Genomic DNA, 56,726 nt, shown 5'->3' with positions numbered 1-56,726 from the left:
CGCGATGAATGGCGGCGCCGGTCTTGCGGTCCCACACCACGGTGGTCTCGCGCTGATTGGTGATGCCAATGGCAGCGATGTCGGCGGCCGTGAGGCCGGCCTGCTCCATCACGGCGCGGCAGGTGGCGAGAGTTGTCTGCCAGAGGTCTTCGGCCTCATGCTCGACCCAGCCCGACGCCGGGAAGTGCTGCGGGAATTCCTGCTGCGCCTGCGCCGCGATGGATGTGTCGGGCCGGAACAGGATGGCACGCGAAGACGTGGTGCCCTGGTCGATGGCGAGAAGATGGGTCGTCACGTGGCGCTCCGCGAAAAGGCGTCATCCCGGAAGGGTTTGCCCCTGTCCGGGATGAGTGTCCTGGTCGGGCGGGATGCCGTCGGGGGGACGGCATGACGGAGAAAGGTGGTCCCGGACGGCGGGGGCGTCCGGGACAAGGTGCCGGGGCGGAGTCCTGATGCCCCCCGGCGTGGAGTTCAACCGATCCGCGTCAGTTCTTTTTCGGCGGGGTGGCGGGCCAGGAGCCGATCAGCGTGTCATAGTCGATGGTCTCGCCCTGCGGCTTCTCGTTGGCGAGCTTGGGCTGCGGCGCGAGATTGCCGGATTCCTTGGCGAGCTTGACCCAGTATTCCATCGGCTGCTTGGCGTTCAGCTTCGGGCCGCAGTCGCCCTGCACGCCCGAACGCTCCAGCCGCTCCATCACCGATTCCTGCGCGAGCGCCAGCGAGTCCATCGCCGCCTGCGGGGTCTTGGCGCCGGAGGAGGCGTCACCGATCGCCTGCCACCAGAGCTGGGCAAGCTTGGGGTAGTCCGGCACGTTGGCGCCGGTGGGCGACCACTGCACGCGGGCCGGCGAGCGGTAGAACTCGATCAGGCCGCCGAGCTGGGGCGCGCGCTCGGTGAAGCTCTTGTCCCAGATGTCGCTCTCGCGGATGAAGGTGAGGCCGACATGGCTCTTCTTCAGCGAAACGGTCTTGGAGGTGACGAACTGGGCGTAGAGCCAGGCCGCCTTGCGGCGATCGACCGGGGTCGACTTCAGCAGGGTCCAGGAACCGACGTCCTGGTAGCCGAGCTTCATGCCGTCCTTCCAATAGGCACCCTTGGGGCTCGGAGCCATGCGCCATTTCGGCGTGCCGTCGGCGTTCATGACCGGCAGGCCGGGCTTCACCATGTCGGCGGTGAAGGCGGTGTACCAGAACATCTGCTGGGCGATGTTGCCCTGCGCCGGCACCGGGCCGGCCTCGGAGAAGGTCATGCCGGCGGCCTGCGGCGGCGTGTACTTCTTTAGCCACTCGATATACTTGGCGATGGAGTAGACGGCGGCGGGGCCGTTGGTGTCGCCGCCGCGCTCGACGGTCGAGCCGGTGGGGCGGCAGCCTTCCATGCGGATGCCCCATTCGTCGACCGGCTTGCCGTTGGGCAGGCCGCGATCGCCATTGCCGGCCATGGAGAGCCAGGCATCGGTGAAGCGCCAGCCGAGCGAGGGGTCCTTCTTGCCGTAGTCCATGTTGCCATAGACCTTGACGCCGTCGATCTCCTTGACGTCATTGGTGAAGAACTCGGCGATGTCCTCATAGGCCGACCAGTTCACCGGCACGCCGAGCTCGTAGCCGTACTTGGCCTTGAACTTGGCCTTGATGTCCGGGTTGGTGAACCAGTCATAGCGGAACCAGTACAGGTTCGCGAACTGCTGGTCGGGCAGCTGGTAGAGCTTGCCGTCCGGCGCCGTGGTGAAGGACAGGCCGATGAAGTCCGGCAGGTCGAGCGAGGGCGAGGTGACGTCCTTGCCTTCGCCGGCCATCCAGTCGGTCAGCGGCACGGCCTGCTTGTAGCGGAAATGGGTGCCGATGAGGTCGGAATCGTTCACCCACGCATCGTAGATGTTCTTGCCCGACTGCATCTGGGTCTGGATCTTCTCGACCACGTCACCTTCCTGGATGAGGTCGTGGGTGAGCTTGATCCCGGTGATCTCGGAGAACGCCTTGGCGAGGACCTTGGCCTCGTATTCATGCGTGGTGATGGTCTCGGAGACGACGTTGATCTCCATGCCCTTGAACGGTTCGGCAGCCTTGATGAACCATTCCATCTCCCGCATCTGCTCGTCCTTGGAGAGCGTGGAGGGCTGGAATTCGCTGTCGATCCACTTCTTGGCGGCAGCCTCGTCCGCGCGGACGGGCGCGGCGAAGGCGATCAGCGCCATGGCGCTGGCAGCCAGCAGAAGCCGGCCTCGGCTCTTAGACGGCAACATGGGTCTTTCCTCCCGTTTTCTTCCCAGAATTCCGCGGCTTGCTGCCGCTTAGGCGAATTCACACGAGGCGGAACACCGCCAGCGCGTAGACAAGGCAGAGCGCGAGCGCCCAGCCGAGATTGGGTCCCACCAGCGCGAGCCAGGCGAGATTGATGAAGGCACTGCCGAGCAGCGTGATGAACAGCCGGTCGCCCCGCGTGGTGGGAATGCCGAGCATGCCCACCCGGGCACGCTCGGGCTTCCACAGCGCCAGCACGGTGAAGATGGCGAGCAGGCTGGCGATGACGGCGAAGAATGCCGCCGTCGGCCAGGTCCACGCCATCCAGGCGGTGTTCTCGGCGAGGGTTTCGAGGAACGGGGCGGGGGCGTTTTCCATGGCGTCCTCCCTCACACCCGCCCGAGGGCGAAGCCCTTGGCGATGTAGTTGCGCACGAACCAGATCACCAGCGCGCCGGGAATGATGGTGAGCACGCCAGCCGCGGCGAGCAGGCCCCAGTCCATGCCGGCGGCGGAGACGGTGCGCGTCATCGTCACCGCGATCGGCTTGGCATTGGTGGCGGTGAGGGTGCGGGCTAGCAACAACTCCACCCAGGAGAACATGAAGCAGAAAAAGGCGGCGACGCCGATGCCGCTCGCGATCAGCGGCATGAAGATCTTGATGAAGAAACGCGGGAAGGAATAGCCGTCGATCGCCGCCGTCTCATCGATCTCGCGCGGCACGCCGGACATGAAACCTTCCAGGATCCAGACGGCGAGGGGCACGTTGAACAAGCAGTGCGCCAGCGCCACGGCCCAGGGCGTGTCGAACAAGCCGATGGCCGAGTATAGGTTGAAGAAGGGCAGGGCGAACACCGCCGGCGGCGCCATGCGGTTGGACAGCAGCCAGAAGAACAGGTGCTTCTCGCCGACGAAACTGTAGCGCGAGAAGGCATAGGCCGCCGGCAGCGCCAGCGTGATCGAGATGATGGTGTTCAGCGCCACGTAGGTCAGCGAATTGATGTAGCCCGAGTACCAGCTCGAATCGGTGAAGATCTTGATGTAGTGCTCGAAGGTGATCTCGTTCGGCCACAGCGAGACGGTTGTATTGATCTCAAAATTGGTCTTCAGGCTCATATTGACGAGCCAGTAGATCGGCAGGATCAGGAACGCCAGATACAGCGCCATGACGAAGGTGCCGGCGCGCGAGGAGGGTTGCACGTGCGAACTCATGCCGGGTTCTCCTCCTGCCGGCGCTCGGTGCCGGCATGGGTCATCACGGTATAGAAGACCCAGCACAGCGCCAGCACGATGAGATTGTAGACCAGGCTCATCGCCGCAGCCTTGCCGAGGTCGAACTGGCCCAGCGCGATCTTTACGAGGTCGATGGAAAGGAAGGTGGTGGCGTTGCCGGGGCCGCCGCCCGTGAGCACGAAGGGCTCGGTGTAGATCATGAAGCTGTCCATGAAGCGCAGCAGCACGGCGATCAGGAGCACACGCTTCATCTTCGGCAGCTGGATGGTGGTGAAGATCGCCCAGCGCGAGGCGCCGTCGATGCGGGCAGCCTGGTAATAGGCGTCGGGAATGGACTTCAGGCCGGCATAGCACAGCAGCGCGACGAGGCTGGTCCAGTGCCAGACATCCATCACCACGATGGTGATCCAGGCCGCCAGCGGGTCGCCTGTATAGTTGTAATCGATGCCGAGCGCGTTGATGGCCCAGCCGCCGAGGCCGATATCGGCGCGGGCGAAGACCTGCCAGATAGTGCCCACCACATTCCAAGGGATCAGCAGCGGCAGCGCCATGATGACCAGCGTCGCGGCGACCTTCCAGCCCTCGCGCGGCATGGATAGAGCAACCAAGATGCCGAGCGGCACCTCGATGGCGAGGATGATGGCGGAGAATAAAAGGTTGCGCCACAGCGCGTCCAGGAAGCGCCCGCCCAGCTCGGTCGAGGGATCGAGCAGTTCCTGGAACCAGCCGAGCCCGTTCCAGAAGAACTGGTTGTTGCCGAAGGTATCCTGAACTGAATAGTTCACCACCGTCATGATCGGCAGGATGGCCGAGAACGCGACAATGAGAAAAACCGGGGCGACCAGCAGCCAGGCGGCATTGTTGACGGGCTTGTCCATCACGCGACTCCCTCGCGGCCGGCGGCTTCGCCAGGCACCAGCACGCCATCGGCATAGATGTGGATTTGCCGAGGATCGAGGGTGAGGCCGGCGCTGTCGCCGTCCAGCGACAAGTCCTCCGGCACCATGGCGGCGGCAGGGTTACCTGAAATCTCGATGCGGGCGATGCGAGCGCGCCCGATGTCCTCGATGCGCGTCACCTTCACCGGCAGGCCTGTTCCGGGCGCCGCCAGGGTGGCGAATTCGGGCCGCACGCCGAGTTCGATCCGCTCGCCAGTCGGACGGGCGGCATAGCCGTGATCGAGCGCGATGGCGACATCGCCCACATGCGCCGTGCGGCCCGCAACTCGCGCCGGGAGTACGTTCATGCCCGGCGAGCCGATGAAATGGCCGACGAAGGTGTGGGCCGGGCGCTCGAACAGCTCTTCCGGCGTGCCGGTCTGCACCACGGCACCGTCATGCATCACCACTACCGTATCGGCGAAGGTCAGCGCCTCAGTCTGGTCGTGCGTCACATAGATCATGGTCAGGTCGAGCGCGCGATGCAGTTCCTTCAATGAGGAGCGCAACTGCCATTTTAGATGCGGGTCGATGACGGTCAGCGGCTCGTCGAACAGGATGGCGGCGACATCCTCGCGCACCAGTCCGCGCCCCAGCGAGATCTTCTGCTTGGCGTCGGCGGTGAGGTTGGAGGCTTTGCGGTCGAGCACCGAGCTCAGATCAAGCCGGCTGGCGATCTCCTCGACGCGGCGGGCGATCGCCTCGCGCGGCATCTTCCGGTTCTTCAGCGGGAAGGCGAGATTTTCGCGCACGGTCATCGTGTCGTAGACGACCGGGAACTGGAACACCTGCGCGATGTTGCGCGCCTCGGTCGGCAGGCGCGTCACGTCGCGATCATCAAACAGTATGCGGCCACGCGTCGGGATAACGAGGCCGGATATGATGTTCAGCAGGGTGGTCTTGCCGCAGCCGGAAGGACCGAGCAGCGCATAGGCGCCGCCCTGCCGCCAGACATGGTTGATTTCCTTGAGCGCATAATCCTGCGGACCGCGCGGATCGGGCCGGTAGGCATGGGCGAGACCGTCGAGGGTGATGCTGGCCATGATGCTCTCCCTCAGGCGGCCGCGGCGTCGCGGGCGGGCGCGATGGCCTGTCCGTCGGCACCGAACAGCAGGATGTGGCGGGGGTCGATCAGCACCTCCACCGGCGCATCGGGCTCCAGACGCCGCACGCCGGCAACCAGAGCGGTGAGGCGCTCTTGGCCCATATCCATATGGAGGAAGCTCTCCGAGCCGGTGACTTCGGTGACCGCTATGGTGGCGCCAAGCCGGATGAGGCCATTGCCGGTCATGCGCTCGGCAGTGGCGATATCCTCCACCTCCAGATGGTGAGCGCGCACGCCGATCGTGTAGACACCGTTCGGCACCTGCGCGAGGGGGCCGCTTGCCGGCAGCACGGTGCCGTTTTCCATCAGCACCGTATGGCCCTGCTTGGTCACGCGCAGCGCGTTGAGCGGCGGATCGGAGAACACCCGTGCGGTGGCGAGGTTGGCTGGCCGGCGATAGACCTCGGCGGTCGGGCCGAACTGCGTCACGGCACCCTCCAGTAGCGTGGCAGTGTGGCCACCCAGCAGCAGGGCCTCGGTCGGCTCGGTGGTGGCATAGACGAACACGGCGCCGGTGGAGGCGAAGATGCGGGGCAGTTCTTCCCGCAGTTCCTCGCGCAGCTTGTAGTCGAGATTGGCCAGCGGCTCGTCGAGCAGGACGAGATCGGCACGCTTAACCAACGCGCGCGCGATGGCGGTGCGCTGCTGCTGGCCGCCCGACAGTGCCAGCGGGGTACGCTGCAGGTAGGGTTCGAGCTTCAGTAGCTTCGCCGCGCTGATAACGCGCGCCTCGATCTCCGCCCGCGGCAGTCCGACCACGCGCAGCGGCGAGGCGATGTTCTCATACACGGTCAGCGAGGGGTAGTTGATGAACTGCTGGTAGACCATGGCGACGCTGCGCTTCTTCACCGAAAGGCCGGTGACGTCGCGTCCCTCCATCCGCACGCGGCCGGAGGTGGGGGCATCGAGCCCGGCCATCAGCCGCATGAGGCTGGTCTTGCCGGCAAGGGTGGCGCCGAGCAGAACGTTGAGGCTGCCACGCTCCAACTGCAGCGAAACATCCTTTATGAAGGGCACGCCGCGCACGCGGAGCGAGACGTGATCGAGTTCGAGCGTCATTGCGCAACTCCCCGCAGCGAGGCCGGCGATGCGCCATGCAGAGCGCTCTCTGCCATGAAGGCGTCGAGCGCGGCGGTCTCCTCGGGAGAGAAGCGCAGGCCGAGCTTGGAACGCCGCCATAGTACATCCTCGGCGGTGCGGGCCCACTCCTCGCGCATCAGATAGCGCACTTCCGCCTCGGTCAGGTCGGCGCCGAACACCCGGCCGAGATCATGCGAAGAGCGGGTGCCGTCGAGGATACGCATGGCGCGCGTGCCGTAGGCAACGACCAGGCGCCTGGCGAGATGCTCGTCGAGCCAAGGATGGGCACGCAGCAGCTGGGAGACCACGCGCGGCTGGTCGTGCACGCCGAAATCGCCGCCCGGCAGCGGCGCGGTGCCGGTCCACGACGTTTTGGAGGCGCGGGGCAGGAAGGGCGCGAGCTTCTGCATCGCGTGTTCGGCCAGGCGGCGATAGGTGGTGATCTTACCGCCGAACACCGACAGCACGGGCACGCGCCCGTCCTGCTCGTCCAGTTCGAGCACGTAGTCGCGGGTGGCTTCCTGCGCCTTGGAGGCACCGTCGTCATAAAGCGGGCGCACGCCGGAATAGGTCCACACCACGTCACCCGGCGTCACCGGCTGGCGGAAATACTCGCTGGCGGCGGCACAGAGATAGGCGATCTCCTCCTCGCTCGCCACCGGCGGGCTCGGTGTGCGGCCGAAGTCGCGGTCTGTGGTGCCGATCAGGGTGAAATCCTGCTCATAGGGAATGGCGAAGATTATGCGGCCGTCTGCGTTCTGGAAGATGTAGGCGCGGTCATGCTCATAAAGCCGGGGCACGACGATATGGCTGCCCTGTACGAGGCGGACATTGGCGGGCGAGTTGGCGCGCAGCACATGCGCCAGCACCTCGTGCACCCAGGGGCCGGCGGCGTTCACCAGCACGCGCGCATTGACGACGCGGCGCATGCCGTCTTCCTCGAACTCGACGCGCCAGAACTCGGCCTCGCGGCTTGCCGAGATCACGCGTGTGCCGCGCCGGATGTCGGCGCCGCGCTCAGCCGCATCGAGAGCGTTCAGCACCACGAGGCGGCTGTCCTCGACCCAGCAGTCGGAATATTCGAACGCCCTCCGATAGCCTTCGCGCAGCGGCCGGCCGGCGGGGTCGCGGGTCAGGTCAAGCGAGCGGGTGGCCGGCAGAAGCTTCCGCCCGCCGAGATGATCATAGAGGAACAGGCCGAGGCGCAGCAGCCATGCGGGGCGCAGGCCCGCATGGTGCGGCAGCACGAAGCGCAGCGGGCGGATGATGTGCGGGGCGATGGCCCACAGCACTTCGCGCTCGGCCAGGGCCTCATGGACGAGGCGGAACTCGTATTGTTCGAGATAGCGCAGGCCGCCATGAATCAGCTTGGTCGAGGCTGAGGAGGTGGCGCCGGCGAAATCGCCCTTTTCCAGCAGCACGACCGACACGCCACGGCCGGCGGCGTCGCGGGCGATACCGCATCCATTCACGCCCCCGCCAATGATCGCAAGGTCGTAGATCTCGTCCAAGGTACGAGCGTTCAAGGCGCCTCTCCCGGTGCGCTGCTTTAGGTCAGCAGCGCTTTCGTTTTTATCTTCATATCGACGCTATACGAAAGTATTTTTGGTCGCAAGGGCGCAAAATCGAAAGAAGCGAACCTTCGTTTAGGTGCATTGCAGCAAATCTGGGGCGTTTCTGGCATGCCAGCGGCCCTACTCCCGCTGGGCCATCGCGACCCACTGCGGGCGGCGGCAGGGCCGGCATCCTTGCCCTCCATTCAACCCCGTTGGGGCGCGCTTTCCGAAAGAGGATGCGCGACCTGCCTGCAGGCCTGTGGCGATGGCTCCGGTGGTTCCGACGCACCGCTGCACTGCAGCAACGAATTGCTCTTGTCATGTTGAGCAAATCGAGCAAAGCTAAACATAAAGCTAAATCGTGCCGGCGCGCATTGCGCCAGTGTGAGCCATGAAAGGGGCAGAAAGCCCCTTCGTTCTCTGGGAGGAGAGCATGCTGAAGCAGTGGATACCCCTTCTTGGGGCGACGGCCGTTTGCGCATTGATGTCCGCGCCACAGGCGGCGAAGGCCGAACAGCTTACCCTGTGCTGGGCGGCCTGGGACCCGGCCAATGCGCTGGTCGAACTCTCCAAGGATTTCACCACCAAGACCGGCATCGACATGAAGTTCGAGTTCGTCCCGTGGACGAGCTATGCCGACCGCTTCCTCAACGAGCTCAATTCGCGCGGCAAGCTGTGCGACCTGATCATCGGCGACAGCCAGTGGGTCGGCGGTGCGGCCGAGAACGGCCATTATGTGAAGCTGAACGACTTCTTCGCCAAGGAAGGCATCTCGATGGATGACTTCGTTCCGGCGACCGTCGTCGGCTATTCCGAATGGCCGAAGAATACGCCCAACTACTGGGCGCTGCCGGCCATGGGCGACGTGGTCGGCTGGACCTACCGCAAGGACTGGTTCGAGCGCCCCGAGATCCAGAAGGAGTTCAAGGCCAAGTATGGCTGGGACCTCGCCGCGCCCAAGACCTACGACCAGCTCAAGCAGATTGCCGAATTCTTCCAGAAGCGCGAGATCGACGGCAAGACCGTTTACGGCGCCTCCATCTACACCGAGCGCGGCTCGGAAGGCATCACCATGGGCGTGACCAACGTCCTCTATGACTGGGGCTTCATGTATGAGAACCCCAAAAAGCCCTACGATATGCAGGGTTATGTGAACTCGCCGGACGCGGTGAAGGGCCTCGAATTCTACAAGTCCCTCTATGATTGCTGCACCCCGCCGGGCGCCTCCAACGTCTACATGGTGGAATCGGCTGACGCCTTCAAATCCGGGCAGGTGGCGATGCAGATGAACTTCGCCTTCACCTGGCCGGGCCTCTACAAGGACGAGAAGGTGGGCGGCGACCGCATCGGCTTCTTCCCCAACCCGGCGGAGAAGTACCATTTCGCCCAGCTGGGCGGGCAGGGCATCTCGGTCGTGTCCTATTCCGACAAGCGCGACGCGGCACTGCAGTACATCAAGTGGTTCGCCCAGCCGGATGTGCAGGCCAAGTGGTGGCAGTTCGGCGGCTATTCCTGCCTGAAGGCGGTGGTCGACGCGCCGGACTTCAAGACCAGCCAGCCCTATGCGCCCGCCTTCCTCGAATCCATGGCGATCGTGAAGGATTTCTGGGCAGAGCCCTCCTATGCCGAGCTTCTCCAGGCGATGCAGAAGCGGGTGCATGACTATGTCGTCGCCGGCAAGGGCACGGCGAAAGAAGCACTCGACGGTCTGGAGAAGGACTGGACCGAGATCTTCGAGGAAGACGGCAAGATCTGAGATCGCGACCATGTGATCCTCTCCCGTCCGGGAGAGGGGCCCGCCAAGCGGGTCGGTGAGCGGGTGATCCGCGCGTTGAGCGCCCCTCGCCCCATCCTCTCCCCGGCGGGGAGAGGGAGTAGGCTCCGCTTCCTCCCGCGGGCGATCCGGCTCATCCCGAGACCCACCGGATCGCCCCTTTTCCGCCGACGCCAGCGAGGGCGCGCGTGACGACATCCCCACACACCTATGCCGACAAGGCTGCCGAGGCGGCGGTGCGGGCAACCCCGGAACCTCTCGTGAGGCGGGTACGGGCGCTTTCGGACAAGGCCATTGCCTGGTTGTTCATCGCGCCCACCATCGCGCTGCTGCTGGCGATCAACATCTTCCCGCTGTTCTGGGCGATCTACCTCTCCTTCACCAACTACCGCGCCAACCGCCCCAATGCGGAGGTCAAGAATGTCGGCCTCGGCAATTATTCGCGGGTGCTGAACGACCCCGATATCTGGGCCTCGATGCAGACCACGGCGCATTTCGTGTTCTGGACCATCCTTCTCCAGACAGTGATCGGCTTCGCGCTGGCCTATCTCATCGACCGCAAGTTCCGTGGCCACGCCTTCTGGACAACGCTCATCCTTATTCCAATGATGCTGTCACCCGCCGTGGTCGGTAATTTCTGGCGCTTTCTCTATGAGCCTCAGATCGGCCTGTTCGCCTATGCGGTCTCCTTCCTAACCGGCATTCCGACCTCCGAGATCCAGATGCTCGGCAGCGTCAACCTGGCGCCCTGGGCGATCATCATCGTCGATACCTGGATGTGGACGCCCTACGTGATGCTGATCTGCCTCGCCGGGTTGCGCTCCATTCCCGATTATATCTACGAGGCGGCCGAGGTGGACCGCGCCTCGAACTGGCGGCAGTTCTGGTCGATCACCGTGCCGATGGCGCTGCCCTTCATCATGCTGGCGGTGCTGTTCCGCGGCATCGAGAACTTCAAGATGTTCGACATGGTGAACCTCCTCACCGGCGGCGGGCCCGGCTCGACCACCGAGGTCGCCTCGATCACGCTCAAGCGCGATGCCTTCGAGGCGTGGGCTACCGGGCGCTCCTCGGCATTCGCCATAGTGCTGTTCGTCGCCGTGTTCGGCCTCGCGAATATCTACGTCAAGGCGCTCAACAGGGTGAAACAGCGATGAGCTCGGCAAACACCGCCCATTCGGTCGTCGAGCCGAGCGCCCGCTCCAAGCGCATCGCCGCGACGCTGGTGATCCTCTACGCGGTCATCACCATGATTCCGCTGGTGTGGATTTTCCTCACCTCGATCAAGTCGCCGCCCGACTCGATTTCCTATCCGCCGAAAATCCTGTTCACGCCGTCGCTGGAAGGCTACTGCAACCTCTTCACCACGCGCACGCGGCAGACCCCTGAGTACATCGCGTCCCTTCCGCCGCCGGAGGGCATGTGCGACGCGGTCACGCGCGAGCGCAACATGGTGATCGCCGGTCCGTCCAACTTCCTGCCGCGCTTCACCAATTCGCTGATCATAGCCTTCGGCTCAACCTTCCTCGCCGTGGGGCTCGGCACGCTGGCGGCCTATGGCTTCTCGCGCTTTAAGGTGCCGCTGGCTGACGATCTGTTGTTCTTCATCCTCTCCACCCGGATGATGCCGCCGATCGCCGTCGCCATCCCTATCTACCTGATGTACCGGCAGCTCGGTCTCTCCGACACCGCGCTTGGCATGATGCTGCTCTATACGGCGGTCAACGTCTCGCTCGCCGTCTGGCTGCTCAAGGGTTTCATCGACGAGATTCCCCGCGAATATGAGGAGGCGGCGATGATTGACGGCTATTCCCGGCTTCAAGCCTTCCGCAAGGTCGTGCTGCCGCAGGCCACGACAGGCATCGCGGCCACCGCCATCTTCTGCCTGATCTTCGCCTGGAACGAATATGCCTTCGCCTCGCTGCTCACCTCCGGCAGCGCCCAGACCGCGCCGCCCTTCATCCCCACTATCATCGGCGAGGGCGGGCAGGACTGGCCGGCGGTGGCGGCGGGTACGACGATCTTCCTGGTGCCGATCCTCGTCTTCACCATCCTGCTGCGCAAGCAGTTGCTGCGTGGCATCACCTTCGGGGCGGTGCGCAAATGAACGATCCCGTCCTCACCCTGCAAAGCCCGACCCTGCCGCCGGGGCGCCGCCCCTTCTTCCTACGGCGCGGGCCGATGGAGGCGGTGGCCGTCACCATCATCGCGCTCGGTTTCCTCATGCTGTTCCAGCCCTTCGCGCTGGTGCTCTACACCTATTCGCTCGTCACCCTTCTCGTCGGCACGTTCATGTTCATGATCGTGTCCAAGTTTCCGGAGTAGGCGCATGGCCGAGATCAGGGTCGAGCATCTGCGCAAGGCGTTCGGCGAGTTCGTCGCCGTGCAGGATTCGAGCTTCACCGTCGAGGACGGCGAGTTTCTCGCCTTGCTCGGCCCTTCGGGCTGCGGCAAGACCACCACGCTGCGCATGATCGCCGGACTGGAGCTGCCGACCGGCGGCACCATCCGCCTCGGTGGCGAGGATGTAACCTACAGGCGCGCGAGCGAGCGCGACATTGCCTTCGTGTTCCAGCTGTTCGCGCTCTACCCGCATATGAATGTGCGCAAGAACATCGGCTTTCCGCTGCTCGCCCAAGGGGTGCCGAAGGCGGAGATCAAGGCGCGGGTGGAGGAGACGGCGCGCCTGCTGCAGATCGACCATATCCTCGACCGCCCAGTGTCGGGTCTTGCTGGCGGCGACCGCCAGCGCGTGGCGCTTGGCCGGGCCATCGTCCGCCGCCCGATGTGCTTCCTCATGGACGAGCCGCTCGGCACGCTCGACGCCGAGTTCCGCGAGGTGATGGTGCGCGAACTGCGGGAGTTGCATAACCGCATCCACGCCACCACGGTCTATGTCACCCATGACCAGATAGAGGCCATGGCGATGGCCGACAAGATTGCGGTGATGAATCACGGCGTCATCGAGCAGTTCGGCACGCCGCAGGAAATCTACGACCGGCCGGCTTCCATGTACGTCGCCGACTTCATCGGCTCGCCGCCGATGAATTTCATCCGCTTCACCGGCGGGCTGGCGCGGGGCGCGCGCACGGCGCGGATCGGCGCGGCGGAGGTGGCAATGCCGGAGCTGCGCGCTGACGTCGCCCCCGGCGAACTGGCGCTTGGCGTGCGGCCGGAGCATGTGCGTTTTTCCGACGCCTCGCCGCTGCGCGGCGCGGTCTATGGCAGCGAGTATCTCGGCACCAACCAGATCGTGACGGTGGAGACCGAGGGCGGGCTGGTGCGCGCGCGCCTCCCGGCCGAGCAGAACTACCGGATCGGCGAGCCGGTGGGGCTTACGTTCAAGAGCGAGCGGCTTTCGCTGTTCGACGCCGTCTCCGGCCGCGCCATTCCTTCTGCCCTCTATGAGGGCGCGCTGCGCCGGGAGGCCCGCCATGGCTGATGTGACACTCAAGGGGATCACCAAGAGCTTCGGCAAAGGCGGGGCCAAACGCGCGGTCGACGGGATCGACCTCACCATTGCGGATGGCGAATTCGTGGTTCTCCTCGGCCCCACCGGTGCCGGCAAGACTACGACCTTGCGCCTGATCGCTGGCATCGAGACGCCGGATTCCGGCACGGTGAGCATTGGCGGGCGGCCGATGGCGGGACTGGCCCCGGCGAGCCGCGACGTCGCCTTCGTCTTCCAGCAATATTCGCTCTATCCGCACCTCACAGTGTACGAGAACCTCGCCTTTCCATTGCGCTCGCCGGCCCGGCGCATGGACCCGGCCACCGTCGACGCACGGGTGCGCGAGGTGGCGAAGATGGTCCGCATCGACCACAAGCTGGAGAACCGCTCCACCCGCCTCTCCGGTGGCGAGATGCAGCGCGTCGCGATCGGCCGGGCGCTGGTCCGCCGGCCTTCCATTTACCTCATGGACGAGCCCCTCTCTTCGCTCGACGCCAAACTGCGCGGCGAATTGCGACTGGAACTGAAGCGCATCCAGAGGGACCTCGGCGCGACGCTGCTCTATGTCACCCACGACCAGATCGAGGCGATGACCATGGCTGATCGCATCGGCATTCTCGCTGAGGGTCGTCTGGTCCAGATCGGCACGCCGCGCGAAATCTATGCCGACCCGGCCAATCTCCACGTCGCCGCCCGGCTGGGCCAGCCGCACATCAATCTGCTGCCGGTCGACCTTCTGTCGGATGTGCCAGTGCCGCCGGGGACGAAGACGATCGGCGCGCGCACCGAGCACATCGCCATTGCGCGGGAGGAGGGCGGCAATGCACGGGTCGACTGGATCGAGCATCTGGGCGACCAGAACCACCTGCACATCAAGCTGGGCGAGCAGAAGCTGGTGACGCTCGCCGACCCTGACATTGCGGTGTCTCCCGGCGACCGGATCCGCCTGTCATTGCGGAACCCGCTCTATTTCGGGCAGGACGGCCAGCGGCTTGTATAGCGGACGTGCGTGAGGACGGACACGCACCGGATGTCGCGTCGAACGGATGGGAAGGCAGCCATGAAACATTTCTACAACCGGCGGGACAGCATCGTCACCGAGGCGCTGGACGGGCTGCTGCGCACGACGCCGCCCGGCCGGTTGGCCCGGCTCGACACCTATCCCGACATCAAGGTCGTGCTCCGCGCCGACTGGGACAAATCAAAGGTCGCCGTCATTTCCGGCGGCGGCGCCGGCCACGAGCCCTCCCATGCCGGCTTCGTCGGTCGCGGCCTGCTTACCGCCGCCGTCTCCGGCGAGATCTTTGCCTCGCCCAGCGTCGAGGCGGTGCTCACCGCCATCCGTGCCGTGACAGGCGAGCCGGGCTGCCTGCTGGTGGTGAAGAACTACACCGGCGACCGGCTGAATTTCGGCCTCGCCGCCGAACGCGCCCGCGCCGAGGGGTATCTCGTCGAGATGGCGATCGTCGCCGATGACATCGCGCTGCCCGATATTCCCCAGCCACGCGGCGTCGCCGGTACGCTGTTCGTTCACAAGATCGCCGGCCATCTCGCCGAGACGGGCGCTGACCTCGCCACCTTGGCCGGGGCCGCGCGGGCGGCGGCGGCGGATATCGCCTCTCTCGGTGTCTCGCTGTCTTCGTGCTCCATTCCCGGCCAGCCCTTCGAGGCGCGGCTCGGTGCCGAAGAGGGTGAACTCGGTCTTGGCATCCATGGCGAGCCGGGGGTGGAGCGCATCCCGCTGCAGCCGGCCGGCGACATCGTCGCACTGATGAGCGAGCGCCTTGCCGCCCGGCTCGACACCACCGCCGAATATGCGCTGCTGATCAACAATCTCGGCGCCGTGCCGCCGCTGGAGATGAGTCTGATCGCCGAGGAGCTGCTGGGGTCGGAGCTCGGGCGCGGGGTGAAGCTGGTCATCGGCCCGGCGCCGCTGATGACGGCGTTGAATATGAACGGCTTCTCGCTTTCCTATCTCCGGCTCGACGCCGCGCGCGAGGCGGCGCTGACCGCTCCGGTCGAGCCGCTCGCTTGGCGCCCGGCGGTCGCGGCCGGCAAGGTAGAGGTGTGGGCCGCGCCTTCCGCGCCGCGGGAGGAGGCGTTGTCTGCCAGCGCCGATGCGGCGGCGGAGGCCGTCATTCGGACCGCTTGCGCGACCCTCATCGGGCTCGAGGAGGAGCTGAACCGGCTCGACGCCCGCGCCGGAGACGGCGATACCGGCTCCACCGTCGCCACCGGCGCCCGCGCCGTCGAGGCGCGGCTCCCGGCCCTGCCTCTGGCCGATACCGCCGCCACGCTCAAAGCCATCGGCGCCGAACTCGGCACTGCCATGGGCGGGTCGAGCGGGGTCCTGCTCTCCATCTTCTTCACCGCTTCGGCCCAGGCGCGCGAGGCGGGCGAGACATTGCCCGACGCCCTGCGCGCCGGACTGGAGCGGGTTGTGTTCTATGGCGGCGCCGCTGCCGGCGACCGCACGATGATTGATGCGCTCGAGCCGGCCCTGAAGGCGCTCGCCGCCGGCAGTCTGATCGCCGCCGCCGAAGCCGCCGCGACGGGAGCGGAGGCAACCCGATCAATGGCGCGGGCGCGGGCCGGCCGCGCCGCCTATGTTGCCGCACGTGACCTGGAGGGTTCGCCCGATCCCGGCGCGGTGGCGGTGGCGAAGGTGTTCGCGGCGCTGGCGGGGCGTGGCTGAGGCGTGGGAGTGAGGCCGATGACGCTTGATGCCGCCGATCTCACGGCCCTCATCGGCCTTTGTCGTGAGCAAATCGAGCAGCATTGCGAGCGCCTTGGCCGGCTCGACAGCGCCATCGGCGATGGCGACCATGGCGCCAATATGCGGCGCGGGCTGGAGGCGGTGTACCGCGAGCGCGACGCCATTTCCGCCCTGCCGCTGCCGGTGGCGCTGGAGCGCATCGGGCTGGTGCTTGTCATGAGCATCGGCGGCGCCGCCGGGCCACTTTATGGAACGCTGCTTATGGAGCTCGGTCGCGGCCTGGCCACGGGTGAGGAAGAGGCCGATTTCGCCGCCATCCTCGCCCAGGCGGTCGCGGCGGTGGCGCGGCGGGGCCGTTCCGGGCCGGGCGACAAGACGCTGCTGGATGTGCTCTATCCCGTTCAGGCGGAGATCGCAGGCCATGCCGCGCCGCTGCGCATTGCCGAATGCGCCCGCAATGCCGCGCAGGCGACGGAAATGATGCTGGCGCGGCGCGGCCGGGCGTCCTATCTCGGCGAGCGCTCGATCGGCCATGAAGACCCCGGCGCCTCGAGTTGCGCCCTGCTCGCCACGACGATTTGCCAGTATTTCCAGGAGCATGCCCCATCATGACCACCGCCCGCGGCGCCAATGTAGGCATCGTGATCGTGTCGCACTCGCCCCTGGTGGCGCAGGGCGCGGCCGATATGGTGCGGCAGATGGTTGGGGGGTGCGTGCCCCTGGCCTGGAGCGGCGGCAATGTCGAGGGCGGTTTGGGGACCCATGTTGCTGGTATTTTAGTAGCTATCGAGGCGGCCTGGTCGGAGGCCGGTGTGGCCATCTTTGTCGATCTCGGCGGGGCGGAGACCAATAGCGAGATGGCGGTGGAGATGCTCGGGCCGGCACGCGCCGCCAAGGTCGCCATCTGCAACGCGCCGCTGGTGGAGGGCGCCGTGGTCGCGGCGGCCGAGGCGTCCGGCGGGTCGACGCTGGCGCGGGTGGTGGCGACGGCGGAAGAGTTGTCCGCGTGATGGCCGAACCTGCTCCCCTCATCGGACGACCTTCCACCCATCGCTGCCAGGCGGAAGTCGAGGTCACGCATGGGGTCGGGCTGCATGCGCGGCCCTCGGTTGCCTTCACCCGGCTGGCGAAAACCTTCCCCTGCACCATCGAGGTGGCGGTGGATGGATCGGGCGACTGGCTGAACGGAAAGAGCATCGTCAAGATCATCGGCGCCCGTATAAGGCGCGGAACTAAAATGAGAATTCGCGCCGAGGGCGCCCGGGCGGAAGAGGCGGTCGCGGCGCTGAGCGGGCTGGTGCGGCGCGATTTCGACGAGGATCGCAAGCAGGGGCGGGCCGATGGCCGCCCGGTGTGAATTTCGCGGCCATCCCGCCTCGCCCGGCCGGGCGGTCGGCCCGGTGCACCGCGCGGGCGAGCCGCCGGCGCCGTCTGGCCGTGCCGGCAGCGCGGCCGAGGCCCGCGCGGCGCTGAAAAAGGCCGTCAACAGAGCGGTTTCCGAGCTGCGCCAGCTCTCCGCCGACGCCGACCCGGAAAGCGCCGGCATCCTCGATTTCCAGATCGAATTGCTGCTCGATGGCGAGCTTCTCGCCCCGGCGCTGGCCCGTATCGACCGGGGCGAGGGGGCGGCGCTGGCCTTTGCCGCGGCCCTGAACGATCAGATCGAAGAGCTCGCCAGCGGGGCCGGTGAGACCGATCGGAACGATCGGGCCGGTGAGGCCGATGAGAGCGCCATTGGGGCCGATGAGAGCGCCAGTGAGGCCGATGAGACCGATCAGGCCGAGGTCGATCCCTTCGCCCTGCGCGCCGTCGACCTGATGGACCTGCAGCACCGCGTGCTCGACGCGCTCGCCGGCCGCACCCGCCCCGATTTTCCTCCCGGCGCGGTCTATGTCGGGCGCGACATGCCGCCCAGCGTCTTTCTCGCCCATGACTGGTCGAGCGGCGGCGCCATCGCGCTCGGCGCCGGCAGCGCGGCGAGCCATGTCGCCCTGCTGGCACGGGCGCGCGGCGTGCCGATGGTGGTCGGCCTCGGGTCGTTGCCGGGCGAGAGCGGCGAGCCGCTGCTGGTGGACGGCACGCAGGGGCTGGCCTGCCTCGACCCCGAGCGGCTCTTGCCCGAGTCAAGGCCTTTGCCGGAGCCGCCCCCGGCCGCGCCGCTCCCCCGCGTCGCCCCCGTCTCCGGCCCCACGCCCGATATGGCCCGGCCGGCGCCGCTTGCCCCGCCTTCGCGTCCCGCTTCCGGCCCCCCTGGCCGGCCCCGGCTGTTCGCCAATCTCGACACGCTGGCCGATCTCGACACGCTCGATCCCGCCGAGGTGGACGGGGTGGGGCTGGTGCGCACCGAGTTTATGCTCACCAGCGCGGCGGAGGCGCTGAGCGAGGAGCGCCATCTGGCGGTCTACCGCCGCGTTCTCGCCCATCTCGCCGGCAAGCCGGTGACGCTGCGCATGCTCGATCTCGGCGGCGACAAGGCGCTGGCGGGCCTTGCCGAGGGCGATCCCGCCGGCATGCTCGGGGTGCGCGGGGTGCGCTTTCTGCTCGCCCATCCCGATCTCGCCCGCATCCAGGCCCGTGCGCTGATCCGCGCGGCGGGGCAGGGCCCGGTGAGCGTGCTGCTGCCGATGGTGACGCTGCCGACGGAGCTGGCGGCGATGGCGGCTCTGTTCGACGAGGAGGCGGCGCGGCTGGCGCGGCAGGGAATCGAGGGAAAGCGCCCGCCGCTCGGCATCATGGTGGAGGTGCCGGCCACCGCGCTGACGCTCGACCTGTTCGGGCAGGCGGCCTTCTTTTCCGTGGGCAGCAATGACCTGATGCAGTATCTCGCAGCGGCGGCGCGCGACAATCCTGCCGTGGCGCCGCTCTATGCGGGAGCGGAGACGGCGATGTTCCGGCTGCTGGACCTTATCTGCGCGGCCGCCCGCGCGCTCGGCCGCCCGGTGTCGCTGTGCGGCGACCTCGCCGCCGCGCCGGCGGCGCTCGGCCGCCTGCGGGCGCTCGGCCTGGATGGCCTCTCGGTGGCGCCGAGGCGGCTGCCCGCGCTGCGGGCGGCGCTGGGCGCCGGTGTTGCCGTCGCCGTGCCGGGGGATGCCTAGGCATGGCGCGCGAGACCAGCGACGAGGCGGTGATCGCCTATAAAACCCTGCTCGCCGGCATTCTCGACAACCGGCCTTCCGGCACCCGCCAGCGGCTGGCGGCGGCGCTGGGCAAGCACCGCAGCTTCGTCACCCAGGTGACCAGCCCGAGCTACGACACGCCGCTGCCGGCCCGGCACCTGCCGACCATCTTGCGGGTGTGCCATTTCAGCCCGGCCGAGCAGGAGCGCTTTCTCGCCGCCTATCAGGCCGCCCATCCCGGCCGGCTGCCGGAGGTCGGGGACGCCTCGACCATGCGGACGCTGGCGCTGATGGTGCCGGATTTCGGCGATGAGAAGAAGAACCGGACGTTTGACGATGCCGTTTCCGACTTCGTGGCTAAGATGGCGGCGCTGGTGAATGGGGGCGAGTGAATGCACGCGAAGCGGTGCGGCGCCGGCACTCCCGGCGGGCGGTGCTGAGCCGGTGCGGCAAAGGGCGGGGCCGATGGCGCGATGGATGGCAACTGGGGGGCGATGACCGGATGACGCGACTCCTCCACGCCGCCGAAACGGCGGTGGCGCAGAGCCTCGCCGGTTTCGTCGCCGCGCATGAGGACCTCGTCGCCTTTGGCGTTGAGGGCAAGTTCGTGCGCCGCCGCCGGCTCACGCCCGGCAAGGTGGCGCTGATCTCAGGTGGCGGGGCCGGGCATGAGCCGCTGCATTGCGGCTTCATCGGCACCGGCATGCTGGATGCGGCCTGCACCGGCCATGTCTTCACCTCGCCGACCCCTGACCAGATCCTCGCCGCGATGGACGAGACCGACACCGGCGCCGGCTGCCTGCTGGTGGTGAAGAACTATGATGGCGACGTGATGAATTTCGAGATGGCGGCGGAAATGGCCGCCGACCGCCATCGCATCGAGACGGTGATCGTCGAGGACGATGCCGCCTATGGCCCTTCCGTGCGCAGCCGGGGGCGGCGCGGGGTCGCCGGAACCATGGTGGTGGAAAAGCTGCTCGGCGCGGCGGCCGAACGCGGCACCGACCTCGCCGAGCTGAAGGCGCTCGGCGAGGGGCTTTCCGGCCGGCTGCGCAGCATGGGCGTCGCCCTGCGCGGCGTCACCCTTCCCGACACGGCCCGCGAGACCTTCGCCCTCGGGCCGGACGAGATGGAGATCGGCGTCGGCATTCATGGCGAGCCGGGGCTCTACCGCACCGGGCGCGCCGGGCCGGAGGAGATCGTGCGGCTGCTGTGCGAGCCGGTGCTGGCGCAGCTTTCCCCGCTGGCGGACGCCCGCCCGCTGCTGATCGTCAACGGCTTTGGCGGCACCCCGCCGATCGAGCTGCACCTCGCTCATAACCTGACCCGTGCCTTTCTGCGCGGGCAGGGCATCGTTCCGGCGCGGGCGCTGGTCGGCACCTTCGTCACCTCTCTCGACATGGCCGGGCTGTCGGTGACGCTGGCGCTGCTGACGCCGGAGGAATTCGCCCTCTGGTGCGCGCCGGTGACGACGCCGACCCTGGTCTGGTGAGGGCAGGCCGAGGGCGCGCGCGGCGGGCTGTTGCCGGCCGGGGTGCAACTGGTGTCGGGCCTTTCCGCCACGGTCGTGGTGCAGCCGAAGATGCGGTAAGACGGTAGCAGGGCATCTTGCGTCGGCACGTTGCGGTTGACAGGTCGGCCGGGCCGGTGATCCTTTCATACCAGCCAGGGGAGACACCGTGCTCGACATCGAACCGATCCGCCGCCGCCGCATCTATGAGGATGTGGCCGAACGCCTGCAGCAGCTGATGCTCGACGGCACGCTGGGGGAGGGTGACGTGCTGCCCTCCGAGCGCGAGCTGATGGAGCAGTTCAAGGTCGGGCGGCCGGCGATCCGCGAGGCGCTGATGTCGCTGCAAAAGGCCGGGCTGGTGTCGATCGCCAATGGCGAGCGGGCGCGGGTGGTGCGGCCGGACCCCAAGCACTTCATCCATGAACTCTCGGCCTCGGTGCGCTCCTATCTCGCCCATCCCGCCGGCATGCGCCATTTCCAGAATGCGCGCCTGCATCTGGAAATGGCGCTGACCCGCCACGCCGCGCGCGAGGCCAGCCCGGCCGACATTGCCCGCATTGGCGACGCGCTGGCCCGCAACCGGCGCGACCTTGGCGACATGGCGGCGTTCGAGGCCTCCGACATCGCCTTTCACTACGAGATCGTGCTGGTGTCGCAGAACCCGCTGTTCGACGGCGTGCACCGGGCGGTGGTGCAGTGGCTGTCCGAGCAGCGCAGCGTCACGCTGAAGATCGCGCAGGCGAAGGAGATGGCGCTGGCCTTCCATGAGCGCATTTACGACGCCATCGCCGCCCATGACCCCGACGCGGCGGAAGCGGCGATGCGCGCCCATCTGGAATCGGTGGCGGCGCTGTATTGGGACCGCGACCGCCCGGCGGGCTGAGCCCCCGGCGACGCATTCGCCCTAGCCACCTATTGACCTATCATACCAGCTCCGCTTAGCATCGCTGCGGATCGTGAGCCCTGCCGCCTGCGCGGGCGGGCTCGCGTCGTCGCGGCGCCTGCGCCGCGCTGGCCGGGGGCGTGCGAGATCGCCCCGGGCAAAATTGGGCCGGCCACGCGTCGGGACGTGTCTTTTGCGACGCCTGCGCCCGCCAAGGGGCGCCGTGCAGCGGAGGAGATGAACGTTTAGCTGCGGCGCCAGACAAAAGACGCTTGATCTTCGCCGAAGACAATATCATAGATGATATAGGATTTGGCGCGCTGGCGGGTTCGCCACCCCGCGACGGGCGCTCCGGTGGTTCGCCCGAAGCTCGCCTCAAGGTTCCGCCCGCCCCTGGACGCGGGCGGCCGACCCCTTCCCTCGACGCGGCGCGGTCCGTTCCGCCGCCGGGCGAGGCAACAGCAACAAGAGGCCGCCGACACAGGCGCGCCCGTCACATCGCAATGATTGCCCGCAGGCGGGCGGCGCGAGGCCGCGACGCGCAGGGCAACTGGGAGGAAACGACATGAAGATCACTTCGCTGCGCAACGGCGCGTCGCTCCGCACGGGCGTTCTCACCGCGTCGGCGCTTGCCGTTGGCCTCACCGGCGCCACGGCGGCGCTGGCCGAATGGAAGCCGAACCGTCCTGTCGAGCTGGTGGTCTCCGCCGGCCCGGGCGGCGGCTCCGACATCTTCACCCGCGTGGTGCAGGCGGCGCTGACCAAGAACAAGCTGGTCGAGACCCCGCTGATCGTCGTCAACAAGCCGGGCGGCTCCGGCTCCGAGGCGTTCAACTACGCCGAGGACAATGTCGGCAGCCCGTACAAGGTCTATTTCGGCACCCAGGACGCCTATGTGCTGCCGCTCGGCACCAAGGTGAACTACGCGATGAAGGACCTGACGCCGGTCGCGTCCATGGTGTTCGACGTGTTCATCCTGTGGTCGAACCCGAAGGCTTCGGGCATCAACACGGCACAGGAATTCGTCGCCAAGGCGAAGGAAAACCCCGGCAAGGTTCGCGTCGCCGGCGCCAAGGCCAAGGACGCCGACGAAACCGTGGTGACGCTGATGGAGCGCGCCGCCGGCATCGACCTCGCCTATATCCCCTACAAGTCCGGCAGCGAGGCGGCGATCCAGGTCGCGGGCGGCCATATCGAGGCCAACACCAACAATCCGAGCGAGAGCCTGGAGCAGTGGAAGGCCGGCAACCAGAAGCCGCTCTGCGTCTTCACCTCCGCCCGCCTCACCGACAAGACCGTGGTGGCCGACGGCATGAGCTGGGCCGACATCCCGACCTGCGTTGAGGCCGGTATCGACGTGAAGGACTTCGTGCAGCCGCGCACCGTGTGGATGGCCGCCGACGTGCCGCCCGAGGCGGTCGCCTACTACACCGAGCTGATGAAGAAGGCGATGGAGACGCCTGAATTCAAGGACTACACGACCCGCAACGTCCAGATCACCAAGTTCATGGCCGGCGACGAGCTGAAGACCTTCCTCGCCGAGCAGACCAAGAACTACGAGAAGATCTACGCCGACAATAACTGGCTGCTGCCCGCCAGCCAGTGACGCCACGCGCCGGCCTGGGCCGGCGCGAGTGGCGGACCAGACGGGCGCCGGCTTCGGCCGGTGCCGGGGTGGGGCGAGACGGGGCGCCGGTGTTGCCGGCGTCCCGGGCTCCCGCGGAGTGAAGACGATGGAAATAACCCGCAAGACCATGGAAGTGGCGACGGCGGTGCTGACCGGCAGTGTCGGCGCGCTGATCTGCTACGGCTCGACCGAGAACGGCATTGGCTGGGGACCGGGCGGGCCCGAGCCCGGCTATTTCCCCTTCGGCATTGGCTGCCTGATCCTGCTCGGCAGCCTCGCCACCCTGGTGCAGACCGTGTGGAAGCATGCCGGGGTGCACCACGCCGGCGCCGTGCCCGAGGAGCCGTTCATCAACGGGGCGCGGCTTCGCCTGCTGGTGGCCTTCGTGCTGCCGATCGTGGCGATGACGGCGATCTCGGCCTGGCTCGGCCTCTATATCGGCATGGGCCTGTACATCTTCTACACGATGCGCGTTTCCGCCGGATTCCGCACGCTGACCAGCCTGGCGGCGGCGCTGCTGGTGATCGCGCTCAACTTCATCGTGTTCGAGAAGCTGTTCATGGTCCCGCTGCTCAAGGGACCCATCCTCGAATATTTCGGCATCTACTGAAGAACAAGAACGGACTGAGGAAGCGTCATGGGCAATTTCGGGCAATTGATGGACGGGTTCGTCGTCGCCCTCACCATGCATCACGTCATGATCATGGTGATCGGCGTCCTGCTCGGCCTCGTCGTCGGCGTGCTGCCGGGGCTCGGTGCGCCGAACGGCGTGTCGCTGCTGCTGCCGCTGACCTTCACCATGGACCCGATTGCGGCGATCATCCTGCTCACCTCCATGTATTGGGGCGCGCTGTTCGGCGGATCGACCACCTCGATCCTGTTCAACATTCCCGGCGAGCCTTCCTCCGTCGCCACCACCTTTGACGGCCACCCGATGGCCAAGCAGGGCGAGGCGGTGCGCGCGCTCACTCTCGCCTTCGGTTCCGCCGGCTTCGGCGCCATGGTCGGCGTGGTGGTGATCACGCTGCTGTCGGGCTGGGTGGCGAATTTCGCGCTGCAGTTCGGCTCGCCAGAATATTTCGCCGTCTACTTCATGGCCTTTGCCAGCTTCATCGGCATGGCGGGCGGCTCGCCCTTCAAGACGCTGGTCTGCATCATGCTAGGCCTTGCCGTCGGCACGGTGGGCATGGACACCATCTCGGGCGAGGGGCGGCTGACCTTCGGCATCACCCAGCTCACCAACGGCATTTCCTTCCTCATCGTCGTCATCGGCCTGTTCGGCATCGGCGAATTGCTGCTCACCATCGACGAAGGCTACAAGTTCGAGGGCGTGAAGGCCAAGCTCAGCCTGCGGGTGATCCTGCGCACCCTGGCCGAGCTGCCGCGCTACTGGGTGACGCTGCTGCGCAGCGCGCTGATCGGCTGCTGGATGGGCATCACCCCGGGCGGGCCGACGGCGGCCTCCTTCATGAGCTATGCGCTCGGCCGGCGCTTCTCCCGCCGCGGCAAGTATTTCGGCAAGGGCGAACCCGAGGGCATCGTCGCCCCCGAGACCGCCGACCATTCCGCCGGCTCCTGCGCCCTGCTGCCGATGCTGGCGCTCGGCGTGCCGGGCTCGGCGACGGCGGCTGTGATGATGGGCGGGCTGATGATCTGGGGCCTCTCCCCCGGCCCGATGCTGTTCACCACAAGGCCGGATTTCGTCTGGGGCCTGATCGCCTCGATGTATCTGGGCAATGTCATCGCCGTGGTGCTGGTGCTCGCCACCGTGCCGATCTTCGCCTGGATCCTGCGCGCGCCCTTCACCGTGGTCGGCCCGCTCATCGCCATCATCTGCCTGATCGGCGCCTATACCGTCTCCAACCACATCTTCGACATCTGGGTGGCGCTGGCCTTCGGCCTCGTCGGCTATGTGTTCAAGAAGCTCGACTACCCGCTCGCCCCCTTTGTGCTGGCGGTGGTGCTGGGCGACAAGGCGGAGGACGCCTTCCGCCAGTCCATGCTGTCTTCCGGCGGCTCGCTCAGCGTGTTCTTCGAGGGGTCGCTCGTCGCCACCATGATGGGGATCGGCATTCTGCTGCTGTCGCTGCCGCTGCTCACCGCGCTGTTCGGCGGGCTGTTCCGGCGCGGCGCCGAGGAAGGCCAGACCTCCCGACCCTAGGCCTCGCCGAGATGCGGCGGTCCGGCCGGCGCATGTTCCAAGAGGTATCAAGCAACCTTTAGCCAGTGAGAGCCGCCATGTTCGGAGCCCTGCGCCTGCCCCACACCATCCTCTTCGGCGGCGGCCAACGCCACGTCATCGGCGCCGCCGCCGCCCGCATCGGCGCCCGCACGCTAGTGTGCACCGATGCGCGGCTGGCACAGCTGCCCGTCTTTGCCGATCTGCTGAAGGATCTGCAGGCCCATGGCGTGGAAGCGCGGGTGTTCGACCGCACCATCGCCGACCTGCCGATCGAGTCCATCAACGAATGCGTCGCCGGCATTGGCGACTTCAAGCCGGACAGCATCATCGGCATTGGCGGCGGCAGCTGCATCGACATGGCGAAGGTGGTGTCGGTGCTGCTCACCCATGGCGGCGAGGTCAGCGCTTATTATGGCGAATTCGCCGTGCCCGGCCCGGTGCTGCCGCTGATCGCCGTGCCGACCACGGCGGGCACCGGCTCGGAGGTGACGCCAGTGGCGGTGATCCTCGACAGCGGGCGCGGCACCAAGATCGGCATTGCCAGCCCCTACATCATTCCGCACATGGCGGTGTGCGACCCCGAGCTGACCATGACCTGCCCGAAGGGGCTGACCGCCTGCTCCGGCGCCGATGCGCTCGCCCATGCGGTGGAAGGCTTTACCAGCAAGACCCGCCCGGCCGAGCCGCTGCTGACCGAGCAGCATGTGTTCATCGGCAAGAACCTGCTCTCCGACCATTTCGCCAAGCTCGCCGTGGTGAATGTGTTCCGCTATCTCGCCCGCGCCTGCACCGATGGCAGCGATGTCGAGGCGCGCGAGGGGCTGATGCTGGCCTCGCTCGCCGCCGGCTGCGCCTTCGGCACCTCGGGCACGGCAGCGGCGCATGCGCTGCAATACCCGGTGGGCAACCTCACCCACACCTCGCATGGCGACGGGGTGGGGGCGCTACTGCCCTATGTCATGCAGTTCAACCGTTCCGCCAATCCGGACGCCTTCGCCGAACTGGCCGGTGTGGTCGGCCTCGGCCATGCCAGCATGGGCGTGGAAGCGCGCTCGCAGCTCTTCATCGACGAGGTGGCCAAGCTGTTCGCTGAAGTGGGCATTCCGCGCTCGCTGGAGGCGCTGGGCCTTGGCGCCGACCAGCAGCAGGACGTGGCCGCCGGCGCGCTGAAGGCAGAGCGGCTGGTGAAGAACAACCCGCGCCCGCTCGACCTTGCCGCCATGCTGAACATCACCCAGGCCGCCTTTGCAGGCGAACGCGCCGGCCTGCGCGACCTCTGACACGGGATATAAGCGATGACCCTCACCACTCCAGCCGCGACGGTCCAGACGGCCGGCAACACCTATCTCGTTCCCGGTTTCGAGGCGGCGGCCTTCCCGGTGCCGACCGACCTGCTGGTCGGCGACGCCTGGGTGCCCGGCGCCGGGGGCCAGCGCATCGACATTCTCGACCCGGCGACCGGCGGGGTGCTGACCTCGGTCGCCGACGCCACCATCGCCGACGGCATGGCCGCGCTGAATGCTGCCGAAGCGGCCGCCGCCGGCTGGGCCGCGACCCCGCCGCGCGCCCGCGCCGTTATCCTGCAGCGCTGCTTCCAGGCCATCGTCGACAATGTCGACTGGCTGGCCCAGCTGATCGCGCTGGAGAATGGCAAGGCGCTGCCGGACGCGCGCGGCGAGGTGATGTATGCGGCCGAGTTCTTCCGCTGGTACGCGGAGGAGGCGGTGCGCATCAATGGTGACATCTCGATCGCCCCGGCCGGCGGCAACCGCATCATGGTGCAGTACCAGCCGATCGGCGTTTCGCTGCTGATCACGCCGTGGAATTTTCCCGCCGCGATGGCCACCCGCAAGATCGCCCCGGCGCTGGCGGCGGGCTGCACCTGCATCCTCAAGCCGGCGGAAGAGACGCCGCTGACCGCGCTGGCGGTGGGCGAGATATTGCGCCAGGCCGGCGTGCCGGCGGGCGTGGTCAATATCATCAACACCTCCGACCCCGCCGGCGTGTGCCGCGCCATCCTGCGCGACCGGCGCACGCGCAAGCTCTCCTTCACCGGCTCCACCGAGGTCGGGCGCATCCTGCTGCGCGAGGCCTCCTACAACGTCATCAACTGCTCGATGGAGCTGGGCGGCAATGCGCCGTTCCTGGTGCTTGACGACGCCGATCTCGACGCCGCCATTGACGGGGCGATGATCGCCAAGATGCGCAATGCCGGCGAGGCCTGCACCGCCGCCAACCGCTTCTATGTGCAGGGGGGCATCTACGACGCCTTCGTCGACAAGCTGGTGGCGAAGATGGGCGCGCTGAAGATGGGCGCCGGCACCGACGCCGCCAGCCAGTGCGGGGCGATGATCAACCGCGCCGCCATCGACAAGATCGAGACGCTGGTGAACGACGCGGTGGCCAAGGGCGCCAGCGTGCGGCTCGGCGGCAAGACGCCTGATGGGGCGGGCTTCTTCTATCCCCCCTCGGTGCTGGCCGATGTGTCACTTGATGCCGATTTGCTGCGCGAGGAGATCTTCGGCCCGGTGGCGGCGGTGGTGAAGTTCACCGATGTCGAGGACGCGGTGCGGATGGCCAACGACACCGAATATGGCCTCGCCGCCTATGTCTACACCGAGAACATGAAGCGCGGCCTGCAGCTGGCCGAGCGGCTGGACTACGGCATGGTGGCGCTCAATCGCGGCCTTGTCTCCGATCCGGCGGCGCCGTTCGGCGGCGTCAAGCAGAGCGGGCTCGGGCGCGAGGGCGCCCATCACGGCCTGCTGGAATTCACCGAGGCCAAGTATATCGCGGTCAACTGGTGAAGGCCCTCCGGGCGGGCGGCCCCCACGGAGCCCGCCGCCCGCCCGGAGGCAGCCGCGTGAAGGCGGGCCCGGCTGCCGGCTTGGTGGGAATGATGAAAACCTATATCTTATATCATCCGGGGTTTGGGTTCGATTCTCATGGCTGCCAACAATCAGGAGCCGTTGTCCTTCGCGCGGCTGGTCACACTCGACGAGCGGCGGCCGGCCTATCCGCAGTCGCTGGTGGAACTGGCCTACGAGCAGCTGCTCTCCATGCTGGTGACGATGAAGATCGCCCCCGGCGCGCATATCGGCATCGAGGCGCTGGCGCGGCAGCTGGACATTTCCCAGACCCCGATCCGCGAGGCGCTGACGCTGCTGGAGGCGCAGAAGCTCGCCTACAAGATCCCCAATGTCGGCTTCCGCGCCGCCGAGCTGCTGACCCGGCGGGAGGTGCACGATTTGTTCGAGCTGCGCCTGCTGATCGAGCCGGCGGCGGCGGCGTTCGCGGCGCAGAAGGCGGAGGATGGCGCGTTGGCGCGCCTCGCCGGCCTTGCCGGGGAGATGTCCGACGCGCAGACCGGCAACGAGCTGGCCTATGCCCAGTTCGCCGAGGGCGACGCCAGGCTGCACCATCTGGTGGCGTCGGCGAGCGGCAACCGCTTCATCGCCGAGACGGTGGAGGGGCTGCACGCCCATCTCCACATCTTCCGCTTCCTGTTCAAGACCAACGCCACCACCAAGGCGCTGCAGGAGCACGAGGCGATCATATCAGCGCTGCTGGCGCGCGACCCGGTGGCGGCCGAGCGGGCGATGCGGGCGCATCTGGAAGCCTCGCGCGCGCGGATGAACGTCGTGCTGGAAGAGCAGGAGCGCCTCGCCGCCGCGCAGACGCCCACGCCCGATGGAACGAGCCGGCGCGGGCGTTCGCGCCGGCGCTGAGCCGCGCCCGGCAGGGTGGGGCGGGGTTTTGCTCGCCGGCAAAATCATATAGGATATATGTAATGACCGATGGCGCGTGCCGCCCGGGCGTTTCGCGCCCGGCCGGCCGTCCCAACTGGGGCGGGCCGGTAGGCGCCGGCCGCGAAGAAACAGGCCGTCCAGCACGGCGCGCCGCCAAGGCGCGGGTCGACGGCACTCGAAACGGGAGGATTTTCTGATGGCGCTGCCCCTGCAAGGCATTCGCGTGCTCGACATCTCGCAGGTGATGGCGGGGCCCTTCTGCTGCATGCTGCTGGCGGATATGGGCGCCGACGTGATCAAGATCGAGCCGCCCGGCACGGGTGACTCGACCCGCCATTCCATGGGCTTCCGCCTGAAAGGCAGCGACAGCCCGGGCTTTCTGGCGCTCAACCGCAACAAGCGCTCGATCACGCTCGACCTGAAGTCGCCTGAAGATCGCGAGGTGCTCTACGCCCTCGTGAAAACCGCCGACGTGCTGGTGGAAAATGCCCGCCCCGGCGTCGCCGGCCGGCTCGGCATGGACTACCCGACCTTGAAGGCGATCAATCCGCGCCTCGTCTATGCCAGCATTTCCGGCTTCGGCCAGACCGGGCCGTGGTCGCAACGGCCGGGCTTCGATTTGATCGCGCAGGCGGTGTCCGGCATTCTCAGCTCCAATGGCTTCCCGGATATGGAGCCGGCAAAAAACTCCATCGCCGTCGCCGATCTCGGTGCTGGCCTGTTCAGCGCCTACGCCATTCTCAGCGCGGTGATCGGCCGGCAGACCAGCGGCGAGGGCCAGCATATCGACGCCTCGCTGTTCGAGGCGGCGCTGGCGCTCTCGATCTGGGAGACCACCGAATTGTGGGGCACCGGCAAGTCCCCGACCCCAATCGGTTCGGCCAACCGCATGTCGGCGCCCTATCAGGCGGTGGAAGCCTCCGACGGCTGGTTCGTCATCGGCGCGGCCAATCAAGGCCTGTGGCTCACCTTCCTCAAGGTGCTGGGCCGCACCGAATTGCAGGACGACCTGCGCTTTGCCACCAATGCGGCGCGGGTGACCAACCGCCTCGCCCTGATGGAAGAGCTGGCGCCGACCTTCCTCACCCGCACCCGCGAAGAGTGGATCGACGCGCTCACGCAAGCAGGCGTGCCGACCGCGCCGATCCTCGACTATGGCGAGGCGGTGGAAAGCGAGCAGGCGGTGGCGCGCGAGATGGTGCAGATGGTGCCGCACCCGGTGGAGGGCGAATTCCGCGCGCTCGGCTTTCCGGTGAAGATGAGCGGGACGCCGCAGGAAATCCGCCTGCCGCCGCCGCTGCTGGACGAGCATGGCGCCGAACTGCGCCGCGAGCTGGTGGAGAAGGGGCTGCTGAAGCACGCGACCCGCAAGGAGACTGTGTGATGAGCAGCCCGCGCATCGATTTCGACCGCCAAGGCGACGTCGCCTTCGTCCGGTTCAACAACCCCGAGGCGCATAACGCGCTGACCACCGACATGTGGCTCGGCCTGCGCGATGCGGCGCTGCGGATCGCGGAGGATTCTTCGATCCGGGCAGCGGTGTTTCGCGGCGTCGGCGGCAAGGCCTTCGTCTCCGGCACCGACATTTCAGGCTTCACGAAATTCACCAGCGGCACTGACGGGCTCGATTACGAGCACCGGATCGACGAATGCATGGCGGCGGTGGATGCCATTCCGGTGACGACCTTCGCCGTGGTCGATGGCTGGGCGGTGGGTGGCGGGCTCAACATCGCCTCCGCCTGCGATTTCCGCCTCGCCACACCGGGCGCGCGCTTCGGCTCGCCGATCGGCCGCACGCTGGGCAATTGCCTCTCCGCGCTCTCCATGGCTCGCATCGGCGGCGCGGTCGGCGTCGGCATCGCCAAGCGGATGGTGCTGCTCGGCGAGATCATCACCGCGCAGGAAATGCTCGACAAGGGCTTCCTATTGAAGATCGTCGAACCGGGGGCGATGGATGCCGAGATCGCGGCGCTGACCGCCCGCGCGGCGGAAAACGCACCGCTGACCACGCGCGCCAGCAAGGAGACGATCCGCCTGCTGGCGCTGGGCACGCTGCCCGACATCGAGGCGATTGTGGCGGAGGTCTATGGCAGCGCCGATTTCCGCCGGGGCGTCGAGACTTTCCTCGCCAAGACCAAGGCGCTGCCGAACTGGACCGGCAGCTGAACGCGCCTGCCCTTACAGATCCGGCTGCAGCTCGTTCTCCAGCACCTTGCGGGTGACGCGCCAGCCATTGAGGTGATGGGCGCGCAGCAATTCGCGCAGCAGCGGGCCCTGCCGCTGCTGCAGCGCCAGCAGAATCTGCTCATGCTCACTCACCGCCCGGCTCCAGCGGGCGCTGACCCGGTTGCCGGCGAAGCGATAGAGCCGCACCCGCGCGCTCTCCGTGCGGTAGACCCGCGACAAGGCGGGATTGTGGGCGCAGTCGACAATGTGCTGGTGGATGTCCTGGTTGACGCGGAAATAGCCGACCAGATCGCCCGCGCGCTGGCAGGCGACCATGCGGGCGTGCAGCCCGGCAACTTTCGCGAACTGCTCGTCCGTGCCGCGCGCGCAGGCCAGCTCCGCCGCCACGCTCTCCAGCCCGGCCAGCAGCTCCATCGCCATGTCGACATCGGCCGGCGACAGCTCGACCACCTGCGCGCCGCGATTGGGCACGATGGCGAGCAGGCCCTCGGCTTCCAGGATCTTGAACGCCTCGCGCAGCGGGGTGCGGGTCACGCCCAGCCCCTCGGTCAGGCTGCGCTCGGACAGCCGCTCGCCCGGCGGCAATTGGCCGGAGAGGATGCGCTCGCGGATGCGCTCGGCGACAAAGGCGGCGCTGCGCCCGCGCAGGCTGCGGGCCTCCGGGGCAGGCTCTGGGGTGGCGGTGTCGGGCGCGTATTGCATGCAAACATCGTGGCACATTCGGCATTATTGGTCCAGACGGGTTGATTTCCGCCGCTGATTGCATGCAATATGTGTCGCGAGTTCACGAAGGCCCGTGCAAGAGGCGCCGGAACGCGAGGAAATGTCGAGGGCGAGGTGCCGCCGCTGCGGGCGCCGTCCTGCGCTTGCATTCATCCGCGCCCGCGCGGGCTGAATCGCCGCGCGCGCGTTCCTCGTCATTCCCGGCGCCGCCGCGCGGGCGGACCGTGACCGAGGTCCTGCGACACCGAGGCAAGCTATGAACTACCATCGTTATTTCGCCGCCGACCGGGGCCCGGTCGAGACCTGCGTCGTCGGCACTGGCGGCTTCGGCCGCAGCTTCCTGGCGCAGGGCCTGCGCGTGCCGATGATGCGCTGCCGGGTCGCCGTCGACCGCGAGGCGGAGGTCGCCGCCCGCGCGCTGGCCTCGGTCGGCATCGACCCGGCGCGCATTCATCTTTGCACCACGCCGGAGGAGGCGCAGGCGGCCTTCGCGGCCGGCGATTTCGTCGCGGCGGGCGATCTCGCCACCGTGCTCGGCCTGCCCGTCGAAGTGGTGGTGGAAGCGACCGGCCATCCCGAGGCCGGCGCCCGCCATGCGCGGCTCACCCTTGAAGCCGGCAAGCATCTCGCCGTGGTCTCAAAAGAGCTCGACAGCGTGGTCGGCCCCGGCCTTGCCCGCCTGGCGGCGGCGCGCGGCGTGGTGGCGACGCCGGTGGATGGCGACCAGCCGAGCCTCTTGATCGGGCTTATCACCTGGGCGCAGACGCTTGGCTTCGAGATCGTCGCCGCCGGCAAGTCGAGCGAATATGACTTCGTGTTCGACGCCGCCACCGACGAGCTGACCAGCAATGGCCGCTCCATCGCCGCCCCCGGGATGGCCGCGCATCTCACCATCGGCACGCGCCCGGCCGCCGAGATCGTCGCCGCGCGGGCGGAGGTCGCCGCCATGCTGCCGCAGCGCGCCGTGCCTGACCTGTGCGAACTGCTCGTCGTCGGCAATGCCACCGGGTTCCTGCCGGACCGGCCGGACCTGCACGCCCCGATCGCCCGCATCAGCGAAGTGCCGGACCTGCTCGCCGGCCGCACCGAGGGCGGGCTGCTGGCCGGGGAGCAGCGGATCGACGTGTTCCACTGCCTGCGGGCGCCGCACGAGCCGAGCTTTGCCGGCGGCGTGTTCGTGGTGGTGCGCTGCACCGACCGCGAGACCTGGGACATGCTGGCGGAGAAGGGCCATGTCGTCTCCCGCTCCGGTGCCACCGCCATGCTCTATCTGCCGCGCCATCTGCTCGGCATAGAAGCGGCGACCACCATCCTTGAGGCGGCATTGCTCGGTGCCTCCAGCGGCGGCCTGGACCCGCGCCCGCATCTCGACCTCGTCGCCCGCGCCACCCAGCCCCTGCCGGCCGGCGGCGTGCTCGCCATGGGCGGGCATCACCACACGATCGAGGGCGCAACAGCGGAGCTGGTGCCGGCGAGAGCGCTGACACCGGACGCGCCGGCGCCGTTCTACCTCGCCGCCAACCGTACGCTCGCCCGGCCGGTGGCGGCCGGGCAGCTGATCACCATGGCCGACATCGCGGTGGACGAGGGCTCCGAACTGCTGGCGCTGCGCCGCCTGCAGGACGCGGCGTTCTTCGGCGCGCCGGCCCAATCCTGACGCTTCGCGCCGACATCAAGGAGACTGCCATGACCCCCCGCATCGCCATCGCGCCCGGCGACCCCGCCGGCATCGGCGCCGAACTCGTCGTCCGCCTGCTCGCCCATGCGCCGAACCGCGACGCCGCCGACATTCTCATCGTCGCCGACCGTGACGAGCTGGAAGAAGCCATGCGGATCTGCGGCGCGCGCTTCGACTATGCGCTGGCGGGCGATGCCGAGCGCCCGGCCTTCTCCCCCGGCGTGCCGGTGCTGGTGGATTATCGCGGCCGGGGCGAGGCGCCGTTCGAGCGCGCCGTCTCCACCGCCAATGGCGGGCGCTACGCCATGGACACGCTGCGCCGGGCGATCGAGTACACCACGGCCGGCGTGACCGACGCGGTGTGCTTCGCCCCGCTGAACAAGCATTCGCTGCATCTGGGCGGGCTCGGCCATCCCGACGAGACCCATTGGTTCGCCGAAATGCTGCAGCCCAACGGCCCCTATGGCGAACTGAACGCGCTGGACGGGCTATGGACCAGCCGCGTTACCAGCCATGTGCCGCTGAAGGATGTGGCGGGGCTGCTGACCGAGGAGCGCATCGTCGGCGCGATCCGGCTCATTCACTCGACGCTGGTGCGGGTGGGCGTGGCGGCGCCGCGCATCGCCCTGTGCGGGCTCAACCCGCATGCCGGCGACAATGGCAGCTTCGGCCGCGAGGAAATCGACGTGATCGCCCCCGCCATCGAGGCGGCGCGGGCGCAGGGGCTGCCGGTGCTCGGCCTGTTCCCCGCCGACACGCTGTTCCTGAAGAAGGACGAGCTCGACGCCATCGTCACCATGTATCACGACCAGGGGCAGATCGCGATGAAGCTGATGGGCTTCTCGCGCGGCGTCACCGTGCATGGCGGCATGCCGATCCCGATCGCCACGCCGGCGCACGGCACCGCCTTCGATCGCTATGGCAAGGGCGAGGCCGGCTGGGGCGCCATCCAGGCGGCGTTCGATGTCGCCTGCCGCATGGCGCGGGCGCGCCGGGACGCGGCGCCGGCGGCCTGATAAAAGCCGAGGCGTCCTGAACGGAGACCCGCCGATGAAGATCCTGATCCTCGGTGCCGCCGGCATGCTCGGCCGCAAGCTGCTCTCCCGTCTGGCGGCGGAAGGGCTCGGCGGGGCGGCAGTGACGACCGCCGTGCTGCACGACGTGGTCGACCCCGCGCCGGCATCGCCGCTGCCCTTCGCGGTGGAGTGCCATTCCGGCGACTATGCCGCCCCCGGCGCCGCCGAAAAGCTGGTGGCGGGCCGGCCGGCAGTGATCTTCCACCTCGCCTCCATCGTCTCCGGCGAGGCGGAGGCGCGGTTCGAGGAAGGCTACCGGGTCAATCTCGACGGCACGCGGGCGCTGCTGGAGGCGATCCGGGCATTGCCGGACTATCGGCCGCGCGTGGTGTTCGCTTCCTCGCTCGCGGTGTTCGGCGCGCCGTGCCCGGAGGTGGTTGATGACGATTATCTCTGCGCGCCGTCCTCCTCCTATGGGGTGCAGAAGGCGATGGTGGAGCTGCTGTTGGCCGATTACAGCCGGCGCGGCTTCATTGACGCTCTGGCGCTGCGCCTGCCCACCGTGTGCGTGCGCCCCGGCCGGCCGAATGCGGCGCTGTCGGGCTTCCTCTCCTCGCTCATGCGCGAGCCGCTGAACGGTGAGGAGGCGGTGCTGCCGGTCGATGAGGCGATGCGGGTGTGGATCGCCTCGCCGCGCGCCGCCGTGTCCTATCTCCTCCACGCCGCCAGCCTCGACACCGGACCGCTCGGCGCCCGCCGCAGCCTCAACATGCCGGGTGTCAGCGTGACCGTGGGCGAGCAGATCGCGGCGCTGCGGGCGCGGGCGGGCGCGCGGGTGGCCGGGCTGATCCGCCGCGCGCCGGACCCGACGGTGGCGCGGGTGGTGGGAAGCTGGCCGCAGCGCTTCGATGCGGCACGGGCGCGCGCGCTGGGCTTTGTCGGCGATGCGGACTTCGCCGCCATCCTCGACACGTATATCGCGGAAGAGCTGGGCGGGCGCCTGCCGGCGCCCTGACCAGGATTGGCACAGGACTCAGGCGTCCGCGCCAGCCACCAGCCGGCGCAGCGCGGCCTCCATCTCGGCGAGGTTGCTATAGACGATGGCGTAGCGCGGCAGCCGCTCCAGCGTGTCGAAGAAGGCGTCGAGTTCGGCCGCGCCGGCTGTCTCGGCAAGATCGAATTCCGCTTCCATCAGTTCCAGCAGCGCCCGCGCGGCGGAGAGCGGCTCCACTCTCAGCGGCGCGCCCGGCTCGAAACGGGGAAACACGAAGCCGCGCACGCGTTTCTCCGCGCCATCAGTCCGCAGATGGAGATGGAGCGGCACCGGGAGGTAGCGCCCGCGCTTCTCGCCCTCGCCAATAAGCGGCAGCGCCGCCAGTTGCGGGTGGAAGGGCAGCAGGGTGGCGAGGCTGCCCGGCTTGATATTGATCGCGCCCGGGAATGGGAGAACCACCGTCTCGCCTTGGCGGAATCCCAAAGCGAGGGAATCGTCGGTGGCGAAGCGCCAGCCGCGTGTGACCAGATAGGCCGAGAGCGTGCTCTTGCCGGCACCGGACACCCCCGCCAGCACCATGGACCCCTCGTCTGTCGCCAGCCCGGCGCCATGGACGAAGACGGAAGGGCGGGGATCGCGATAAGCGAGGTCGAGCAGCCACAACCGCGCCTTGCCGACCGCGATCACCACCTGGTCGGAGAACAGAAGGCGCGCGCCGCAACGCAGGAGGAACCCCTCCTGGCTGACGACAAGGTCGATGGTCGCCACAGGGGGATGATGATCGGGCAGCGGATCGAGGAAGCCGCCGAAGAAGCCGAACATGCGCCGGCCGCTGGCCAGCCGCGACGCGAGCATGTCCGCATCCGCCGGCTCGGCGTCCCGCGCCACGGCGCCGGCGGCCCCTATCGGCGTCGGCGACTCCCCCACAAGCAGACGGAACGCCACGGAGCGTTCGGCGAGCCGCACCTGGCCGCTCTCGATCAGCGTTTCGTCGGCACCCGGGGCCGGCCCGGTCGGGGAGGGCGGATCAGGATCGGGTGGCGAGTGGCCCTTCAGCCGCACCCGCCCGGCCTCATCCCGCTCGGTCCAGCCGAATGTCCCCCATGCCGCAAGGCAATCGTGCAGGTCCTGCGGGCCGAGTGCCGCCGCTTCGCCGAGCGCGGCGGGGGCGGTGAAGGCGTCCGGCAGGCTGAGGAAGAGCCGCGCGGCGGGGGCATTGAGGGCGTGCGCCATCTCCCGCTCCCTGTCGAAGACAAAGAGCAGGTCGTCGAGCACGCGGAAATAGAAGCGCGGCTCGGTGCCGCTGTCGCGGGTCGTTTCCGGGAAAGCGCGGTCCGTCATCGCGAACCGTCACCCGGCACAGGCACTCGGCTTGGGGCCCGACGCCCGCCGCACTGAACGACCTCCGACAAAGCGGCGTGTTCCTAGCTGGCGGCGGCGGCGTGGCGGATCGACATCAGGCTGAGCGTCACCGGCACGCCATAGGTCGCGACCTTACCGAGCTTGCGCAGGGCGGCGCGCCGGTTTTCATCGGCGATCGGCTGGGCCTTCTTGACGGGGCGGGCGTCGTCTTCTGCGGACATCATTCACTCCGTGCGATCGGCGGCCGGCTCCCGAGGCGGGGCGCGGCTTTCTAGATGCGCCCCGGGAAGGGCTGTTGTCGATTATTTCCGATGCGCGATCGGTGCCGGGGCATGGCTTGCCCCAACCCCGCGGCGCGGATGTCAGCAGGCGCGGGCGGACCGGGTCATCGCCATCAGGCTGACCGTGGCCGGAACGGAATAGGCGGCGGCCCGGCCGAGCTTCAACAGCGCCGCACGGCGGCGCGTATCGGCCACGACAGCCGACGCCGCGATGTCGGCCTCACCAGCGGGCGGGATCTTGGCGCTGTCGGCAGTCGTGTCATCGCGGCTCATGCGTGTCTCCAAAATGGGTGTGCGCCAAAGACCGAGCCGATGGTGCAACGGCGCGCGGCCCTTGCCGCCATCAGCTCGCCCGGGCGGAGCGGGACATCATCATCAGGCTGATCGTAGCGGGAACGGCGTAGGCAGCGGTGCGGCCGAGCTTGCCCAGTGCCGCACGGCGGCGCGGGTCGGTGGCTTCCGGTAGCGTGGCGGGGGCCGGCGCGTTCTTCTCGGTGGTCGGTTCGCGGTCCGTGGCCATGCGTTCTCCTCTTGTCGGCTGCGGCACGGCCCGTCCGCCACCGGCCGGGCCCTGGGGGTAAAAATGCACCGCCGGGAAAGGGGCGTCAACTGACGGCGACGGCACGGCCCGTTATCGGCGTCATGTCGCGGGCGCGCCGGCGTGCTTGCCCGGCTCGGAGGGCTTCAATACCGTTGGCGCGGCGCCGGAAGCCCCGGCGCCCAACCTGGTGCCCAATGTGGCGCTGCAGCAGCTATCGGGAAGCGCCATGCCACGCCGGAATACCGCTCTCGAAAGCCTGCGCCAGCTCTGCGCGCTGGTCTCGCCCTTCTCCACCCGCGACCAACTGCTGGCGGACTGGCCGTCGGACCCGCCCTGGCAGGCCCTCCTCGCCCAGGCCGACACCCATCGGCTCCTTCCCGCCCTTTCCGTCGCGTTGGCCCGCCATGGGCTTGAGGACCGGGTGGATGCCGACGTGGCGGACATTCTGGCGGCGGTGGCGGACTGGAACACTGAGCGCAATGAGGGTTTCCGGCGGCAGATGCGGGTGCTGAGCGCGGCTTTCAACGCCGCTGGCCTCGAGCCGGTCTGGCTCAAGGGGGCGCTCACCCTGCTGCCGGCGCACGGCCCCGCCGACGGACGCCTGATGATGGACCTCGACGTCTGGTTTGCCGGCGAGAGCCGGCAACGCGCGGCGATGGCGGTGCTGCGGGGGCTGGGCTATGCCTCGGAGAGCGAGGTGGCGGGCCCGCGCCATTATCCGCCGTTCTTCCATCCGGGCGAGATGGCACGGGTGGAACTGCACTGCACCATCGTCGGTCCCCATGAGGCGCTGCTGCCGGTCGATGTCGCCGCCGCCGGGGTGGAGAGCCTCGACTGGGACGGGCTGCGGATCGCCAGGCTGGACCCGCTGTCGCGGGTCCTGTGCTCGCTGGCGCAATGCACCAGCCCCGATTCCGAGCGGCTGGCGACCGCCGAGGTGCCGCTGATGAAGGCGCTCGATTTCGCCACCCGCATCCATGACGATTTCGGCGGGGTCGTGCCCCCAGCGCTGATCGCGCGCGTCCGGGAGACGGGCTGGGAACGCTCGACCCAGCGCCTGCTCACCCTAACCGAGAGCTTTTTCGGGCTGCCCAATCCGCTTGCCTCCGACCCGGCGCTGGTGCGCATGCTGGAGCGCATCACCAGCTGGCCGCGCTGGCATCATTCGCTGAAGGCGTTCCGCTCGCTGTTCGGTGCGGGAGGGCGAATGGTGCTGGCCAACCCCCGGCGGGCGCCGGCCATGGTGTCGCATTATGTGGCGCGGCTGATCGCGCCGGGCGCGCCGAAAGAACGCTGAGCGGCGGGGCGGCCGTCCGGGAGGACGTGCCCGCGCAGGAAGACGTGCCCCCGTAGGAGGACTTGCCCCCGCAGGCGCGGCTGCCTAAGCGTTGGCGTTCAAGCATCGCCGCCTCCGGCGACCCGCGCCGACCGTTCCGCCGAGACCGTGACCGCCATGGCCCTGACCCTCCTGATCTTTCTTCTGGTCTATGTCGCCATGGGCTTCGGCAAGCTGCCGGGCTTCAAGGTCGACCGCACCGGCGCCGCCATTGTCGGGGCGCTGGCGGTGATGGTGGCCGGCGGCATCAGCCCGAAGGCGGCGTGGGAGTCGATCGATTATGCCAGCGTCGGCATGCTGTTCGGGCTGATGGTGGTGTCTTCCGCCTTCGTCGTCTCCGGCTTCTATGCCTGGACCGCCGAACGCGTGGCGCTGCTGCCGGTGAGCGCGCCGGTGCTGCTGGCGGTGCTGGTCGGCGTCGGCGGCGGGCTCTCGGCGCTGCTGACCAATGACGTGGTGGTGGTGGCGATGACGCCGCTGCTGGTCTCGCTCACTTTGGCGCGCGGGCTCAACCCGGTGCCGTTCCTGCTCGCCTTCTGCTTCGCCGCCAATACGGGCTCCGCCGGCACGCTGATCGGCAGCCCGCAGAACATGATCGCCGCGCAGCAGCTCGGCCTGTCCTTCAACGGGTTCCTCGCCATTGCCGGCCTGCCGGCGCTGGCCTCGCTGCCGCTGGTCTGGGGGATCGTGGCGCTGATCTATCGCGGCCGCTGGACTCTGCCGCAGGGCGCCGGGGCGCCGGGCCCGGACTCCGCGCCGGCCGCGCCCGCGGTGCCGCTCAACCGGGTGGAGACGGCGAAGGCGGGGCTGGTGACGCTCCTCGTGGTGGCGGCTTTCATCTTCAGCGACTGGCCGCGCGAACTGATCGCGCTCGGCGCCGCCGGCGTGCTGCTGATCAACCGCCAGATCGCCTCGCGCGACCTGCTCGCCCATGTCGATGGCGACCTGCTGCTGCTGATCATGGGGCTGTTCGTGGTCAATGCGGCGATGGCGGCCACCGGCCTGCCGCAGGAACTGCTGGGCGGGCTGCGCGCCACCGGGCTCAATCTCGACGATCCGCTGGCTCTCTATCTCGTCGGCGGCGCGCTGAGCAACATCGTCGGCAACAACCCCGCCGTCATGCTGCTCATCCCCTTCCTCACCCCCGGCCAGGACGCCGAGGCGCTGGGCGCGGCGCTGGCGCTGGGCACCGGCTTTTCCAGCAACCTCATCGTCTTCGGCAGCCTCGCCGGCATCATCGTGGTGGAGCAGGCCGCCGCCTGCGGGGTGAAAATCTCGTTCGGCGAGTTCGCCCGCGCCGGCGTGCCGGTCACGCTCGCCTGCATGGCGATGGCCGCCGGCTGGATCGTGCTGATCGCTCCCTGAGCCGCTACTGGTCGATGCGGCAGGTGAGTTCCTGCCGGTCGTCGGGAAGCTCCCACGTCGTCATCCGGTCGGAAAGGCGGGTCATCAGCGCGAACACCACGCCGTTCATCTGCGCGTCCTCGTCGGCGTCGGGATCGAGGGTCAATGCCGGGCCCGCCGTCAGGGCCTTTCCGGTCCACGCAAAGGTGAGCTCCAGTGCGTATTCGTCGAAGCGGGCGGCGACGGCGATCGGCGCTGCGGGCGAGAGGCTCGGCGCCGCCTCGGCGAATTCGTCGGCCAGCTGGGTCAGGCGCAGCAGCGCTTCCGCCCGAACGCCCTCGCGGGCGCCGATCTCGGCCAGGAAATGCCGCAGCGGCGCAGCGCCTTCCGGCGCGTGCCAGCTCAGCCGGTGGGAGGCCCGGGCGCCGAGGCGGAACAGCGCGTTCAGCCCCAGTGCCGCCAACAGCGCCAGCACGAGCGAGGAGGTGATGAAGGGCTGCAGGGCCGGGGGAAGGTGCGCGGCATAGAAGCCGGGCAGGTCGTCGAAGGAGAGGCCGAGGAACAGCGCCAGCCCGATCGTCAGCGTGCGCCGGGCATCGAGCACGCGCTGGCCGAGAATGGCGATGCCCGACAGCGCCACGAAGCTGGCGGCGAACAGCAGCGCCGCGCCCAGCACGCCCTGCGGGACAATCAGCAGCAGCGTGGCGGCGCGCGGCAGGAAGGCAAGGACGATCCAGCCAATGCCGACGCCGATGACCACCCGGCGGGCCAGCACCTGCGTCGCCACCGACAGACCGACGCTGGCGGAATAGCTGTTGAGCCCCATCGTGCCGATGAGGCCCGCCACCAGCGTTCCGACCCCATCGGCCAGCACTCCCGCCTCGATGCCGGCATAGTCGGGACGCTTCCAGTCGGGATCGTTGATCTTCTGGCTGGCCACCACGTCGCCGAAGGCGCGCAGCGTGCAGGCGAGCGCGCCGACGAGGAACCCAGGCAGGAGCACCAGGTCGAAACGGGGGGCGAAAAGCGGCCAGGCCATCCCTCCGGGCACGAAATCCTCGGGTGTGAGGTGCAGGGGGCCGGTGGGCGGATGGAAGGGCAGGTGGAGGGCGAGGCCGGCGCCGAGCCCGAGCAGCACCGCGATTGTGCGCAGACGCGGCCCGCCCCACACGGCGACGCCGATCATGACGACCAGCGCCGCCAGCGCCGGCCCGGTCTGTGTCGGCGCCAGCGGGTGGCCGGTGTCGTAGCCGACAATCAGCTTCAGCGCGACGATGCCGAGGATGATGCCGATCATCAGCACGGTCAGCCCGACGATCTCGACCGGGAGAAAGGGCCGCAGCCGGCGGATGAACCGGCTGAGCACGATCTCCGTCAGCCCGGCGGCGATGGTGAGGCCGGCCACCGCCTCAAGCCCGCCCGCGCGGGCCGCTGTGAGCGCCGCCGGCAGATAGGCCGCGGTGAACACCGCCGGCAGCAGGAAGCCGCTTCCCATTCTTGGCAGGCCGAACAGGCGCCCGCCCCAGCCCTGCGCCAGCGTCGCCACGCCCATGGCGAGCATCGCCAGCTGGAGATAGCGCGCCTGCAGCGCCTCGTCCGCGCCGGCGGCCTGGGCGACGAGCAGGGGGAAGACCAGCGTGACCGCCATCAGCCCCATATGCTGCACCACCGCCGTCAGCAGGACGGCGTGCGGCGGGCGGGACTCCAGGTCATAGCGCGCGGTCATGCGGGCCTGAGATGCGGGGCGCCAGTGCAGCGGGCGCCGCTGGGGGACTGACTTAGCCCGAAAAATCGGCCGTCGCCAACTGCCCCTCGCCGCCTATTTACGCAAGGGCAGGAGACGCGCCGATGGCCAGCGCGACGCCCGCGTCAGCGCCGCTTGAGCGCGTCCATCAGCGCCGCGCCGAGGGCGCCCTGCGGCGCCTTTTGCGGCTCTCGGGCCGGCGGGCGGGGGCCGCGCGGGGGCGGTGAGGAATCGCGCGGGCCGCGCTCGCCCTGGCCACGCTCGCCCTGCGGCTTCGCCCCGCCGACGCCGGCGTCGCGGCGCATGGAGAGCGAGATGCGTTTGCGCTTGAGGTCGATCTCCAGCACCCGCACCTTCACCACATCGCCCACCTTCACCACCTCATGGGCGTCCTTGATGAAGCGGTCGGCGAGCTGGGAGACGTGGACCAGCCCGTCCTGATGCACCCCGATATCCACGAAGGCGCCGAAGGCAGCGACATTCGTCACCGTGCCTTCCAGCTCCATGCCGGGCTTCAGGTCCTTCATGTCGTCGATGCCGTCAGTGAAGGTGGCGGTCTTGAAGGCCGGGCGCGGGTCGCGGCCGGGCTTGTCGAGCTCGGCGATGATGTCGCGCACGGTCGGCAGGCCGAAGCGCTCGTCGACGAAGGCGGCGGGGTTGAGGCCGGACAGCGCGGCGCTGTCGCCCATCAGGCTGCGCAGGTCGTGCCCGCAGGCGGCGACGATCTTGCGGGCGACGCCATAGGCTTCCGGGTGCACGGCGGAGGCGTCGAGCGGCTCAGCGCCGTCGCGGATGCGCAGAAATCCCGCGCATTGCTCGAAGGTGCGCGGCCCGAGCCGGGCGACGTCTTTGAGCTGCTTGCGGCTGGCGAAGGGGCCATTGGCGTCGCGATGGGCGACGACGGCTTCGGCCAGCGCAGTGCCGAGGCCCGACACCCGCGCCAGCAGCGAGGCGGAGGCGGTGTTGAGATCGACACCGACCGCGTTCACCGCATCTTCCACCACCGCGTCGAGCGCGCGGGCGAGGTGATACTGGTCGACATCGTGCTGGTACTGGCCGACGCCGATCGATTTCGGGTCGATCTTGACCAGTTCGGCCAGCGGGTCCTGCAGCCGGCGGGCGATGGAGACGGCGCCGCGCAGCGACACGTCGAGGCCGGGGAATTCCGCCGCCGCCAGTGCCGAGGCGGAATAGACCGAGGCGCCGGCCTCCGACACCACCACCTTGAGCGGCTTGGTGCCGGCTTCGGAGGCGGGGAGGGCGGCCAGCATCTCGGCCACCAGCTTCTCGGTCTCGCGGCTGCCGGTGCCGTTGCCGATGGCGATGAGATCGACCTTATGCGCGCGGATGAGGCGGGCGAGTTCAGCCTGCGTGCCGCGCACGTCGTTCTTCGGCTGGAAGGGATAGACGGTGGAGGTGGCGAGCAGCTTGCCGGTGCCGTCGACGACCGCCACCTTGACCCCGGTGCGGATGCCGGGATCGAGCCCCATCGTGGTGCGCGAGCCGGCCGGGGCGGTGAGCAGCAGGTCCTTGAGATTGCGGGCGAAGACGTCGATCGCCTCCTTCTCCGCCCGGGCGCGCAACTCGGTCATCAGATCGAGCGAGAGGTGCAGCGAGAGCTTGACCCGCCAGGTCCAGCCGGCGACCTCCATCAGCCACATGTCGCCGGGCAGCTTGTCGCCGATGGCGTAGGCCTCGGCGATCATCCGCACCACTGGCTTCAGCGGGCGGGTATCCTCGGCGTCGACTTCGATCTCCAGCGCCAGCACATCCTCATTGCGCCCGCGCAGCATGGCGAGCGCGCGGTGGCTGGGGGCGTTGGCCCAGCGCTCGACATGGTCGAAATAGTCGGAGAACTTGGCACCTTCCTCCTGCTTGCCGTCGACCACGCGGGCGCGGAGATTGGCGTTCTGCCGGAGATGCCCGCGCAGCCGGCCCAGCAACTCGGCATTCTGCGCGAATTGCTCGGAAAGGATGTCGCGCGCGCCTTCTAGCGCCGCCTTCACATCCGCCACCTCTTCGGTGAGATAGGCGGCCGCCAGTTCGGCCGGCACGGCGGCGCGGTCGGCCAGAATCGCGTCGGCCAGCGGGCCGAGGCCGCGCTCGCGGGCGATTTCCGCCCGGTTGCGGCGCTTGGGCTTGAAGGGAAGATAGATGTCCTCCAGCTCCGCCTTGGTGACGGCGGCGGCGAGCGAGGCTTCCAGCTCCGGGGTGAGCTTTTCCTGCTGGCGGATGGAGTCGAGAATGGCGGCGCGCCGCGCTTCCAGCTCGCGCAGATAGATCAGCCGCTCGCCGAGCAGCCGCAGCTGGGTGTCGTCCAGCCCGCCGGTGGCCTCCTTGCGGTAGCGCGCGATGAAGGGGACGGTGGCGCCCTCGTCGAGCAGGGCGATGGCGGCTTCCGCCTGCTGCGGGCGCGCGCCGATCTCCTGCGCGATCGTCTGCGCGATCTGGCGGGCGATGGCGGCGGCGAGGGTGCTTTTATCGGTCATGCGGAACACGGAATCGCTTGAGGGGAAGGCGAGACCATATTCACTCACGCGGACGAAGGCCACGCCGCGCAGGCGGCGCGACGTGGCTTGTGGATGAGGCGCGCGGCTTTAGCGGATCAGCGGCAGGTAGTGATGGGGCAGGCGCATCGTCACCAGATCCTTCCGCCGCACCACATTTGTGGGGTAGGGCGTGTCGAGATTGGTGGTGTCGATCTCCGTCGTGACGACCCCCTCGCCGGCGGTGAGGATCGCCTCGCGGCGGGGAAACTCGAACGTATCCGGCCCGAACACGCCGCTCTTGCCGCCATAGCCAGAGGCCTCGTCGAGCACATTGGCGAAGGCGAGGTGGACATTGTTCTCGCCCGCCCGCGCCCGCATCAAATGCCAGTGATGCGGGTCAGCGCCGGTTGGGATCGGGTAGTTCTGGGCGATCGCCGTGCCGGCATGGGCTGAGGTGAGCGCCCCGCGCAGCGCCGCCGGGCAGAGAATGAGGTCGCAGCCGCGCAGCGCCAGCACCCGCCCGGCTTCCGGGAAGGCGGCGTCGTGGCCGATGAGCAGGCCGATGCGGCCGAACTTGGTGTCGAACACGCCCCACTCATTGCCGGGCGTCGCCCAATTATGGTCGGAGGCGTCGAGATGGGTCTTGCGGTAGCGCCCGATCACCCCCTGCGGGCCGACGAGGACGGCGCTGTTATAGAGCGTGCCGCCCTCATCCTCGGCGAGGCCGGCGGCGAGGTGCAGGCCATGCCGGGTGGCGATGGCGATGAGGCGGGCCACCGCCGCGCCGTCCACCGGCACGGCGGCCGGCGCGTCGAGGCCGGTGATCGCGCGCTCGGGGAAGACGACGAGTTCGGCCCCGTCCGCGCGGGCCTGGGCGGCCAGCTGCTCGATGCGGTCGAGATTGGCATTTGCGTCGCCGGTGGGGGCGAACTGCGCCACCGCCACCTGCGAGCGCCTTCCCTTGGGCAGTGGGCGGTGGCCGTAGAGGGTGAAGAAGTCGAGCGGATTCCAGGCGAAGGTGGTGGTCGGCAGCTCCATATAGAGCTCCGGCCGGCGCTGCTCGAACACGGGTTCGCCGAGCATGCGGCGGGCGCGGGCGCGCTCCAGGTCGATCTCGACGCAGGCGACGCCGTCGCCGGTGTCGATCACCGCCTCGATCGCCCCATCCGGGCCGATGACGCAGCTGCCGCCGGAAAACTGCACGGTGCGCTCCAGCCCCCAGCGGTTGGATTCGATGAGGTAGCAGCTGTTCTCCACCGCCCTTGTGATCCAGTAGGGCGCGGGGGTGCGCTCGGCCAGCCAGTTGGAGATGTGGCAGATGATGTCGGCGCCGCCGAGGCCGACCAGGCGCGCGGTCTCGATGAAATGGATGTCCATGCAGACCAGCAGGGCGATGCGCCCGACCGGCGTGTCGAACACGGCATGGCCGCGATCGCCCGGCGCCGACCATTTCGGCTCGGCGATATAGGGGTGGGTCTTGCGGTGGGTGCCGACCACGCCCTCCGGCCCGATGAGCACGGCGGAATTGTAATAGAGGTTGGTTTCCGGATCGACCTCCGGCATGCCGATGACGATGTGGCAGCCCTGCTCGCGGGCGAGAGCGGCGAAGCGCTCCGTGGTCGGGCCGGGGATCGGCTCGACGAAGGGCGCGACCTCGGCGCGGTCGAACCAGCAATAGCCTGTGGTGCCCATTTCCGGGGTGACGATCAGTTTGGCGCCGTCCTGCGCGGCCTCGATGACCAGCGCTTCGAGGCGGGCAAGGTTGCGCTCCTTCTCGAACATGGTCGGCTCGAACTGGACGGTTGCGACCTTCAGCTTCGCGGTCATCGGCGGTCTCCGGGCAAGGGGGAGCGTTCGGCGCCCGGCCTGTGCAGGCGGCGGGGTCGGGAATGTCGCTCGGATGGCGGGTGTGTCGGTGTCAGGCCGTCATGGCCGGGGCTGTCCCGGCCATGATCAGTGGGGCTTGGCTCAGGCCGTGAGGTACGACTTCAGGATCGAGGCGCCCATCGTGTATTTCGGGTCCACCATGTTGCCGAGCCGCACGCGGCCGCACTGGGTGAGCAGCATGTAGGCCTCGATCTCGTCGAAGCCGTAATCGGACGCCATCCAGCGGATGAGGTCGCGATAGGCCATGCGGGTGGCGTCTTCCATCGGCCGGGTCGAGCCGATGGACATGATGAACTCTTCCGTCTCCAGCCGCGGCGTGTGGATGGTCCAGCCCTTGATCAGGTCGATCTGGATGGTGGTGACGGTGGGGTGTTCAAGCGCCACGCCGCACAATTCGCCATCGCCCTGGGTGGCGTGGCAGTCGCCGAGATAGAGCAGGCCGCCGGCGATGTTGACGGGCAGATAGATGACGGCGCCGATGCCGACATCCGGCAGGTCCATGTTGCCGCCGTAATAATCCGGCTGCAGCGAGGTGATCGCCTCGATTTCCGGCGAGGTGCCGATGGTGCCGATGAAGGGCACATAGGGCAGGGTGATCTTGTCGCTCCACTTGGTGCCGGTTTCGGCATCGACATGCAGCTTCTTCACCTTGACCGGCAGCGGCGCGTTCAGCATCGCCGTGTCCTTGGTCGGCACCAGGCCGCCGAAATCCGGCATGATCAGCGTGGTGCCGACCGGCTGCGGGCCGCGCGGGACGATGTTCTTGATGTAGACCGCGAGCGTGTCGCCCTTTTCCGCGCCATTGACGAAGATCGGGCCGTTCTGCGGATTGAGATAGGGGAAGTTCAGGATCTCCAGCGGGTTGTCGGTCTCGCTCTTGATCGCGCCCTCGAAGGCGTCATGCGTCTCCGCCGCCACGACCGCGCCGGGATCGACCCGCAGCACCGGATCGACATAGGGGCCGTAGACATAGTGGTACTTGCCCTGCTCCGCCTCGGTGAGGGAGTGGGTGGCGCCCGCCTGGCCTTTGGCGAGGCCTTTGCGTGCCATGAGGGAGTTCTGGAGCCAGGACATGGGGTTCTCCTTGATTTCTGGCTGTGCGATCAGACGGCGAGATGGCGGCGCATCGCCTCGCCATCGGCGAGGTCCTCGCGGGTGAGTTCGGCGACGACGCGGCCCTTGTCCATGACATAGCAGCGCTGGGCCATCGCCCGGATCATGTCGATGTTCTGCTCCACCAGCACGACGGTGACGCCGGTATCGGCGTTGAGCTGCACCATGATGCGGGCGATGTCCTGCACGATGTTTGGCTGGATGCCCTCGGAGGGCTCGTCGAGCAGGATGAGCTGCGGATTGGCCACCAGCACCCGGCCAATGGCGAGCTGCTGCTGCTGGCCGCCCGACAGCGTGCCGGCGCGCTGGCTCCAGCGTTCGCGCAGGATGGGGAAATAGCCGAGCACCCGCTCCCGGTCGGCCTCGCTGACGCGGCCCGCGCGCATGCCGCCGACCGCGATGTTCTCGCCGACGGTGAGGCGGGGGAACACGTCGCGGCCCTGCGGCACATAGCCGATGCCGAGCCGCGCCCGCCTGAAGGCGGAGAGCTGCTCGACCGGCCGGTCGCCGAACACGATCGAGCCTTCCATCGCCGGCACCAGGCCGATCAGGCTCTTCATCAGCGTGGACTTGCCCACGCCGTTGCGGCCGATGACGGCGACGATCTCGCCCTGGCGCACCTCGATGTCGAGGCCCTGCAGCACCGGCTTGCCGCCATAGCCGGCGCGCAGGCCGAGGGTGGAGAGCATGACTTCCTTACGCATGGGGCGCTCCCGTGGTCGCGTGGGCGGTCTCGTGAGCGGTTTCGTGTGCCGTGGTCTGGCCGAGATAGATGGCGGCGACGTCCTCATTGGCGACGATCTCGTCGATCGAGCCTTGCGCGAACACCTTGCCCAGATGCAGCACCGTCACCTGCTGCGCCACCTGACGGACAAAGGCCATGTCGTGCTCCACCGCCAGCACGGTCATGCCCTGCGCGTTGAGGCGCTTGACCATTTCGCCGGTGGCATGGGTTTCCTCCGGCGACATGCCGGCGGTGGGCTCGTCGAGCAGCAAAAGGCGCGGCTTGAGGCTGATCGCCATGCCGATCTCCAGCCACTGCTTCTGGCCGTGCGAGAGATTGCCGGCGAGGCGTGTGGCATCGGCGGTGAGGTTGAGGAAGGCGAGCAGCTTGTCGATCTCCTCGCCCAGCACGGCGGGGTCATAATGGTGCTGCATCGCGATCTCCAGGTTCTGCCGCACGCTCAGCGCCTTGAAGATGCCGGGCACCTGGAACTTGACGCTCATGCCCCGGCGGATGCGCTGGAACGGCTTGAGGCTGGTGATGTCCTCGCCGCCGAACAGGATGGTGCCGCTGCTCGGCAGATGCTCGCCGAGGATCAGCCGGAACAGGGTCGACTTGCCGGCGCCGTTCGGGCCGATGAGGCAGTGGACCTCGCCGGCCTGAAGCGTCAGGTCGACATTGTTGGTGACGTGCAGGCCGCCGAAGCGCTTGTTGAGGCCCTGGGTCTGGAGCATGGGCATCAGGCGTCTCCCGGCTGCCGCTTGGAGAAGGGACGGGCGATGAGCCGGGCCAGCGCATAGATGAGGCCGCGCGGCGCCAGCAGCACGGTCAGCACCAGCATGATGCCCATCACCACAAGCGCGTACTGGCTGCCATGGATGGTGAGCGCCTGGAACACGGCGAGCACGGTGATGGTGCCGACCAGCGTCGTGGTGAGGTCCGAGCGCCCGCCGACCGCGACCCAGACGATGGGCAAGGCGGCGGCGGTCATGCCCATGGAGGAGGGCGTGATGTACTGGCCCCAGCTGGTGTAGAGCACGCCCGACAGCCCCGCGAGCGCGGCGCCGATGACGAAGGTGCCGAGCTGGTATTTGCGGATGTCGTAGCCCAGCATTTCCGCCCGCTCCGGGTTCTCACGGATGGCGACGAGCACATTGCCGAAGGGCGAGTTCACCAGGATGCGCAGGCCGAGATAGACCAGCACCAGCATGCCGAGCACGACGTAATAGAGCTGCACATCCGGGAACAGCACGATGTCGCCGCCGGGCCAGGGCACGGTGAGCGGGGGCATGTTGCTCATGCCGTTGAAGCCGTTCAGCCGGGCGGCGCCGATCTTCCATTCCGGCCCCGCCGTCTGCGCCATGAAGCGCTCCAGCACCAGCGTCACTGACAGCGTCACGATGCCGAGGAACACGCCGGAGATGCGGCCGAAGAACAGGAAATAGCCGAGCAGCGCCGCGAACAGCGCGGCGATCGCCACCGCGAACAGCAGCGCCACGAAGGTGAAGCCATAGGCGGCGCCGAAATTGATGGTGAGGATGCCATAGGCATAGCCGGCAATGCCGAAGAACGCCGTCTGGCCGAAGCTCAGCGCGCCGCCATAGCCCCAGATGAGCGAGAGGCCGAGCGCCATGAAGATCCAGGTGAAGAAGTACACCGTGTTGCCGACCGTGTAGCCGTCGGAGAACAGCGGGTAGGCGCAGGCGCCGGCCAGCACAATGAGGAAGCCGATCCAGAAGCCGGGCCCCCGGCCCAGCGTCTGCGGGCCTTCGAGGCGGGCGAAGAAACGTGAGAGCGCGTTCATGTCAGTTTTCCGTGTCCGGGATCAGGCCCGCTCGCGCAGGAGGAAGCCGGAGATGCCGCGCGGCAGCACCCGGATGACGATGATGACGGCCATCAGCAGGCCGATCTGGCCGGCCAGCTGGCCGTACCAGGAGGTCATGGTCGCCTTGACCACGGCCAGCACCGCCGCCGCCGGCGCGGTGCCGAGGAACACATCGGCGCCGCCGACCACCACGGTGACGAAGGCTTCCATGATGAAGGTGGTGCCCATGGTCGGCACCAGCGTCATGGTCGGGGCGTAGAGCCCGCCCGCCAGCCCGGCAAGGCCCGCGCCCAGCGCGAAGGTGAGGCTGTAGACGAGGCGGGTGTCGATGCCGAGCGCGGCCGCCATGTGCGGCACCTGGATGGTGGCGCGGGCCATGACGCCAAAGCGCGTCCAGTTGAACAGCGCATAGAGCCCGGCGATCACCACGACCGCCATGCCGCACAGCACGAGGCGGTAGAGCGAATAGGAATAATCGCCGACGGTGAAGCTGCCGAAGGGCGTGCCGACGCCGGCCATGGTGGAGCCGAGCAGGATCAGCGTGCCCTGGGTGAAGATGAGGCTGAGCCCCCAGGTAGCGACGATGGTGTCGAGCGGGCGGTCATAGAGATGGCGGATGATGAGGATCTCCACCAGCGCGCCGACCGCCGCCGAAACCAGCGCCCCGATCAGGATGGCGAGCGGCAGCGGCACGCCGGCATGGGCGGCGGAGACGGTGACATAGGCCCCGCACATGATGAATTCGCCATGCGCCAGATTGATCACGCCCATCATGCCGAAGATGACGGCGAGGCCGCAGGCGGACAGCACCAGGAAGGCGAAGGCGTCGCCGAACTGGTAGAGCGCGGAGAAGGCGAGTGTTCCGACATCCATGTGCGGTGGGGCCCTTAATCATTCGCTTCGAGGGGACAACCTTATCCTGAGCCGCGCGGGAACTGCGCCTCGAAGGATGGGTGGTCGGGATGACGCCGTTCATGGCATCCCGGGGCCCCTCACCCAGCGGGACAGCTGGGTCCCCGGGTCAAGCCCGGAGATGAGGGGACGGCAGGTGAGCAGATCAGGCGATCGCCCCGGCCAAAGCTGGGGGGGCGGGCCGGGGCGATGCCTTCGGGTGCCGCCGAGGGGAACAAGGCGGCAGCCGGATGGGGCTTTCTATTAGCTCTCCCCGTCGGGGAGAGGTGGCCCGGATCGATCGGGCCGTCATCCGGAAGCCTGACCGAAAATCCACTTACCCCTCATCCCCGGGCCTGACCCGGGGATCCAGCCCTCGTGCCGGTGAAGGCAGGAATTCTGGGTGGCCGGGTCAAGCCCGGCCATGAGGGGAGAGATGGGGACAGATCAGTTCTTCGGCGGCGGGTTGGAGGGCGTGTACTGCGCGCTCGGGTCGCTCTTGGTCAGGTCGCAGCCGGCTTCGCCCAGCCAGTACGGCTTGATGTCCTCCCACACCTTCGGGAAGGTGATGGAGTGATCCTCGCCGACCTTGGCGAGATAGATGGTGTGCGACATGTGCTGGCTCTTCGGGTCGAGGCAGACCTTGCCCTCGGGAGCGTCCATGCAGACATCGCCCTTGGCGATCTCCTTGCGCAGGTCGTCGCGCTTGGTCGACTTCGCCCGCTCCACCATCTGCTTATAGAGATAGACGGCGAGATAGGAGTTCTCGGCTTCCTGGTTCACATAGGGCTCGTCCGGGAACTTGGCCTTGAACTTGGCGAAGAATTCCTTCGACGCCGGGGTGTCGATTTCCTCGATATAGTTGGTGGTGACGTACATGTCCTTGAGCGATGGCGGCTTGAAGCGCTTGTGCTCATAGCCCTGGCCGACGTTCACCGAAGAGGCCATCGGCAGGTTGACGTTGGCGGAGGCGGCCTGCTCGTAATAGGAGGCCTGCGCGGTGCCGACCAGCAGCGTCACCACGAAATCGGGCTTGGCCTTCTGGATGTTCTGGATGTTCTGCGAGAACTGCGACACGCCGAGCGGGATGAAATCCTCGCCGACCATTTCGCCGCCATTCTCCTTGACGATGTTGCGCACCCATTCGGCCGAGATCTGGCCGAAATTATAGTCGGCGGCGAGCGTGTAGACCTTCTTGCCGTACTTTTCCATCATCCACGGGATGAGGGTCGAGAACTGCTGCTCGGGCACCGCGCCGGTGACGATCATGTTGGCGTCGCAGACGCCGCCTTCATACTGGTTGTTGTAGAAGGCGAGGCCGTCGAACTGGTTGACGATCGGGCGGTAGGCCTCGCGCGAGGCGGAGGAGAAGCCGGCGAAGACCGCGTCGACCTTGTCGCGCTGCAGCACGCGGCGCATGAATTCCTGGTAGCGGGTGTTGTCGGACTGGGTGTCGTAGATCACCAGTTCCAGCGGGCGGCCATCAATGCCGCCGGCCTTGTTGATCTCCTCGGCGGCGAGCTGGATGGCGTGCACCTTGCCGATGGTCGCGGCGGCGAAGTCGCCGGACTGGTCTTCAAGCACGCCGAGCTTGATCGGATCGGCGGCGAAAGCATTTGCGACGCTGAGCAAAAGCGTCCCCGTGAGGGCTGCGGCACGCAGCCCCCGCATGGTCTTCCCGTTCATTTTCTTCTCCTGTGAAAGGTTATCTTCTTTCCGCGCGTGACTCCGCCGGACGGAGCTGCATCGGTTCATCGAGGGGGCCAGCCCTCGCCGTCAGGAACGCCTCGCAATAGGCCTCAAGGGTCTGCCGCGAGCGCATGCTTTCGCGCCGAAGCCATTCATAGGCCTCGTCGTCATCGACGCCCGCCTCGGACATGCGGGCGATGATGGACTTCACCACCGCGCGGCGTCCCCGCCGGCGGCGATCCATGTCGTCGAGCCGCGCCCGAAGGTCGCCGCGCAACAGGAACTGGTTGATGCCGAGGAACAGCGCGGTGTAGACTGCGCCGCCCTGCACGGGCTTCCGCAGGAACGCCGAGGCGCCCAGCTGGATCAGGTGCTTCAGCCGGCTCGGCGCTTCCACGCCGACAAGGCCGATCACCGGCACTGGGGGATGATGGGCGCCGGCGTCGATGTCGAGCGCCACCGGGTTGTCGAGATCGCCATCGATGAACAGGATGTCGCGCTCGGGCTGCAGGCTCGCGAGGTCGATCTGCGCCCGCCCGTCGACCAGCGCGGGATAGACGGTGGCGACGCCGAGCTTGCCGAGCGTCTTTTCCAGCGCTTCCACCGCGGTGAGGCTGGACGTGACGATGTGCGCCCGCCCGCCATTGAAGTTCTGCAGCAGCCGAGGTGCCATCACTTTACCACTCTCAGTGAAGAGTTGCGGGCAGCGACCGCATAGCGCGGCGAGGATTGGACGAGATAGGGGTCCGGGCGCACCGGGCCGGGCGCTTCGACGAGAATGTCGAAGCGGGCCTGCGCATTTGAAATCCCGATTCGTGGCGTGAGATAGGCGTGCAGGGTCTGCGGGTCGATCCGCACCTCGCCCTGCGGGGCGAGCAGATGCTGGCGGGTGGCGGCTTCCTTCACCGCCTCCACATCATCGGTCCCCGCCTCGGCCAGCGACAGGATCAGCAGCTTCATCGCGATATAGGAGGCTTCCGCATCGGCCGAGCTGGTGGGGCCCTCGGGGAAGGTCTCGCCATAGAAGCGGGTGAAGGCGGCGTTGGCGGGGGAGGCGAGCGAGGAGAAATAGACCGAGGAGGAAAGATGACCGTCCACCGCCTCCTGGCCGATCTCCTCCAGCTCCGGCTCGGAGAGGGTGCAACTGACCACCGGGAAGGTTTTGCGCTGGTCGATGCCGCGCGCGGCGCAGGCGGCGCGGAAGGCGCGGAAGAAGGCGTAATTGCTGGTGCCGATCAGGTTGTTGAACACGAAGGCCGGCCGCGCCTCCAGGATCGCCTCGACCACCTGGTCGATCTCGGTGTCGCCCACCGGCACATAGCGCTCGGCCAGCACCCGGGCGCCGCGCGCGGTCATCGCCTCGCGGAAGATACGGGTGTTCTCCCAGGCCCAGATATAATTGGAGCCGACGCAGAAGGCGGAGGAGCCGAGCGTCGCCAGCGCGTGGTCGACGAGCGGCAGCACATGCTGGTTCGGCGAGGCGCCGGTATAGATGACATTGTTGGAGCTCTCGAAGCCCTCATAATGGGAAGGATACCAGAGCAGGCCGTCATGCTTCTCGAAGCAGGGAATCACTTCCTTGCGGCTGGACGAGGTGTAGCAGCCCACCACATGGCGGATGCCGTCATGCAGCAGGTCGCGGCTCAGCGCGGCGTAGCGGGGAAGCTCGCCACCGGGATTGACCACGACAGGCTCGATGGTAAGGCCGGGCGCCGGGCGCTCGGCCACCGCCAGCAGGGCGCCGTTCAGCATCGACCGCGCGACCACGCTGTACGGCCCCGTCGTCGAGAACATGACGCCTATGCGGACGGTTTTCGACACGCCTTGCTCCAACCGGGCCTGAGGCCCAAACGATCCCGGGCCGAAGCCCAAAACAAAAAACGCCCGCCGGCCGTCAGGCCGTGGGCGTCGTTGCCACCAACCAGCAGCGTGAAAACGCCGTCGTTGGAAATGTTCACCGAAAGTGCCGCGACAATGGGCAGCTTTGCCCGTCGCTCGTTTTCTAGGCTCGCGTGAAGTTACCTTCTTGTCAAGAACCTTTTTCATGCGCGGGCAGGCCTGTGGAGCCCGCGCGCGCCTCGCCGAGAATCCAGGCGATGAGATCGCGCGCCGGCTCCGACAGGGTGGCGCCCGGCGCCAGCCAGTAGCCGGTTTCACGGCGCGCCAGCGACGGGCCGATCGCCACCAGCGTGCCGTCGGCCAGCGCCCCGTCGATCAGCCCGGCCCAGCCCAGCGCCACGCCCTGGTCGGCCATCGCCGCCTGCACGACCAGGCCATAGGTGTTGAGGCTGAGATCGCTCGCCGCCGGCCCGCGTGCCAGCCCCATGGCGGCGAACCAGTCGCTCCAGCCGAACCAGCGCGGATGCGGCGTGCTTTCCAGATGCAGCAGGGGGAGATTGCCGATCCGCGCCGGCTCCTGCCCGAGGCCGTGGCGGGCGGCAAAGGCGGGGCTGCACACCGGCCAGATCCGTTCCTCGACCAGCTGCACGCTCTCGGGCGGAAAGTCCCGCCGGGCGCCGAACAGCACGGCGACATCCTCCGCCCCGTCGAGGCCGTGATCCGCGCCGGCGGAGGCGATGATGTGCACGTCGGTCTCCGGGTGCACCTGCCGGAAGGCGGCGACGCGCGGCATCATCCAGAACGAGGCGAAACCATAATCGGTGAACAGCCGCACCACCGGGCGCCGGCTGAGGCGCCGCACCGCGCGGGCGGCCGTGTCGATCTCGCCGGCCGCCGCCCGGGCGGCGCGGTGCAGCAGCTCCCCCGCTGGGGTGAGCGCGCTGCCGCGATGGCCGCGCACGAGAAGCGGCGTGCCGAGCTGGGTTTCCAGCTCGCGCACCACATAGCTCACCGCCGGCTGCGACAGGCCGAGCGCGCGGGCCGCCGCCGTGATCGAGCCGAGCCGCCCGACGGCCTCGAACACGCGAATCCAGCCAAGGTCGAGTTGGCGTTCAGACATAGAGCCAGCTTATGTCTTTCATCGAAAATATCGGGCTTCACAGGCCAAAGCATTTAACCGCCTGATGTGATGGAGGCAAGGAAGCGGCCGGTCTCACAAGGCGGCTCCTTGCACATTTCGCGCGTCTCATCCCCTTCCAGAGGTGTCTCATGATGACCCGTACCGTGCTGGCCGCTTCGGCCCTTTCGCTGCTTCTCCTCGCCGGCCCCGCTGCGGCGGCGGACGCGCCCGCCTGCAAGACCATCCGCATGTCGGACCCCGGCTGGACCGACATCACCTCCACCAATGCGATCGCCGGCGTGCTGCTTGATGGCCTCGGCTACACCCAGGACGTGAAGACGCTCTCGGTGCCGATCGGCTATGAGTCGATGAAGAACGGCAATGTTGACGTCTTCCTCGGCAACTGGATGCCGGCGCAGCAGAAATTCATCGACGCGCTGAACGAGGCGAAGGCGGTGGACGTGCTGGCCACCAATCTCGAAGGCGCCAAGTTCACCCTCGCCGTGCCGACCTATGTCGCGGAAGGCGGCGTCAAGGACTTCAAGGACCTGGCGGCTCATGCCGACAAGTTCGACAGCAAGATCTACGGCATCGAGCCTGGCGCGCCGGCCAACCAGAACATGTTGAAGATGATCGAGGCCAATGATTTCGGCCTGAAGGGCTGGAAGGTGGTGGAATCGGGCGAGCAGGCCATGCTGGCGCAGGTGAAGCGCTCGCAGAACGGCAAGGACTGGATCGTCTTCCTCGCCTGGGCGCCGCACCCGATGAACGAGACCTTCG

At 68.0% G+C, this 56,726-nt stretch carries 53 protein-coding genes (2 of these 53 only partly in view); 28 read left to right on the top strand and 25 right to left on the bottom strand.

Annotated elements, in window-relative coordinates; all coding sequences use genetic code 11:
- From glpK to BLO63_RS09190, 8 genes are all read right to left on the bottom strand, one after another.
- Positions 1-295, bottom strand: the 5' portion of a protein-coding gene (glpK, locus tag BLO63_RS09225; protein WP_091439410.1) for a glycerol kinase GlpK. It extends 1,208 nt beyond the left edge of the window; the window shows 295 of its 1,503 coding nt (coding positions 1-295); it begins with the start codon at positions 293-295; the stop codon falls past the left edge of the window.
- Positions 296-485: 190 nt separating this feature from the next.
- Positions 486-2,243: an ABC transporter substrate-binding protein gene (locus BLO63_RS09220; RefSeq protein WP_091439408.1), complete on the bottom strand. Its 1,758-nt coding sequence runs from the start codon at positions 2,241-2,243 to the stop codon at positions 486-488.
- 58 nt (positions 2,244-2,301) lie between these two features.
- Positions 2,302-2,619 (bottom strand): DUF2160 domain-containing protein, encoded by a 318-nt coding sequence (locus BLO63_RS09215; RefSeq protein WP_091439406.1) that lies wholly within the window; start codon positions 2,617-2,619, stop codon positions 2,302-2,304.
- Positions 2,620-2,630: 11 nt separating this feature from the next.
- Positions 2,631-3,452, bottom strand: coding sequence for a carbohydrate ABC transporter permease (locus BLO63_RS09210; protein ID WP_018388773.1), 822 nt, complete (start codon positions 3,450-3,452; stop codon positions 2,631-2,633).
- On the bottom strand, positions 3,449-4,351 hold the full coding sequence (locus tag BLO63_RS09205; protein ID WP_091439403.1) for a carbohydrate ABC transporter permease: 903 nt from the start codon (positions 4,349-4,351) through the stop codon (positions 3,449-3,451). The genes BLO63_RS09210 and BLO63_RS09205 overlap by 4 nt, the downstream gene beginning before the upstream one ends.
- Positions 4,351-5,454, bottom strand: coding sequence for an ABC transporter ATP-binding protein (locus tag BLO63_RS09200; protein ID WP_091439400.1), 1,104 nt, complete (start codon positions 5,452-5,454; stop codon positions 4,351-4,353). Before BLO63_RS09200 ends, BLO63_RS09205 begins: the two co-directional genes overlap by 1 nt.
- An 11-nt stretch (positions 5,455-5,465) precedes the next feature.
- Positions 5,466-6,575: an ABC transporter ATP-binding protein gene (locus BLO63_RS09195; RefSeq protein WP_091439397.1), complete on the bottom strand. Its 1,110-nt coding sequence runs from the start codon at positions 6,573-6,575 to the stop codon at positions 5,466-5,468.
- Entirely contained in the window at positions 6,572-8,107 is a 1,536-nt protein-coding gene (locus tag BLO63_RS09190) for a glycerol-3-phosphate dehydrogenase (RefSeq protein ID WP_091439394.1), read from the bottom strand. Before BLO63_RS09190 ends, BLO63_RS09195 begins: the two co-directional genes overlap by 4 nt.
- Positions 8,108-8,585: 478 nt before the next feature.
- Here BLO63_RS09190 and BLO63_RS09185 point away from each other — a divergent pair, with 478 nt between their 5' ends.
- The 22 genes from BLO63_RS09185 (at position 8,586) to BLO63_RS09080 (ending at position 31,329) form a co-directional block, all read left to right on the top strand.
- The gene (locus tag BLO63_RS09185; protein WP_091439391.1) at positions 8,586-9,908 is read left to right on the top strand and encodes an ABC transporter substrate-binding protein; all 1,323 of its coding nucleotides are present in this window, start codon (positions 8,586-8,588) and stop codon (positions 9,906-9,908) included.
- Positions 9,909-10,114: 206 nt separating this feature from the next.
- Positions 10,115-11,083 (top strand): carbohydrate ABC transporter permease, encoded by a 969-nt coding sequence (locus BLO63_RS09180; RefSeq protein WP_091439389.1) that lies wholly within the window; start codon positions 10,115-10,117, stop codon positions 11,081-11,083.
- A complete protein-coding gene (locus tag BLO63_RS09175) occupies positions 11,080-12,033 on the top strand; it encodes a carbohydrate ABC transporter permease (RefSeq protein WP_091439386.1) in 954 nt (317 codons plus the stop codon). Before BLO63_RS09180 ends, BLO63_RS09175 begins: the two co-directional genes overlap by 4 nt.
- Entirely contained in the window at positions 12,030-12,251 is a 222-nt protein-coding gene (locus BLO63_RS09170) for a hypothetical protein (RefSeq protein WP_091439383.1), read from the top strand. The genes BLO63_RS09175 and BLO63_RS09170 overlap by 4 nt, the downstream gene beginning before the upstream one ends.
- 4 nt (positions 12,252-12,255) lie before the next feature.
- The gene (locus BLO63_RS09165; RefSeq protein WP_091439380.1) at positions 12,256-13,368 is read left to right on the top strand and encodes an ABC transporter ATP-binding protein; all 1,113 of its coding nucleotides are present in this window, start codon (positions 12,256-12,258) and stop codon (positions 13,366-13,368) included.
- Positions 13,361-14,377, top strand: coding sequence for an ABC transporter ATP-binding protein (locus BLO63_RS09160; protein WP_091439377.1), 1,017 nt, complete (start codon positions 13,361-13,363; stop codon positions 14,375-14,377). The genes BLO63_RS09165 and BLO63_RS09160 overlap by 8 nt, the downstream gene beginning before the upstream one ends.
- A gap of 60 nt (positions 14,378-14,437) precedes the next feature.
- Positions 14,438-16,072, top strand: coding sequence for a dihydroxyacetone kinase subunit DhaK (locus BLO63_RS09155; protein ID WP_091439376.1), 1,635 nt, complete (start codon positions 14,438-14,440; stop codon positions 16,070-16,072).
- Between the two features lie 18 nt (positions 16,073-16,090).
- Positions 16,091-16,705, top strand: coding sequence for a dihydroxyacetone kinase subunit DhaL (gene dhaL, locus BLO63_RS09150; protein WP_091439373.1), 615 nt, complete (start codon positions 16,091-16,093; stop codon positions 16,703-16,705).
- Positions 16,702-17,103, top strand: coding sequence for a dihydroxyacetone kinase phosphoryl donor subunit DhaM (dhaM, locus tag BLO63_RS09145; RefSeq protein ID WP_091439371.1), 402 nt, complete (start codon positions 16,702-16,704; stop codon positions 17,101-17,103). The genes dhaL and dhaM overlap by 4 nt, the downstream gene beginning before the upstream one ends.
- Positions 17,103-17,450, top strand: coding sequence for an HPr family phosphocarrier protein (locus tag BLO63_RS09140; protein WP_091439368.1), 348 nt, complete (start codon positions 17,103-17,105; stop codon positions 17,448-17,450). Before dhaM ends, BLO63_RS09140 begins: the two co-directional genes overlap by 1 nt.
- Positions 17,434-19,188 (top strand): putative PEP-binding protein, encoded by a 1,755-nt coding sequence (locus BLO63_RS09135; RefSeq protein ID WP_091439366.1) that lies wholly within the window; start codon positions 17,434-17,436, stop codon positions 19,186-19,188. The genes BLO63_RS09140 and BLO63_RS09135 overlap by 17 nt, the downstream gene beginning before the upstream one ends.
- Before the next feature lie 2 nt (positions 19,189-19,190).
- Positions 19,191-19,601 (top strand): hypothetical protein, encoded by a 411-nt coding sequence (locus tag BLO63_RS09130; protein WP_091439364.1) that lies wholly within the window; start codon positions 19,191-19,193, stop codon positions 19,599-19,601.
- 110 nt (positions 19,602-19,711) lie between these two features.
- Positions 19,712-20,701, top strand: a complete 990-nt coding sequence (locus BLO63_RS09125; RefSeq protein ID WP_091439362.1) for a dihydroxyacetone kinase subunit DhaK — start codon at positions 19,712-19,714, stop codon at positions 20,699-20,701.
- Positions 20,702-20,888: 187 nt separating this feature from the next.
- On the top strand, positions 20,889-21,605 hold the full coding sequence (nanR, locus tag BLO63_RS09120; protein WP_091439361.1) for a transcriptional regulator NanR: 717 nt from the start codon (positions 20,889-20,891) through the stop codon (positions 21,603-21,605).
- 565 nt (positions 21,606-22,170) lie between these two features.
- Entirely contained in the window at positions 22,171-23,211 is a 1,041-nt protein-coding gene (locus BLO63_RS09115) for a Bug family tripartite tricarboxylate transporter substrate binding protein (RefSeq protein WP_091439359.1), read from the top strand.
- A gap of 127 nt (positions 23,212-23,338) precedes the next feature.
- Entirely contained in the window at positions 23,339-23,842 is a 504-nt protein-coding gene (locus BLO63_RS09110) for a tripartite tricarboxylate transporter TctB family protein (RefSeq protein ID WP_091439358.1), read from the top strand.
- Between the two features lie 27 nt (positions 23,843-23,869).
- On the top strand, positions 23,870-25,393 hold the full coding sequence (locus BLO63_RS09105) for a tripartite tricarboxylate transporter permease (RefSeq protein ID WP_091439355.1): 1,524 nt from the start codon (positions 23,870-23,872) through the stop codon (positions 25,391-25,393).
- 77 nt (positions 25,394-25,470) lie between these two features.
- Entirely contained in the window at positions 25,471-26,694 is a 1,224-nt protein-coding gene (locus BLO63_RS09100) for an iron-containing alcohol dehydrogenase (protein WP_091439354.1), read from the top strand.
- 15 nt (positions 26,695-26,709) lie between these two features.
- Positions 26,710-28,221, top strand: a complete 1,512-nt coding sequence (locus BLO63_RS09095; RefSeq protein ID WP_091439351.1) for an NAD-dependent succinate-semialdehyde dehydrogenase — start codon at positions 26,710-26,712, stop codon at positions 28,219-28,221.
- 138 nt (positions 28,222-28,359) lie between these two features.
- Positions 28,360-29,142, top strand: coding sequence for a GntR family transcriptional regulator (locus BLO63_RS09090; protein WP_244517777.1), 783 nt, complete (start codon positions 28,360-28,362; stop codon positions 29,140-29,142).
- A gap of 217 nt (positions 29,143-29,359) precedes the next feature.
- Positions 29,360-30,547 carry a CaiB/BaiF CoA transferase family protein gene (locus BLO63_RS09085; protein ID WP_091439345.1) on the top strand — a complete coding sequence of 396 codons (1,188 nt, stop codon included), beginning with the start codon at positions 29,360-29,362 and terminating at the stop codon, positions 30,545-30,547.
- Positions 30,547-31,329: an enoyl-CoA hydratase gene (locus BLO63_RS09080; protein ID WP_091439344.1), complete on the top strand. Its 783-nt coding sequence runs from the start codon at positions 30,547-30,549 to the stop codon at positions 31,327-31,329. Before BLO63_RS09085 ends, BLO63_RS09080 begins: the two co-directional genes overlap by 1 nt.
- A gap of 12 nt (positions 31,330-31,341) precedes the next feature.
- Here the strand turns inward: BLO63_RS09080 and BLO63_RS09075 are convergent, their stop codons facing one another.
- Complete coding sequence (locus tag BLO63_RS09075) at positions 31,342-32,052, bottom strand: GntR family transcriptional regulator (protein WP_091440389.1); 711 nt, start codon at positions 32,050-32,052, stop codon at positions 31,342-31,344.
- Between the two features lie 277 nt (positions 32,053-32,329).
- Between BLO63_RS09075 and BLO63_RS09070 the strand changes: the two genes are divergently transcribed.
- The 3 genes from BLO63_RS09070 to denD are packed head-to-tail and all read left to right on the top strand — an operon-like array spanning position 32,330 to position 35,782.
- On the top strand, positions 32,330-33,730 hold the full coding sequence (locus BLO63_RS09070) for an NAD(P)H-dependent oxidoreductase (protein WP_091439341.1): 1,401 nt from the start codon (positions 32,330-32,332) through the stop codon (positions 33,728-33,730).
- A 29-nt stretch (positions 33,731-33,759) separates the two neighbouring features.
- The gene (locus BLO63_RS09065; RefSeq protein WP_091439339.1) at positions 33,760-34,767 is read left to right on the top strand and encodes a 4-hydroxythreonine-4-phosphate dehydrogenase PdxA; all 1,008 of its coding nucleotides are present in this window, start codon (positions 33,760-33,762) and stop codon (positions 34,765-34,767) included.
- 34 nt (positions 34,768-34,801) lie between these two features.
- Positions 34,802-35,782, top strand: a complete 981-nt coding sequence (denD, locus tag BLO63_RS09060) for a D-erythronate dehydrogenase (protein WP_091439337.1) — start codon at positions 34,802-34,804, stop codon at positions 35,780-35,782.
- Between the two features lie 18 nt (positions 35,783-35,800).
- Here denD and BLO63_RS09055 read toward each other — a convergent pair whose 3' ends face one another.
- The 4 genes from BLO63_RS09055 to BLO63_RS21105 all read right to left on the bottom strand — a co-directional run bounded on the left by BLO63_RS09055 (position 35,801) and on the right by BLO63_RS21105 (position 37,924).
- A complete protein-coding gene (locus BLO63_RS09055) occupies positions 35,801-37,102 on the bottom strand; it encodes a hypothetical protein (protein WP_091439335.1) in 1,302 nt (433 codons plus the stop codon).
- Positions 37,103-37,185: 83 nt separating this feature from the next.
- Entirely contained in the window at positions 37,186-37,344 is a 159-nt protein-coding gene (locus tag BLO63_RS21110) for a hypothetical protein (protein ID WP_162841799.1), read from the bottom strand.
- Positions 37,345-37,485: 141 nt separating this feature from the next.
- Positions 37,486-37,677, bottom strand: a complete 192-nt coding sequence (locus BLO63_RS09050; protein WP_091439333.1) for a hypothetical protein — start codon at positions 37,675-37,677, stop codon at positions 37,486-37,488.
- 70 nt (positions 37,678-37,747) lie between these two features.
- The gene (locus BLO63_RS21105) at positions 37,748-37,924 is read right to left on the bottom strand and encodes a hypothetical protein (RefSeq protein ID WP_162841798.1); all 177 of its coding nucleotides are present in this window, start codon (positions 37,922-37,924) and stop codon (positions 37,748-37,750) included.
- A 247-nt stretch (positions 37,925-38,171) separates the two neighbouring features.
- Between BLO63_RS21105 and BLO63_RS09045 the strand changes: the two genes are divergently transcribed.
- Together BLO63_RS09045 and BLO63_RS09040 are read left to right on the top strand one after the other, a co-directional pair.
- Positions 38,172-39,242, top strand: coding sequence for a nucleotidyltransferase family protein (locus tag BLO63_RS09045; protein ID WP_091440387.1), 1,071 nt, complete (start codon positions 38,172-38,174; stop codon positions 39,240-39,242).
- A gap of 156 nt (positions 39,243-39,398) precedes the next feature.
- Positions 39,399-40,646 carry an ArsB/NhaD family transporter gene (locus BLO63_RS09040; protein ID WP_091439332.1) on the top strand — a complete coding sequence of 416 codons (1,248 nt, stop codon included), beginning with the start codon at positions 39,399-39,401 and terminating at the stop codon, positions 40,644-40,646.
- 4 nt (positions 40,647-40,650) lie between these two features.
- On the opposite strand, the gene BLO63_RS09035 is transcribed toward BLO63_RS09040, so the two are convergent.
- The 12 genes from BLO63_RS09035 to BLO63_RS08980 all read right to left on the bottom strand — a co-directional run bounded on the left by BLO63_RS09035 (position 40,651) and on the right by BLO63_RS08980 (position 55,946).
- Complete coding sequence (locus tag BLO63_RS09035; RefSeq protein ID WP_091439329.1) at positions 40,651-42,351, bottom strand: uracil-xanthine permease family protein; 1,701 nt, start codon at positions 42,349-42,351, stop codon at positions 40,651-40,653.
- A 143-nt stretch (positions 42,352-42,494) separates the two neighbouring features.
- Entirely contained in the window at positions 42,495-44,858 is a 2,364-nt protein-coding gene (locus tag BLO63_RS09030) for a Tex family protein (RefSeq protein WP_091440384.1), read from the bottom strand.
- A gap of 108 nt (positions 44,859-44,966) precedes the next feature.
- Entirely contained in the window at positions 44,967-46,685 is a 1,719-nt protein-coding gene (locus tag BLO63_RS09025) for a nitrilase-related carbon-nitrogen hydrolase (protein WP_091439327.1), read from the bottom strand.
- A gap of 141 nt (positions 46,686-46,826) precedes the next feature.
- The gene (locus BLO63_RS09020) at positions 46,827-47,819 is read right to left on the bottom strand and encodes an acetamidase/formamidase family protein (RefSeq protein ID WP_091439325.1); all 993 of its coding nucleotides are present in this window, start codon (positions 47,817-47,819) and stop codon (positions 46,827-46,829) included.
- A 29-nt stretch (positions 47,820-47,848) separates the two neighbouring features.
- Positions 47,849-48,562, bottom strand: a complete 714-nt coding sequence (locus tag BLO63_RS09015) for an ABC transporter ATP-binding protein (protein WP_091439323.1) — start codon at positions 48,560-48,562, stop codon at positions 47,849-47,851.
- Positions 48,555-49,322, bottom strand: a complete 768-nt coding sequence (locus BLO63_RS09010) for an ABC transporter ATP-binding protein (RefSeq protein WP_091439321.1) — start codon at positions 49,320-49,322, stop codon at positions 48,555-48,557. The genes BLO63_RS09015 and BLO63_RS09010 overlap by 8 nt, the downstream gene beginning before the upstream one ends.
- A complete protein-coding gene (locus tag BLO63_RS09005) occupies positions 49,322-50,386 on the bottom strand; it encodes a branched-chain amino acid ABC transporter permease (protein WP_091439319.1) in 1,065 nt (354 codons plus the stop codon). Before BLO63_RS09005 ends, BLO63_RS09010 begins: the two co-directional genes overlap by 1 nt.
- A gap of 21 nt (positions 50,387-50,407) precedes the next feature.
- Positions 50,408-51,280, bottom strand: a complete 873-nt coding sequence (locus BLO63_RS09000; RefSeq protein WP_091439316.1) for an ABC transporter permease subunit — start codon at positions 51,278-51,280, stop codon at positions 50,408-50,410.
- 465 nt (positions 51,281-51,745) lie between these two features.
- Complete coding sequence (locus tag BLO63_RS08995; protein ID WP_091439313.1) at positions 51,746-52,984, bottom strand: urea ABC transporter substrate-binding protein; 1,239 nt, start codon at positions 52,982-52,984, stop codon at positions 51,746-51,748.
- Positions 52,985-53,003: 19 nt separating this feature from the next.
- Positions 53,004-53,660 carry an ANTAR domain-containing response regulator gene (locus tag BLO63_RS08990; RefSeq protein WP_091439311.1) on the bottom strand — a complete coding sequence of 219 codons (657 nt, stop codon included), beginning with the start codon at positions 53,658-53,660 and terminating at the stop codon, positions 53,004-53,006.
- Positions 53,660-54,808, bottom strand: coding sequence for a transporter substrate-binding domain-containing protein (locus BLO63_RS08985; protein ID WP_091439307.1), 1,149 nt, complete (start codon positions 54,806-54,808; stop codon positions 53,660-53,662). Before BLO63_RS08985 ends, BLO63_RS08990 begins: the two co-directional genes overlap by 1 nt.
- 208 nt (positions 54,809-55,016) lie before the next feature.
- Positions 55,017-55,946, bottom strand: coding sequence for a LysR family transcriptional regulator (locus BLO63_RS08980; protein WP_091439305.1), 930 nt, complete (start codon positions 55,944-55,946; stop codon positions 55,017-55,019).
- Between the two features lie 149 nt (positions 55,947-56,095).
- Between BLO63_RS08980 and BLO63_RS08975 the strand changes: the two genes are divergently transcribed.
- Positions 56,096-56,726, top strand: the 5' portion of a protein-coding gene (locus tag BLO63_RS08975) for a choline ABC transporter substrate-binding protein (protein ID WP_091439303.1). Its footprint extends 314 nt past the window's final position; the window shows 631 of its 945 coding nt (coding positions 1-631); the start codon lies at positions 56,096-56,098; the stop codon falls past the right edge of the window.

Origin of the sequence: Ancylobacter rudongensis, from assembly GCF_900100155.1 — a bacterium.
In the GTDB taxonomy this organism is placed as follows: domain Bacteria; phylum Pseudomonadota; class Alphaproteobacteria; order Rhizobiales; family Xanthobacteraceae; genus Ancylobacter; species Ancylobacter rudongensis.
This window is presented reverse-complemented; position numbering and strand designations above follow the sequence as displayed.

Coding starts and splice junctions, on each gene's coding strand:
- BLO63_RS09220 (WP_091439408.1), bottom strand. CDS start 2,243: ATGTTGCCGTCTAAGAGCCGAGGCCGGCTTCTGCTGGCTGCCAGCGCC.
- BLO63_RS09215 (WP_091439406.1), bottom strand. CDS start 2,619: ATGGAAAACGCCCCCGCCCCGTTCCTCGAAACCCTCGCCGAGAACACC.
- BLO63_RS09210 (WP_018388773.1), bottom strand. CDS start 3,452: ATGAGTTCGCACGTGCAACCCTCCTCGCGCGCCGGCACCTTCGTCATG.
- BLO63_RS09205 (WP_091439403.1), bottom strand. CDS start 4,351: ATGGACAAGCCCGTCAACAATGCCGCCTGGCTGCTGGTCGCCCCGGTT.
- BLO63_RS09200 (WP_091439400.1), bottom strand. CDS start 5,454: ATGGCCAGCATCACCCTCGACGGTCTCGCCCATGCCTACCGGCCCGAT.
- BLO63_RS09195 (WP_091439397.1), bottom strand. CDS start 6,575: ATGACGCTCGAACTCGATCACGTCTCGCTCCGCGTGCGCGGCGTGCCC.
- BLO63_RS09185 (WP_091439391.1), top strand. CDS start 8,586: ATGCTGAAGCAGTGGATACCCCTTCTTGGGGCGACGGCCGTTTGCGCA.
- BLO63_RS09175 (WP_091439386.1), top strand. CDS start 11,080: ATGAGCTCGGCAAACACCGCCCATTCGGTCGTCGAGCCGAGCGCCCGC.
- BLO63_RS09170 (WP_091439383.1), top strand. CDS start 12,030: ATGAACGATCCCGTCCTCACCCTGCAAAGCCCGACCCTGCCGCCGGGG.
- BLO63_RS09165 (WP_091439380.1), top strand. CDS start 12,256: ATGGCCGAGATCAGGGTCGAGCATCTGCGCAAGGCGTTCGGCGAGTTC.
- BLO63_RS09160 (WP_091439377.1), top strand. CDS start 13,361: ATGGCTGATGTGACACTCAAGGGGATCACCAAGAGCTTCGGCAAAGGC.
- BLO63_RS09155 (WP_091439376.1), top strand. CDS start 14,438: ATGAAACATTTCTACAACCGGCGGGACAGCATCGTCACCGAGGCGCTG.
- dhaL (WP_091439373.1), top strand. CDS start 16,091: ATGACGCTTGATGCCGCCGATCTCACGGCCCTCATCGGCCTTTGTCGT.
- dhaM (WP_091439371.1), top strand. CDS start 16,702: ATGACCACCGCCCGCGGCGCCAATGTAGGCATCGTGATCGTGTCGCAC.
- BLO63_RS09140 (WP_091439368.1), top strand. CDS start 17,103: ATGGCCGAACCTGCTCCCCTCATCGGACGACCTTCCACCCATCGCTGC.
- BLO63_RS09135 (WP_091439366.1), top strand. CDS start 17,434: ATGGCCGCCCGGTGTGAATTTCGCGGCCATCCCGCCTCGCCCGGCCGG.
- BLO63_RS09130 (WP_091439364.1), top strand. CDS start 19,191: ATGGCGCGCGAGACCAGCGACGAGGCGGTGATCGCCTATAAAACCCTG.
- BLO63_RS09125 (WP_091439362.1), top strand. CDS start 19,712: ATGACGCGACTCCTCCACGCCGCCGAAACGGCGGTGGCGCAGAGCCTC.
- BLO63_RS09115 (WP_091439359.1), top strand. CDS start 22,171: ATGAAGATCACTTCGCTGCGCAACGGCGCGTCGCTCCGCACGGGCGTT.
- BLO63_RS09110 (WP_091439358.1), top strand. CDS start 23,339: ATGGAAATAACCCGCAAGACCATGGAAGTGGCGACGGCGGTGCTGACC.
- BLO63_RS09105 (WP_091439355.1), top strand. CDS start 23,870: ATGGGCAATTTCGGGCAATTGATGGACGGGTTCGTCGTCGCCCTCACC.
- BLO63_RS09100 (WP_091439354.1), top strand. CDS start 25,471: ATGTTCGGAGCCCTGCGCCTGCCCCACACCATCCTCTTCGGCGGCGGC.
- BLO63_RS09095 (WP_091439351.1), top strand. CDS start 26,710: ATGACCCTCACCACTCCAGCCGCGACGGTCCAGACGGCCGGCAACACC.
- BLO63_RS09090 (WP_244517777.1), top strand. CDS start 28,360: ATGGCTGCCAACAATCAGGAGCCGTTGTCCTTCGCGCGGCTGGTCACA.
- BLO63_RS09085 (WP_091439345.1), top strand. CDS start 29,360: ATGGCGCTGCCCCTGCAAGGCATTCGCGTGCTCGACATCTCGCAGGTG.
- BLO63_RS09080 (WP_091439344.1), top strand. CDS start 30,547: ATGAGCAGCCCGCGCATCGATTTCGACCGCCAAGGCGACGTCGCCTTC.
- BLO63_RS09075 (WP_091440389.1), bottom strand. CDS start 32,052: ATGCAATACGCGCCCGACACCGCCACCCCAGAGCCTGCCCCGGAGGCC.
- BLO63_RS09070 (WP_091439341.1), top strand. CDS start 32,330: ATGAACTACCATCGTTATTTCGCCGCCGACCGGGGCCCGGTCGAGACC.
- BLO63_RS09065 (WP_091439339.1), top strand. CDS start 33,760: ATGACCCCCCGCATCGCCATCGCGCCCGGCGACCCCGCCGGCATCGGC.
- denD (WP_091439337.1), top strand. CDS start 34,802: ATGAAGATCCTGATCCTCGGTGCCGCCGGCATGCTCGGCCGCAAGCTG.
- BLO63_RS09055 (WP_091439335.1), bottom strand. CDS start 37,102: ATGACGGACCGCGCTTTCCCGGAAACGACCCGCGACAGCGGCACCGAG.
- BLO63_RS21110 (WP_162841799.1), bottom strand. CDS start 37,344: ATGTCCGCAGAAGACGACGCCCGCCCCGTCAAGAAGGCCCAGCCGATC.
- BLO63_RS09050 (WP_091439333.1), bottom strand. CDS start 37,677: ATGAGCCGCGATGACACGACTGCCGACAGCGCCAAGATCCCGCCCGCT.
- BLO63_RS21105 (WP_162841798.1), bottom strand. CDS start 37,924: ATGGCCACGGACCGCGAACCGACCACCGAGAAGAACGCGCCGGCCCCC.
- BLO63_RS09045 (WP_091440387.1), top strand. CDS start 38,172: ATGCCACGCCGGAATACCGCTCTCGAAAGCCTGCGCCAGCTCTGCGCG.
- BLO63_RS09040 (WP_091439332.1), top strand. CDS start 39,399: ATGGCCCTGACCCTCCTGATCTTTCTTCTGGTCTATGTCGCCATGGGC.
- BLO63_RS09035 (WP_091439329.1), bottom strand. CDS start 42,351: ATGACCGCGCGCTATGACCTGGAGTCCCGCCCGCCGCACGCCGTCCTG.
- BLO63_RS09030 (WP_091440384.1), bottom strand. CDS start 44,858: ATGACCGATAAAAGCACCCTCGCCGCCGCCATCGCCCGCCAGATCGCG.
- BLO63_RS09025 (WP_091439327.1), bottom strand. CDS start 46,685: ATGACCGCGAAGCTGAAGGTCGCAACCGTCCAGTTCGAGCCGACCATG.
- BLO63_RS09020 (WP_091439325.1), bottom strand. CDS start 47,819: ATGTCCTGGCTCCAGAACTCCCTCATGGCACGCAAAGGCCTCGCCAAA.
- BLO63_RS09015 (WP_091439323.1), bottom strand. CDS start 48,562: ATGCGTAAGGAAGTCATGCTCTCCACCCTCGGCCTGCGCGCCGGCTAT.
- BLO63_RS09010 (WP_091439321.1), bottom strand. CDS start 49,322: ATGCCCATGCTCCAGACCCAGGGCCTCAACAAGCGCTTCGGCGGCCTG.
- BLO63_RS09005 (WP_091439319.1), bottom strand. CDS start 50,386: ATGAACGCGCTCTCACGTTTCTTCGCCCGCCTCGAAGGCCCGCAGACG.
- BLO63_RS09000 (WP_091439316.1), bottom strand. CDS start 51,280: ATGGATGTCGGAACACTCGCCTTCTCCGCGCTCTACCAGTTCGGCGAC.
- BLO63_RS08995 (WP_091439313.1), bottom strand. CDS start 52,984: ATGAACGGGAAGACCATGCGGGGGCTGCGTGCCGCAGCCCTCACGGGG.
- BLO63_RS08990 (WP_091439311.1), bottom strand. CDS start 53,660: ATGGCACCTCGGCTGCTGCAGAACTTCAATGGCGGGCGGGCGCACATC.
- BLO63_RS08980 (WP_091439305.1), bottom strand. CDS start 55,946: ATGTCTGAACGCCAACTCGACCTTGGCTGGATTCGCGTGTTCGAGGCC.